Raw genomic sequence first — 56,597 nt, 5'->3', positions numbered from 1 at the left:
AGATGCGTGCGGAAGCTCCCAATCTCGCCGCGAACGCGCTGGAGCTTGTCACGGAAGTCGTTCAGTTCCGAATAGCGCAAGCCCGGCTTTTGCAGGTCGCTCTCCAGGCCCGAAAGCTCCTGTTGCCAGCCCGTGATCTGCTTCTCGATGTCAACGCCGACACTTTTGTTGGCACGTGCGACGATCTCGGCCGTATTGAGCGGAGCGGCAGGCGGTTTTGCTGGTTGCGCGGTGGCTTGCGCATCCGACGGAGAACCGGCGTGCGAAGCCACATCTGGATTAGGCGATGTCGGCGCCTGTGCGGTCTGAGCCTGAGCGCCGGCTACCAGCAGGAAAAAGAGGCTCAATGCCCACGCTACGAACCACAGTCGGTGGATCATCGGCTGCTCTCTCATATCCGATGGTTACTCCTCGATCCTGATGGCAATTCTGCTCAGCCGTCTCCGAAAACTTGATGGCCAGACAATGGCTCAAATGTGCGATTCCGTGTTCAGCCACAGTGTTGCGTAATATCGATTGAGCCCGGCGGGGCCTGTTCCTTTCCAAACTGGAATGGCACCGATAAACAGCCTCCTGACAATTGTGCAATTCAACTGCCGGCGGGGGCCTGCGATGATCTGGAGGTGCTGGCACGCACCGCGCTCGAGCGACAGGCGTGGTGGATTCGTGCGCTCACTCGTATCCGTGATGTGGTGATGGCGACAGTCGCCGTCAAATCGTCGCGCGCCGTCGGTCTTGCCGCCGCGGCGCGTGGGCCGGTTGTCGGCTTCTTCCCGGTGCTGTCAAAGAGCGCGACGGAGTTGGTAGTGGGCGCGGACGACTGACATCTCGACTTCCGCGTCACCATCCAACTTCGCGCCGATGCAGCAAATGGGCGCGAACTGGTCGCGGGTACCGTGGTGCATTGCCACAACCGACTGGGGCGTACCTATCTTACGACGATAGCACCGTTTCATCACGTGATTGTGCGGGCTAGTTTAGAACAGGCGGCAAGAGCAATGAAGATTTAAGCATGCTTTGGTGGTCGCGACTGGCTGTAGTTGGCCATTAGGCGCCTGCGGCCCGGAGCGCTGCCACTGGGGAACGGACCTAACCAATTCATTCGCGCGGGCCGCCAAGTCGTAGTTTGTAACCTTGTGGAGTTTAGTCTTGTTTCAAGTTCGAGCGCATCTACCGGTGGCATCACTATCTCGTGGAAGTAGCTGACATCATAGCACTCGTGCTCAAACTTGTCGGCCGAGTTCATCACCAGGTGTCCACACACGGCCGTTTGCGGCCGTTGCGTTGCCGCGGCGGTGGCGCCGAGCGCAAGCCCTTGATGATCCAGTCGCGCGTCTCGATCGGGTCGATCACCTGATCGATCTCGAGCACTGAGGCAATGTTGATCGCCTTGCCAGTCTCGTAGAACTTCGCGACCATGTCGCGGAAGAATTTGTCGCGCGCCACCGGGTCAGCGATCGCCTCCATCTCCTTGCGGTAGCCGAGCCGCACGGCGCCTTCGAATCCCATGCCGCCGAACTCACCGGTCGGCCAGGAGATGGTGAAGGTCTGGGCGTGGAAGCCGCCGCCGGCCATCGCCTGGGCGCCGAGGCCGTAGCCCTTGCGCAGCACCACGGTGAAATAAGGCACCGTGATACTCGCCGCGGTGACGAACATCCGGGAGACATGGCGCACCAGTGCGGTCTTTTCCGCCTCCGGGCCGACCATGAAGCCCGGCGTATCGCAGAGCGACAGGATCGGGATGTCGAAGGCGTCGCACAGCTGCATGAAGCGCGCCGCCTTGTCGCCAGCGGCGGCATCGATCGCCCCGCCAAGATGTTTTGGATTGTTGGCGAGCAGGCCGAATGGCTGGCCCTCAATGCGCACGAACGCGGTTACGATGCCGATGCCGAACTCCGGCCGCAGCTCCAGCACCGAGCCTTCGTCCGCCAGCGTGTCGATCACGGTGCGGATGTCGTAGACCCGCAGCCGATTCTCCGGAATAGCCCGCCTCAACAGCCGCTGATCCGGCGCCGTCCACCCCCTGATCGGTCCCTGGAAATAGGAGAGATATTTCCTGGCGGCCTCGATCGCTTCCTGCTCGTCCTCGATCAGAATGTCGATCACGCCATTCGGTACCTGGAAGCCGACGGGGCCGACTTCCTCCGGCTTGTACACCCCGAGGCCGCCGCCCTCGATCATCGCCGGGCCGCCCATGCCAAGCGTCGTATCCTTGGTGGCGATGATGATGTCACAGCAGCCGAGCAGCGCGGCATTGCCGGCGAAGCAGCGGCCGGAAACCACACCGATCAGCGGCACGAGGCCGCTCAGCCGTGCGAATTGGCCGAAGGTCGGCACGTCGAGACCAGTCACGCCGAGCCGCTCGGTGTCTCCGGGCCGGCCGCCACCGCCCTCCGCGAGCAGCACCACCGGCGTGCGCAGCTCCTCGGCGAGCTTGAACATGCGGTCCTGCTTCTTGTGGTTGCGCTGGCCCTGGGTGCCGGCGAGCACGGTGTAGTCGTAGGCGACAACCATGCAGCGCGCGCGATCAGCATCAAAGTGCCGGCCATTGACGGTGGCGAGCCCGGAGACCACACCGTCCGCCGGAGTGTTGCGGATCAAGTCATCGTGCGTGCGGCGGGCGCGTTGCGCCGCCAGTGCCAGCGAGCCGTACTCGATGAAGCTGTCCTCGTCGACCAGCGCGGCGATGTTCTCCCGCGTCGTGCGCTGGTTGGTCTTGCGACGGCGCGCCACCGCATCGGGGCGGTTCTCGTCCCGCGTAAACGCCTGGCGAGCCAGCATCTCGGCGAGATCGGGACGGATGGCATCGAGATCGGCGAGATCGTCGTCGGCCTCCACCGCGCCGTCGATCTCCGCCGGCTCGATGAACACGATCGGTTCGTCCTTGGCGAGCGTATCACCGACCTTCGCAGCGACCAGGCGAACCACGCCGCCCTCCTCGGCCGCGACCAGATGCTCCATTTTCATCGCTTCGAGCACCGCGATCTGCTGACCGGGCCGCACGATCTCGCCATCTGCGACCGCAATGGCGACGACTGTGCCCTGTAGTGGCGCGGCAATGTCGACCGAACCGGCGGGCGCCGCGACCTTGGCCGCGCATGCTTGCGCAGCTTGAGCCGCTTCGCCGGAGCCGGCGAAGAACCGGTGCGGATGCGCCGCCGCGGCGGCGTCCACCAGCTCGGCTGCGTGGGTCTCGACGAAACGTGTATTGACGCGATTGGCGATAAACGCCTTGTTCGCGAGCAGCGCCTGCAGAAAAGCAAGATTGGTGGCCACGCCCTCGATCCGCACCTCGCACGCGGCCCGATAGGCTCGCGCCGCTGCCGTGGCGAAATCCGGCGCGGTCGAATGCACGACCAACTTCGCCAGCAGCGAGTCGAACGAGGTGCCGGTGCGGTAGCCGGTGTAGCCGAAGCTGTCGACACGCACGCCCGGGCCGGACGTCATGTCGAATGCGGTCAGCGTGCCGCTGGCCGGCTGGGTATTTCCATTGTGGTCCATGGTCTCCATGTTGATGCGCAGCTGTATGGCGTAGCCGCGCGGCGCCGGAATCACCGGCTGGTTCAGGCCGAGCGCCGCCAGCGTGGCACCGGCGGCGATGCGCAGCTGGGTGGTAACGAGGTCGACGCCCGTCACCTCCTCGGTCACCGTGTGTTCGACCTGCAGGCGCGGATTGGCCTCAATGAAGGCGAAGAACCCGCCCTCCTCCGGATCGCCGGCATCGACCAGAAACTCGAACGTGCCGAGATTGTCATAGGAGGCAGCGGATGCGAGCTTCAGCGCCGCATCGGTGATGCGGGCGCGCTGCTCCGGCGACAACGAAGGGCTCGGCGCGATCTCGATCAGTTTCTGGTTGCGGCGCTGGATGGTGCATTCGCGCTCCCAGAGATGGCAGACCGCACCGCTGCGGTCGCCGATCACCTGCACCTCGATATGGCGTGCGTCCTCGACGAGCCGCTCGACATAGACCGCGTCGTCGCCGAACGCCGCCTTCGCTTCCGAGCGGCAGCGCGCATAGGCCTCCGCCACACCGGCGGCCTGGCGCACTGCACGCATGCCACGGCCACCTCCGCCGGACACCGCCTTGATCATCATCGCTCCGCCGCCGAGGCTGTCGAAGAATGCTACCGCCTCGTCGAGGCTGGTCGACCCGACTGTACCCTCGATCACCGGCACGCCGGCTTTGATCGCGAGCTTGCGTGCAGCGACCTTGTCGCCGAACAGCTCCAGCGCCGCCGGCGAGGGACCGACGAAGGTGATGCCAGCCTCTGCGGCCCGCCGCGCGAAAGTCGCGTTCTCGCTGAGGAAGCCATAGCCGGGATGGACTGCATCACAGCCGGTGTCCCGGGCGATCGCGATTACACGGTTGATATCGAGATACGCAGCTGCGCCGGCCCGCCCCAGTGGCTGCGCCTCGTCCGCCTTGCGCACATGCAGCGACAGCGCATCGTCGGCGGAATAGACCGCAACCGTGGCAATGCCGAGATCGGCCGCCGCGCGGGCGATGCGGATAGCGATTTCGCCGCGATTGGCGATGAGGAGTTTCTTGAACACACGTTCACGCATTGAGCAACGAACCCAATTCCTGCTTCTTGACCTTGCCCGTCGCCGTCATCGGCAGCGACTCGACGATCCGCACTTCCGGCACTTTGAACACCGCCATTCGCTCCCGGCACCAGTCCTCGATCGCCTTGGCGGTGACGCCGGCAGCTTCCTCGGGTTTCAGGAGAACGAAGGCGACCGGCACCTGGCCGCGCTCCTCGTCCGGCCGAGGCACCACGCCGGAGCCGGCCACCGCTGGATGCTGGCCGAGCAGTGCCTCCAGCTCGCCCGGAAACACGCTCATCCCCTTCACCTTGATCATCTCCTTGCGACGGCCGAGGTAATGCAGATAGCCGTCCTCATCGATGAGGCCGATGTCGCCGGAGTGCAGCCAGCCATTGCGCAGCGTCTCGGCGGTCGCTTCGGGTTTGTTCCAGTAGCCCTTCAGCAGCGATGGCGTGCGGCAGCAGATCTCGCCCTCCGCGCCGAGCGGCAGGATCGCCCCGGTCTCGAAATCACAGATCTTGAATTCGGTGCCGGGCACCGGCAGGCCGACAAAGGTCGGTCGCGACTTCAGGTCAAAATCATCGTCCTGCATGCCGGTGGTGAAACTGTCGGAGGTGTGGGTCTCGGTCATGCCCCAGGCGGATTCGGCGAGCACGGTGCCGACCTTCTCCTGCCAGCGGCGGCGGTAGTCGAGGTTGAGTTTCTTGACGAAGGAGACGACGCGCACATTGGTGAGCGAGCTCAGGTCGAACTCGCCAAAGCGCGGATGGTCCATCAGCTCCAGCGCGCCGTCGACCGGCATTGCCGTGCTGGTCACCTCGTAGCGATCGATTGCCGCCAGCACCGCAAGCGGATCCCAGCGCGTCAGCAACACCAGCGTGGTGCCGCTGAACACCGGGAAGATCAGGCACATGTTCTCGCCGGCGATCCAGAATTCCGGGAAGAAGCTGAGCGCGATCGAGCTCTCCAGCGGCGGCGCCAGCGAGGTGTTGGCCGCGACCGTATAGAGCATGTCGCGCTGGGTGTGGATGCAGCCCTTCGGCATGCCCGTAGTTCCACCGGTGTAGTTGAGGGCGGCGATGCCGTCGAGCGAGGTGCCGTCCGGAAAGGATGGCGCGGCGATGGCCGCGAGCGCCGGCATCATATCGATCGCGTCCGGACAATCGATCTTCGCGGCCCGTGCCATCGCCGGCGCGGGAATCGCGGGCTCGGCCGGCATCACGTCCGCGAAGCTGGTGACGATCAGCTTGCGCAGCTGCGTCTCAGGCAGCACGTTGCGCACCACCGGCATCAGCTGGTCGAGCGCCACGATCACCTCAGAGCCGCAGTCCCTGACCTGGTAGCCGAGCTCGAAGGCCTTCGAGAGCGGGCTGACCGGGCAATGCACGGCCCCGAGTTTGAGAATGCCGAAGAAAGCGATGTGGAACTGGGGGCAGTTTGGCAGGAACACCGAGACACGATCGCCCTTGCGCACGCCCTGCTGCGCCAGCAGCGTGGCGAAGAGGTCGCTCTGGCGATCGAGCTCGGCATAGGTCATCGCCGTGCCGTAGAAAATCACCGCCGCCTTGTCCGGGCGCAGCCGCCCCCAGGTCCGCAGGTACTCCGTCAGCGGCTTCTCGCCGTGCGGATAAACGATCTCGCGGGCGAGATCCTTCGGCCAGGCCTTGCGGTACAGAGCGCGCAAGTCTTCCAGGTATTTTTGTTCTTCGATCGGTTGTTGCTGGGACATGCTTGACCCCGTCAGGCTGGAGACAATGAGAGTGGCGGTATGACGTCGGCGTGGTGACAGGCGACCAGTTGGCCCGCTGCAAGCGCCCGGCCCGCGGGCACGTCGGCCGTGCAGATGTCGGTCGCGTAAGGACAGCGAGGGTGGAACTTGCATCCCGGCGGCGGCGCAACCGCGCTGCCGATTTCTCCACGGATGACGCCGGCGGGGGCGTGATGGTCGGGATCTGGTCTTGGCACCGAAGCAAGCAGCGCGCGCGTATAGGGATGGGATGGCTGCCCGAACACCGTGGACGTCGGCCCGCGCTCCGCCAGGCTGCCGAGGTACATCACACCGACGTGCGAGCTGAAGTGCTCGACCAACGCGAGGTCGTGGGCAACCACCAGGTAGGTCAGGCCGAACTCGTCCTGAATGTCGGCGAGCAGGTTCAGGATCTGCGCCCGGATCGAGACGTCGAGCGCCGAGATCGGTTCGTCGAGCACCATGAATGACGGCTTCAGCGCGAGCGCCCGCGCGATCGCAATACGCTGGCGCTGGCCGCCGGAGAATTCGTGCGGATAGAGGTCGGCTGCGGCCGCCGGCAGCCCGACCACGTCGAGCAGCTCAGCGACACGCTGGCGGCGGCTGGTGCGATCGCCAATGCCATGGGCCATCAGCGGCTCGGCGATGATGGTGCGCACGCGCAGCCGCGGGTTGAGCGAGGCATAGGGATCCTGGAACACGGCCTGAGCCTGGCGCCGGTAGCCCCGTAGCGCCGCCGACGACGCCGAACCGAGGACGACGCCGTCGAACAGGATGTCGCCTGAGGTCGGCTGCTCCAGGCCGAGTACCAGTTTGGTTAGCGTGGTCTTGCCGCACCCGGATTCGCCGACCAGCGCAAAAGTCTCGCCCCGGCCGATGCTGAAGCTCATGTTCTCGACCGCGCGCACGACGCCTCCGCCACGAACCGCAAACCGCTTGGTCAGGTTGCGCACCTCGAGCAGCGGCGTGCCCGCCCCGCCCATGTCGTCGAGCCTCGTCATGGCCGCGGCTCCGCCAGCCAGCAGGCGGCCTTGTGGCCGCGGGACACATCGAACGAGGGCGGATCGTCGTCGCACCGCTTCATCCGCTGCGGACAGCGCGCCGCGAACCGGCAGCCTTTCGGCGGATCGATCAGGCTCGGCGGCTGGCCGGGGATCGCCTCGAGCCGTCGCCGCCGCTGACCGAGGCGCGGGATCGAGTTGAGCAGGCCCTGCGTGTAGGGATGCGCCGGGTTGCGGAAGATCTCGCGGACATCGCCGCTCTCCACCACTCGCCCGGCGTACATCACTGCGATGCGGTGGCAGATGCCGGCGGCGACGCCGAGATCATGGGTGATGAGGATGATGCCGACCCCGCTCTCGCGCCGCAGCTCGCGGAACAGCTCCATCATCTGCACCTGGATGGTAACATCGAGGGCGCTGGTCGGCTCGTCGGCGATCAGAAGGCGAGGCGCGCAGGCGATGGCCATTGCGGTCACCACACGCTGGCGCATGCCGCCGGAGAATTGGTGCGGATAGTCGTCGAGGCGTTTCCCCGGCGAAGGAATCCTCACGCGGCCAAGTACTGCCTCGACCGCCTTGCGAATGGCGCCTCGTCCCTCGACGACATGGTGATAGCGGAACGGCGCGCCGACCTGATCGCCGATGGTGAACACCGGGTTGAGTGAGGTCAGCGGGTCCTGCGACACCATGGAGACGCGCCGGCCACGCCAGTTGCGCGCCATTTCGGCGTCGCTGAGCTTGACGAGATCGGTGCCGTCGAGCTCGATCGAGCCCGATACGATGCGGCCGCCCGGCTTCGGCAACAGCCGCAGCATCGACAGGCTGGTCATGGTTTTGCCCGAGCCGGATTCGCCGACCACGCCGAGCGTCTCACCTTCCCCGACCTCCAGGTCGACGCCGTCGACCGCACGGACGACACCACGCCTGAGGTGCAGGTAGGTCTTGAGATTCCGGACCTTGAGCAGCGGTGGCTTGATGACCGGATCAGGCGCCGGATCGATGGCAAGGGTCGTCATCTCAAAGCTGCCTGCGTTTGGGATCGAAGGTATCGCGGAGCCAGTCGCCGATCAGGTTCGCCGACAGGCAGGTCAGCATGATCGCGACGCCAGGCAATGTGATCGCCCACCAGGCGTTCTCGATGTAGTTGCGCGCGTCGGCCAGCATCAGCCCCCAGGACACGTCCGGGCTCTGGATGCCGAGGCCGAGGAAGCTCAGCGACGCCTCGAAGATGATCACCTGGCCGACCTGCAGAGTCGCCAGCACGAGCAGCGTATTCAGCACATTGGGCAGCAGGTGGCGCACGAAGATGGTCGGCGTCGAACAGCCGGCGACCTTGGCAAGCGCGACATAGTCGCGCTCCTTCAGCGACAGGATCTCGCCGCGGATGATGCGCGCGTACCACGTCCAGTAGGTGATCGAGATCACCACGATCACCGTCGTCAGGCTCGGCGACAGCACGGTGGCAATCACCAGCGCCAACGCCAGCGAAGGGATCGACATCTGGATGTCGACGAGGCGCATGATTGCAGCGTCGACCCAGCGGCCGAAATAGCCGGCGATCATGCCGACCAGCGCCCCGATGCCGCCGGAGATGACGATGGCGTAAATTGCGACGGTCAGCGAGATGCGCGCTCCGGCGATGATGCGGCTGAAAACGTCGCGGCCAAGATTGTCGGTGCCGAGCAGATGATCGAGGGAGCCGCCGTCCTGCCACGCCGGCGGGTGGAAGGCGGCGCCGAGATCGAGACCGTTGGGATCGTGCGGGGCCACCGCCTCGCCGCCGATCGCCGCGATCAGCACCAGCGCGAAGATCAGCAGCGACAGGTAGGGGACACCGCCGCGGGCGATGCGGCGCAGCCAGCGCGCGCTCATGACACCGGAAACAGGCGCGGAGGTTGCAGAGACGTCAGCCATCTTGCCGGATCCTCGGATCTATCATGCCGTAGCTGAGGTCGACCAGCAGGTTGGAGGCGACGAACAGGATCGAGGTGAACAGCACGCCGGCCTGCACCACCGGGAAGTCGCGGGCAAACACCGCTTCGACCACCGTGCGGCCAAGCCCCGGCCAGGCGAAGATCACCTCGACGACGAAGGCGCCGCCGAGCATCGATGCGAAGTAGACGCCGAGCACCGTGACCAGCGGCACCGCGGCATTGCGGAAAGCATACTTCCACACCAGCAGCCGCTCCGGCGCGCCGACAGCGCGGCCCATACGGATGTAGTCGCTGTCGAGCACATCGAGCATCGCCGAGCGCACGATGCGGGTTTGCGCCGCGACCGGATACCAGCCGAGCGCGATCGCCGGCAGGACGAGGTGGGAGATGCCGCCGGCGCCGAACGCCGGTAGCCAGCCGAGGTTGACCGCGAAAACCAGGATCAGCAGCAGGCCGACCCAGAAGCCGGGCATCGCCTGCCCCAGCATGGCAAAGCCCTTGCCGAGCTTGTCGATCCAGCCGCCGCGGTATACCGCCGACAGCACGCCGAGCGGCACAGCGAGCGCCACCGAGAACAACAGCGCCGACAGCGCGAGCTCGATAGTCGCCGGCAGGCGTTCGAGCACGAGGGCCAGCGCCGGCATCTGCCAGCGATAGGAGTTGCCGAAGTCGCCGGTCAGCGCCTTGCCGGCAAAGATCAGGTACTGCATCCACACCGGCTTATCGAGCCCCATCGCCGCGCGCGTCTGGTCGATCAGCGCCTGCGGCGCATCGACCGGCAGCAACAGCACGATGGGGTCGCCCGTCATGCGGGAGATCACGAAGATCAGGATCGAGGCGCCGATGATGCTGACGATGCCGTGCAGCAGCCGGCGCAGGGCGTAGGCGAGCATGGCCTGGCTCCGCGGGTCCGCTTACGGTTTGAGACCGATCTCCTGGAAGCCGCGCCACGCGCCCGGATAGGGCCACGGACGGAAGTTGACCTTGTCGCGCCAGGCCAACGTGATCACCGGACGATAGGTGGTGAGGCCGCCGAGCACGTCATTGTGCTTGTAGATTGAGATCTTGCGGATCAGCTCCTCGCGCTTGGCGGGTTCCATGGTGGCCTTCAGCTCCTCGACCATGGCGTCGGCCTGCTTGTCGTCGGTGTAGGAATAGCTGCCCCAGCCCTTGCCCGGCACGAAGCTGTGGAGATGCCCGCCCCACGGCGTCGCCGGATCGCCCGGCAGGCCTTGCGTCCACATCCAGCTGAGAATGCCATCCATCTCCGGCGGGCCGTTGCGACCGCGACGGCCGAGGTTGATCCACGCGCCGTATTCGAGACCCTGCACCTTGCAGCGGATGCCGACGGTGCCGAGATAGGCGAAGATCGCCTCGCCCATCTCCTTGATGTTAGGCTCACGCGGCGTCGTCAGGTTGTAGCAGGGCGTCTCGAAGCCGTTGGGATAGCCGGCCTCGGTCAGCAGGCGCTTGGCTTCCTTCGGGTTGTACGCCCAGGGCTTGAGATCCGGATCGTAACCGGTGCTTCCCTTGCCGACCTCGGCATAGCGCTCGCCCTGGCCGAACAGCACGCTCTTGATGATCGCATCCATGTCAATCGCCTGCGCGACCGCCTGGCGGACCTTGAGCTTGTTGAATGGCGACTCCGGCTTGTAGGTCGGGAAATCGATGTAGAGATTGTTGCCGGAGATCGCGGTGAAGGTCTTTACGCCCGGCATCTTCTTGAACTCGGCGACCATCGCCGGCGGCACGTTGTCGATCCAGTCGACCGCGCCGGACTTGAACGCCGCGACGCGCGTCAAGTCCTCGGGAATGATCTTGATGGTGAGGTTCTTGACCTTCGGACGCGCGTCCTTGTTCCAGTAGTCGTCGAAGGCTTCGAGCTTGAGGTCCTCCTTGACCGAGCGCGACACGAACTTCCACGGGCCGGTTCCGACCGGCGCCTTGGCGAAACCGTCCTCGCCGACCTGCTCGAAATACTTCCTGGGGATCGCCCACAACTCCAGCGAGTCGGCGATGTAGTTGCCGTCCGGCTCCTTGAAGTGGATGCGGAAATGCAGGTCGTCGACGATCTCGAACCGCTCGACATTGGCCTGCAGGTGCGACCAGCGCGAGATCTTGGGATCGCGCAGCCGCTGGAACGAGAACTCGAAGTCGGCTGATGTCAGGGGATCGCCGTTGTGGAACTTGACGCCAGGACGAAGCTTGACGTCGATCACGGGCTTGCCGTCCTGCTGCTGTAGCTCCCAGGACTCCGCGAGCCAATTCACCGGCTTTTCGTCGGGATCAAAACGCACCAGCTGCTCGAACATCTGGCCGATGAAGTATTGATCGACGCCAGCCGAGTATTTGGTCGGATCGAGGGTCGTCCCCTCCGCACCGAACGCGACGGTCAGATCACCCGAAGCCTGCGCCGACGCAAGTGCGGGAGACAACGCAACTGCCAGCCCCAACAAGATACCCGTGAGCTTCATCGTCGCCTGTTCCTCCCTCGCCGGATGCATTTTTGTTGTCGGGCGCGATTCCGCCCGCACCGGTTTTGATGCCACGGCGATTTAGCCCGCTGGCTGGCTAGCGAAACCACCTTCCCGTAGGAATGTCAATTGTCGACAATCCGACATTCGCCCGCTAAGTTCCGTTCGTTGGAATTAGCGGGCGCAGGTTGCCGGGCGGTGTGGCACGCGAGGTTGATGTGAGTGACTTGGTGCGAAAAGACTTGGAACGAAAGGACTTGAGGCGAACAGACTCAAGGCGAAAGGACTCCGCGCGAAAGAACTCCGCAGACTTGGACCGGGAAGACATGGAGCAAGCCATGCCAGATCGGCAGAGGACCACGCCGCGACGGCATGGCGAACGTACCCGTACGATTCCCGAACAGATCGCAGATCACGTTGGCAATGCGATCATCAACGGCGAGTACCAGGACGGCGAACGCATTCGCGAGCAGGAACTTGCAACGCTTTATAACGTCAGCCGCGGTCCGGTGCGCGAAGCGATCCGCGTGTTGGAACAACGCGGCCTGGTGAACTTCTTTCCGCGACGCGGCGCCTATGTGGTCGGCGTCACTCTCGACACTATTGTCGAACTGTTCAACACCCGTGCAGTTCTGATGGGACTCGCTGCACGCGACCTTGCGCGGCGCAGGGATGCGCAGCCACTTACGGACTTGCAGGCAGGCATCGCCCAACTGCGCGAACTTGCCGAATCGCGGAGTACGGCCGAGCGTTTCACGCGGGCGTCCGCCCGCATCGGCGGCCTGGTGATCGCCAACTGCGGCAACCAGTATCTCGCCAGGCTGTTGCGACACCAGGTGGACTACACGCTGTGGGGCTTCATCTGGCGCGACCGCCCGCTCGACTTCTTCACGCCAAGTCGGCAACAGTCGGTCGTTCGTGAATGGCAAGCGCTGGCTGCTGCCATCGCCGCCGGCAAGGATCAAGACGCCGAGCGCGCGCAGCGGCTGGTCTTCTTCAATTCCCGCGACGCCGCGATTGCCACGCTGCAAAAGACCCGCAGCGCGAAGATTGACCGCGCCCAGCTCATCAAGGATTGAACAGAGGAACACTACGGAAGGAGCCATACTCCGCCCTGCCGAGATCGACTTTTGGTGCTTCCGAGATGTATGCCTCGCAGCGAGCGTCCGCTTTGCGCCAGAAGCGGCCCTCCCCGCCAGATCGCATTTTGACCCTTTGCAAACGTCGCGGCCTCTTAAGCGACGTCCGCTTGTTTGGGTAAGTGCGGACTGCCAGGTGGTGGATGACTTGCCGGAACGCCATCCTCGACGGATCGGGTCCAGCCCACCCGGGGCCGTCGAGGGGTGTGCGCTTGACGTATGGCCGCTATCCCCGTTGAGCGCATCCCCTTATGATCGGCCACATGGATATAGCTGGCTTCGACCTCAACTTGATGAAGGCCTTTGATGCGCTGTACGCGGAGCGTCACGTGACGCGCGCCGGATCGCGGATCGGCCTCAGCCAGTCGGCGATGAGCGGAGCACTCACGCGCTTGCGAGAGCTTCTTGGGGACGAGCTCTTCGTGCGAACGCCTTCAGGCATGCAGCCGACGCCCCGCGCCCATGACCTTGCTGGTCCCGTCTCGGATGCGCTCCGGCTTCTCCGGAGCGCGCTACAGGCCGATAGCTTCGATCCCGCGACGGCCGACAATACCGTCACGCTCGCGATGACCGACTATGCGGCGTTCGTCTTGTTGCCGCCGCTCATGGCCCGCCTCAGCATCGATGCCCCGTACATCAACGTGCGCGTCTGCGGGATGTTCGGTCGAGACGAAGCTATCACGCTACTCGACAGTGGCGAGGCGAACCTTGCGATCGGTTTCCCCGTCGAGACGTCGGCGCGCATTATCAGCAGCCCGCTGTTTTTTGAGAGTTTTGCTTGCGTCGTGCGGGAGGGACACCCGGCGTTCGCAGGCGGTCCAAGCCTCAAGGCTTTCGCAGCGGCCCCGCATCTTCTGGTCTCTCCGGAAGGCGACCACTCCGGGATCGTCGACCTGAGGCTTGCTGATCTCGGCCTCGAACGGCGCGTCGTGCTGAGCCTGCCGCAATTTCTGGCCGCACCCTTCGTGATCGCCGGAACCGACCTCGTCGCGACGCTGGCCTCCCGGGTCGCGCGAAGGTTCGCTGATACCGGAGTTGGCATAGCGATGTATGATCCGCCGCTCGAACTGCCCTCCTGGCCGCTCCACTTGATGTGGCACCGGCGGGCGGATACGCATGGGGCTATCGCCTGGTTGCGCGGCATCGTCACCAAAATCGCCGCCTCGGCTTGACGCCATCGGCGCAATCGATAGCGCCACATCAGGACTCGCGATTTCCATCCGCATTGCCGTTCCGCTTTGTTGGATTCACCGAAATTGAAAGGTGATCGACATGCGAGTTTTGGTAACAGGCGCGACTGGCTTGATCGGCGGTGCGGTAGCGCATCGATTGAAAGAGGGAGGTCATGAAATCGTGGGGCTTGCCCGGTCGGAAGCGAGCGCGGCCAAGCTGCTCGACCGAGGTTTCGTGGCGGAGATAGGTGAGCTTGCTGACCCGGTGAGCTTGGCCTCGGCGGTGCGGGGCGTGGACGCCGTCGTCCATGCCGCTTCGCCCAACGACCAGAACGCTGCGTCTTTCGACGAGATTGCGACGCGTGCAATCCTTGAAGCCCAGCGCGGAACGGGTAAGCGCTTCATCTATACCAGTGGCAGCTTGGTCTACGGCTCCACGGGCGACACGTCGGCGACCGAGGACACTCCACTGAACCCGGTCGAGATGGTCCGCTGGCGCCAGGCGCTGGAACGCGAGATCCTCGCGGCCGGAGCCGAGGGCGTCCATCCGGTCGTTATCCGTCCTGCCTGGGTATATGGCAACTGGGGCGGCGCCGCGATGATGATGGTCGCAGCGGCCAAGGAACATGGTGCGGCGCTTCATGTCGGTGACGGTCAAAATCGCTGGTCGACCGTGCATGCCGACGACCTGGCCGATCTCTATGCGCTCGCGCTCGAGCGGGCACCGGCAGGATCTGTCTTCAATGGCGCGCACGGTTCGGCGCCGCGGCTCGTCGAGATCGCACGCGCAGCGAGCGAGTTAGGCGGTGCTGAGGGCCGAGTAGCGGCATGGCCGCTCGGCGAGGCGCGCAAGGTTCTCCGGGGCTTCGCCGATGCGATCGCCTCCGATCAGATCATCTCGGGCGAGAAGGCGAAGCGCGAACTCGGCTGGAATCCCTCGCGGGCATCGATCATCGACGAGTTGCGCGCTTATGCGTTGGCGGTCGCTTAAGCCATGCACACAATATTCATTAGGCTGCTTGCCACTGCCTTCGCCAGTGCAGGTCTGTTCAATGCGATCGCTACATCGACGACGCGGAACAACTTTGTTCGATGGGGGTATCCTGCGTGGTGGTGCCGAGTCACTGGCGGATTGGAAATATCGGCCGCAATCCTGGTCGCTATACCGGCAACCCGTGCAGCAGGCTTGGCCCTCTGCGCCGTCATTCTCGCGGCGGCAGCTTTGACCGTCCTGCGACATCGGGAGTTTTCCCATCTCGCACCGATCGGTTGCTTTGCTGCCTTGCTCCTGATGGCGAGTTGGATTTCCTGAAAGATCGGTGGCTTCCGGGCACTTGGGGAGGCTGCCAATCCGCTTGGAATGCCGAAGGAGAACGCGTTCCCTTGGGCGTCAAACCGTCGGATCGCCCGGATCTTCCTTGACGCCGCGCACGACGACCTGGAGCGACCCGTCCGGGAGCGGCCGCTGCAGCCGGGGCCCTTGAAGTCCGATTGCGGCCCGTAGCGACGAAATACTCAGTTCGCTTGCTCGTCAGCTGTGAGAGGTAAACCGAACCTACGATCATCGGTCAAGACCATCGCTGTTGGCCCACCGCGACATTTCGTTGCGATGCGGAAGTTGGTCGCTATCGGGGCGTAGCGGACATTGACGACCGTGCGGCCTTAACGAGCACCGACGCGATTGACCCACTGCTGACATCGTAACGAGACGCGATTTTTCGATACCCTGGACTTAGTGAGAGGACCATCGAAAACGTGATAAGGCTTTTTCCATCGTCCTCGACCTGCGATGAGAATCGAATGGACCGGCGGGATTTCATAGCGGGTTCTGCGGCACTGCTCGTTTCACCACGGCGTTCGTGGGCACAGTTGACGCCTCGCCGGGTCGGCTATCTTGATAGCGCGCCCCTGTACTTGCCAAATTTCAAGGTGTGGCAGGACAGCATGCGCGATCATGGCTGGATCGAAGGGAAGAACCTGATCGTTGATTACCGGTCGGCCGAGAATCATGCCGAGCGCCTGGCGCCTCTAGCGAACGAACTTGTCGCCCTCAAGCCCGATGTGCTCTTTGGCCCGGGCATGCCAAATGCTTTAGCCCTGAAAGCGGCAACGGCTTCCATTCCGATTGTATTCATTGCTGCCGATCCCGTGGGGTTCGGCCTCGTCCAAAGCCTGTCGCATCCAGGCGGCAACATAACGGGTCCTGCGTCCTTCGTCCCGGGAGAGATCGTTGGCAAAACGATCGAAAAGCTGCGGCAAATGGTTCCCACCGCCTCGAAAATTGCGATCTTGGTCAATCCGGACAATCCAATGCACAGGTTGCACGTAGCCGAGGACATACCCCAACTTGTCCGGAAACTAGGCGTCGCTCTGCCGATAGTGGAGGCGACCACGGCCGAGGAACTTGACATCGCCTTTGCCTCGGCCGCAGCCCAGCAGCCCGATGCCATCGTTGTCATGGGCGATGCCTTGATGGTTAACAACGTTGCACGAGTTACCGCGCTGGCGGCGAAGCATCGTCTGCCCGCGATTTACCTATACCGACTATTCGCCACCAATGGCGGTTTGGTTTCATACGGCCCCGACATAGCCGATAGCCTCCGCCGTGCAGGCGACTACGTCGATAAGATCCTCAAGGCACCAGGCCTGCCGATCTGCCGGTTGAGCAGCCGACCAAGTTCGAACTGGTGATCAACCTCAAGACTGCAAAGGCGCTTGGCCTCACGGTACCGCCCTCGTTTCTCGCCCTTGCAGACGAAGTGATCGAATAGAGATGCGGTTTGCTGCGGCGCATGAGTCCGGTGATGGCCCTTCTGCGACATAGGCTTGGTCGCCGCCCCACGCGCCGGAGCATTGGAGGTGCCAACGTCCGTTCGTGGCCCACACCGACGATCCCGCGCTCGTCCAAATGGCAGTGTTAAGAGTCGACCGGAAATGGCTGACGTATGGCCAAAACGATGCGACTAGCGAAGGTTTTGGAAACTGTGCCCCAGCAGGCCGTCGTCAGCATATATTGGGCACAAGGAGGTGCGATATGGCAACAGCAGCTACCCAGGTCGTTTTTGATACGCCGGCGGCGGTGTTCCAGCTTCCGGCCACCGACGGCAAGACTTACGCACTGGACGACGTTGCGGGCGCAAAAGGCACTGTCGTCGTCTTCATCTGCAACCATTGTCCCTATGTTAAAGCGGTGATCGACCGCATGGTTTCGGACGCCCGCGCGCTGATGTCGGAGAGCATTGGTTTTGCGGCGATTTGCTCGAACGATGCGGCGAGCTATCCCGAAGACTCATTTGAGAATATGAAGCGTTTCGCGAAGGCTCATGATTTCCCGTTTCCATATCTCCACGACGAGACCCAGAGAGTCGCTCGGGCGTATGGGGCCGTCTGTACGCCGGACTTCTTCGGCTACAATGCTGACCGCAAGCTCAAGTATCGCGGCCGGCTCGACGCAGGGCGCACAACTCCGCCTCGCGCAGGGGCGCCCCGAGAGCTTGTCGAGGCCATGTGCGCAATTGCGACCACAGGTCTGGCGCCGGCTGACCAAAAGGCGTCTATCGGCTGCTCGATCAAGTGGAAGGACAAATGAAGCCGATCCCTGTCAACAGGTTTCGCATCTGAGACCGCCGCGTGCGGCATTTGCTGCACATGTGCGATTTGACTAGCGGCATCACGAGGGCGCCGCGGCTGCTGCCGGAATCGCATTCGCCGGCAGGGAACGTCACGGGTGCTAGTGCCTTCGTCCGCGTGTTTGCTTTGCAAAGATGAGGGCCGACACGAAAGCGGCGAGCGCAAGGCTATCGACTATTAGCGTGAATTTTTCCATTGCAAAGCAGTATGTTGTTGTTCCTGTCGCCCGCGCTGCTTCCCACAAGTCGTAGCCTGGCAAGCTTCTATGTCGAGCCACTGTTCCTGCGAGTGACATCACCTTACTCCTTCGATCAGCGTCCTCCACCCAAGCACATCGTTCCCCATCAGCAGCAAAACGCCGAGAGCAACCAGGTGGCGTGGCAATTCGCAATCGGGACGTGCGCTCATATCGCTGACAAACGAGCCGACTGCGCTTTTAAGATCGTCTCGGTCGATATAATCGAAGGCTCGCTGCTTGCAGCGCCCGACATATTTGTCGCGCGGCATGTCAGTTATCAGGGAACGATTCACTTTTGTCTCTCCAGCCAATGACTGTATCCGGCAAGCAAACGTTGAAACAAAACAGATTTGCCTGTCTGCCCGATAAGCAACAAACAGGCGCTTTTCGGTCGCAGTGTGGGAATATGGATACATGATCATCAGCGCGACGCGCACACCACGCATACGCCAAACGCGTCATAAAACTTACATCTAAAGCGGCGTTCGCTTGGTGGACGCGTCTACCGCCGAGGGCTCCTCCCTACGGTCTGCCCCGTGAACTGGACGGCTCAGCGAAAGAACAGCGCGAGAATGAGTAATGCCGGAGGCAACATGCCCAGCAGTATCAGCAGCACGATGAACAAACGATCTTTGTCCATGACGGCGCACCGACCTACCGTACGCCGATGGTCAGCCCACGATCTGTTCAGAAGTGAACAGACTGCCCGTGTGACGAATGTACGTGTCGCGACAACGGCACCAGAAGTGCTGGTGATCGTCTGTTGGGCTCGACGTCGCCATGACCAACCTGCGCCGACGCTCGGAGCTGAGCTTTGGGCGCCCCGCCCTTCTTTACGATCAAGTGCGCTGGAATACTCCGTTAGCGAAATCGCGGTGGATTACCGACCTCGACCGGGACAAGCCAAGCTCACTGCTTCGGTCAGCGTCCTCAATGCGATCGGAAGCGAGAACAACTTCACCAGACTACGCAAAACTGCGCGATCGCAGCCGGCTGCCCTATTCCCACTCCACCGTTGGCCCCGGGCGCCGCTCACTCCCACTGCTGTGTACCAGCCATACAGGTCCCCTCCGCATTCCAAAGCCACCCTCTCCGTCAGTTCGGTTCGTGACCCAAAGCCGCCGTTAATGAAAGAGCGGAGCGTGCCCGCTCCGCCGCGCTATTCAAACGTCGATTGGCTCCGCGATGAAAGCGCGGTGTCCACGTCGCAAGCTAAATATCAAGCGGTACTTCCAATTTATGTCGAACGAGAGTTCGGCGTTAACCACCGCTAACGATTCCAGTTTGAGCGAAATCGCTTCGAAGTTTCTTAAATTTTGCTGGCTACCTCTTCCAGGCATGGTGACCTGGGGAAAGATATGAGTAAGCGGGCCAAACGTGGAAAGGCAGAGACGCTCGCTCTACCAACGGTCGGGAGAATTGCGATTGGCGCTGTGGCCGTCGCCGCATTGGGGTACAGTTTGCTGTCTCACCCGGCGAGCGTGCAATCAATACGAAAGTCGTCCGCCCACCAAGCCCTGGCGTCGTCAACTCCGGTTTATGTGTCAACTCCAGTTCATGCATCAGCGTCAGCTCCGGCTCCGATTTCGGTCCCGGCACCTCAGGTTGAAACACCAAAAGTCGCTGACGTTCCCGGAGCATTTATTCGGCAGGTGGTTGACTGCGCCAGCCACCAGACGCCGGGCACTGTGATCATCGATATCAAAAACACATTCCTTTATTTCGTTTTGAACGACACGCAAGCTATGCGCTACGGGATCGGTGTTGGCCGCGAAGGCTTCACATGGTCCGGTGAACAGACTGTGGCCCGTAAGACGGAATGGCCGGATTGGCGTCCGCCTGCAGAGATGCTTGTGCGTCAGCCTTATCTGCCGCGGTTTATGGCAGGCGGCCCCGGCAACCCGCTCGGCGCTCGGGCGATGTATCTAGGCGAGACCGAATATAGAATTCACGGCACCAACAAGCCCGATACGATCGGGAAGCGGGTTTCTTCCGGCTGTATCCGGCTGACCAATGAGGACGTCGTGGACCTTTATGAGCGGGTGAAAGTCGGATCGAAAGTGATCGTGCTTCCGGCAACCGCTACCCGTCGACCATCCCCGGGAGCTCCGCCCGACGCCGCTTTACGATCGCCGGACCCGGCATCGCCGTCGAACCGGCCCTCGGCAACTAACGCGCAGATTCTGTCATCTGGACCGAAGTTCACCGAGGTCCAGTAGCTCAGTCCTCCGTCCCTGATCCGCAACTGAGGACACGGAGACAATTCAAGTCGTCGCTTCTAACTCGGCTTCTGGCCCTTCTGAGACATACGGGGCCGGCTTGAGGAGTTGCCGCGTCGTTGTGCCCAGTTTGCCGCGACGAAGGGCCAAAGTACGTTTGTCGGTTCCTTTGTCGGTATGGTGGGGCAAACCATGAATGGATCGCGCTTCAACACGGCAGTGCTTGCGTGCTGCTGTGCAATGTCGATTGCACCAGTTGGAAACCTGTATGCGTCCGAACTCAGGCTTCTGGCAGGAGGAGCGATGAGCAATGTTTGGGCGGAGATTAAGCCGCAGTTTGAGCAAGCCTCGGGACATAAGCTCGAGATCTTCTTCGGCACCACACCCGACCTCATCAAGGAAGCCACCTCGGGCAAGCCATTCGACGTTGGAGTTGTTCCTGCCGAAGTCATGCAAGATGCGGCGGCTCGAGCCAAATTCGTCGCTGGCCCGACGACTGATATTGCCCGGGTTGGTCTTGGCGTAGCCATCCGCGCCGGCGCCTCGAAGCCAGAAATTGGAACGGCCGATGCCCTCAAAACGACGCTGCTCAAGGCGCAATCAATTGCCTCAATTCCGGAAAGCGCAACCGGCTATTCCATTGCAAGGGTGTTTGATCGACTTGGTATTGCGGAGCAGATGAAGGCAAAGATGAAAGCACAGCCCAATCCTGCGGCGGTTGTCGCAGTCGTGGCCAAGGGAGAAGCGGAACTCGGCCTATTCCTCATCAATGTCCTCAGTGCGCCGGGCTTGGATGTTGTCGGACCGTTCCCTGACGCCGTACAAGAAAATGTCGTCTTCACCGCGGCGGTCGCGTTGAATGCAAAAGATACTGCCGCCGCCAACGCACTCATTGAATTTGTGAAAGGGCCGACGGCCGCTGCAATCATCCGTTCGCGGGGCATGAACCCCGGGTGATCCAAGGTAAAACCATCGCGCAAACAATTTGAAGAAACGCCAGCCATAAAACTTCCCGGCAGGCAATTCCTGCATCTGGCCGCAGGCACTGCTGCGTTACCGGTCGTGTGCAGATCGCGACGGCGCAAACCTTCGTCCGGATTGTTTGATGGTTGGCTATCGGCCTTAATTGCCTTCAAACACTCAAGGCTGTTTATTTAGGGTCTTCGGAAAGCGGGGCTGCCCGAATAGTCACCGCGCAGTACTGACCGAGGCGATCGAATGGCCGCTTCTGGCCCTTCTGCCGACGGACACCAGGAATGTCCGCCCGTCGGGTAAGACCGGAAGCGATTGGCCACTCGCTTTTACGAACTCCCGTGGGCATAGTCTCGGCCATCGACGTGGCGTGTGGAGGTTCGGCTACTTTGTGCCCGCTGCAATTTCGCGAGCCGACTCGACCGGCACCCCATAGTAGTCGGCTCCGGCCGATCTGAACTTCTTCGCAAGCTCACCCGCCTGACCGAAAGCCTTTACTGTATCGTCGGCGGAGAGTGCCACAGTCGTGGTTATGTCGGACAAGCTTCCGCCAGCAGCCGCCGCAAGCACAGCCGACACCAGCGTACGTTCGTCGGGAGCTTCGGCTACTATCAGCCAGTCGTACCGACCCAAGGTGAGGTACCAACTGATTAGACGACCGCCGGCGGCGGCGAGCATCTCAGCAATCGCCTCAGAACGGTTCTCCGGCTTCGCGGTCATTGCGCGGATCGCCGCCGGTGTGTACCGCCCTTGCGAAATGTAGATTGTCATATTGTTCTCCTGTCTAACGTGCTCCCATCGTCGCTCATTTTAGATCAAGCGGAAGCTGGGGAGAGGGAACCAAATCACGCGAAGGAACTTGGGATTTTGCAGCCGAGGTCGTGTTTAGCCTGCATCGTGGTGTAGCATCGGAAAGCCTGTCCCTAAGTGAGATCCAGCGCCGACGGCAGCCGTGAAGTCAGGCGCTTTTCTAAATTTTACAGGTGAACTTCCGACAAAACGGCCTAAACCGCTTCATTGGATCCAAAAACGAATCTTCTCTCGTCGGAAGTCAAATCGGCGCGCGACGTCACGCCGCCTTGGTGGCGGGGCCGCTCATGCAAGCCTCCGCTTACCTAGGCGGCCGGCCGCACACACCGGCGGTTTCCGCCGTTTCTTCTCATCCGGCGCCCAGATCTGAAGCCCTGACACTAAGGCCGCCTTCTCCCCTTGCGGGAACCGGAGAGACGGAAATAGTCCAATAAATACAACGGTCATGATCCAAAGTGTCCGCCGTTGTGTCCCGATCCGCCGAAGCCTCTGGGGAGGCCGCTGTGCGCCCGAATTCTCGGGCCGGGAAAACGCTTGGGCGGGCCGCGCTACGGCCTTGCCGCCACCGTAGTGTCCCCGTCCGCCGAAGCCTTTGGGAAGATCGTAGCACCGAGGCCGGAAAACGCGCCAAGGCGGGTCGCCGTTGATCTAGGTCAAGATTGGCGGAGGCGGCTGGTCAAACGTCTTGCGCGCGATCCTGCTTTAGGAGCGGGGAATGTCCTTATTCGAGCCGAACGAACCGAGAGACCCCTCGCAAACGAAAGCCTACCAAAGATGGAAGGGCGTTCTTGCCATTCTGGGAATTGTCGCGTTCGTTTTCGCTCTCCTCACTCTGCTGGGTACTTTCAGCTAGCTCATGTCTCGTGCTTCTGACGCGCGTTTGGCAGCTTGAAATGCTTGAAGGCGACGTGGCGGCGGAGCAAAGGACGCTGCGATACAGGGAGTGCAACGCAATGACTGCGAACGCGACGAGGCGTGACTTTGTGACGGCTATCACGGGCGCAGCAATTGGCTCGGCGACCGGAGCGACAATGGCGACGGCGCAAGGGGCCGTCCAATCCACGAATGTTCGATTGTTCATCGCCATCATCGAACGTGGCTTCAATCAGGGAGATCTCTCCATTGCTGATGAGGTGTGCGCTCCAAGCCTGTCTGAGCACGAATACCTCGCCAAGACCGATGTTCTCGGTCCAGAGATTTTGAAGGATCAGATCCAAACAGCTCGCGGCAACATACAAGGGCTCACGCTTACGGTTGAAGACCTCGTCGAGAGCGGCGACAAGGTCTGGGGCCGAAGCACAGCGACCGGAACACACCGGCGCTCAGGCAAACCAATTAGCATGACCGTCATCGACATATGCCGATTTGAAAACGGAAGGCTAGTTGAGCATTGGGGAGTGCCGGATCGCTTTGCGATGCTTCATCAGGCCGGAGCTTTACCGCCGCCGCCCAAGCCATAGCTGGTCCGAGCTTCCGGTTGTGGCCCCAAAGCGGCGGTCCAAGGATTGCCTGCTTTCCGCCGCAGTTGAATGACTCACTGCGGCCAATCCTTGCAGAGCGTGATGCCGATCATGATCAGCGAGCCGATTGCGACCACCACCGGGCAGATAAACGGCAACTCTTCCAGCAGGCCGACAAGGGTCGACCGGACGCGGAGGGTTCTCTTCACATGCGCGAAGCGCCTGCCTGCCACATCCATCGGACATCTCCGTTTGGCCCCCAGCCGCGGCGGTCTCACTCTTCAGCACGAAGCGATCTCCGGCTATAGCTCATTAGGATGTATCCCTGGATCAAGGTGAAGGAACCCTTGCATGGCCTGCTCGGCCCCTCGCCGTCGATAAGCGACGCTGCATGCAGGCTGCGATCGCGCTGTCCTGGTCTACTGCTCGGACTATCGTTGCAGCCACAACGTAGCCCTGAATGCCGATCGCTGGCCGGATGAGGTGCACGTCCGACATCGAGCCGAGGTTCACCTGTTCTGCCTGCGGCAGGAGCGGTGCTGATGTCCGGCCGGACTTCAACTGGAACAAGCCGGTGTCGTCTGCGATGGGTTACCGTTGAGGCCTCCTCTGCCTCACTGTCGGGCTGAATATTTCGCGATCATTCGATTCCCCTGTCAAAGATCGACTGCGCAATCGCGAGTTGCCATGCCGACGTCGAATGAAACTCCCATAGCAATGAGATGCGGTCCCATGCCTCCGCCCGCCCTCGAAACAGACCGCGGTGCAAGCCTGTGGGCCAACTCAATCATGTCGCGTGCGCGATACATTTGTGATTGTTTATGCGATCTGTGTGAAGATAGGCGCGATGGGCTGGTCACGCTCGGGCGCTCGGGCTGAAGGCGAACAGGAACTGATTGGGGAAGACCATGAAGCCGCTAATCGGACTCATCGCGCTGTTGCTCTTTGCGACTAGCGCGTTTGCTCAGACTGCTCCACCGAAAGTGGCCAAAAGACCGGCAGCCCAGGTTAAGCCGCAAGCACCGATGGGTTGCAAATTAGTTGGCACGGTAAAAGGCACCAAGATTTGGGCCGGCGATTGCGCGGCTCCGTCAGAACTCAGAGGCACCACACCGGCCGCCGAGCCCCCGGCGCCAGAAGCACCTTCCGAGGCACCAAAACAATAGCGGCTCATCCAAGATCGGGCTGAAGTCGAAGAGATCCTAGAATGCTCGACCAGGTGATGCAGCTTCAACTTCCTCATAGGCTGATCATCGCCGGTATTCACGGGCCTTCCGGGTTGTCGTGCTCAATACCAGCGCTCAAACACGAGGCTGCCTCCACCAGGAACGGACAAATAGTTTGCGGGGGTAGTATGGCAGAATGGTTCCGCACTGGCCGGGAATTTGAATGAATGAAGTGTCATCGTACACACGACATCGCTTCCTCGGGTAAATCGTGTCCGCCTGAGCGGTCACCGCGAATCCGAGGAGCGAAACGCCGACCAGAGACGTGAAAAGCATCTTCATCTGAACCACCCTCCACTGGGCCACTGTCCCCAGCAACGCAGTACAATAGGCCCGGATCTCCCATCAGCTCAACTCCCACTCTAAGCCCGGCGGCAGCCTCCCTGATATTCTGCCGATGCCTGCGCCGTTAATGAAAACTCTCCTCCGTGCGGACGGCGTTGCTTTGCGCGCCTTATCGGCCCCGCGCTGCGCGATGCCGGCGATTACATCGCCGCGCTGCCGAAGAAAGAGCACGACCGGCCGGAATGGGCGCGCCCGTAGCTATCGCGCGTTCCAGTCTCTCAAGAGATTGATAATTTGGATGCTCGTATTAGCGGTGCCGCAGACCGCCATGCATATTCGGAGAGTGGGCCGTGATCAGGTTTTTGTGCCTCCGGGCCGCCGCTTCGGCCTCGCGAGCAAGTCGTTCAGCCTTTAACCTCTCGCGATTTGCATGAAACGCCGCTTGGATGCGTTCATACTCGGACATCGCTACTTTGGCATCGGTTTCCTTGAAGACCCTTTGCGCTTCATGTTGGGCGGCAGTGGGCGGCTTCCATCCGTAATTATAAGCGGTCATTCCCTCCTCCTTCGGTGATAGCCGTAGGGGCTTGTTGGGTCCGACCGTCAAAGTCTCTTCCTGTTTTTCAGTTACCGCAATCGAATCTTTGCCAGTCGTTGCCGCGCCGGCCATAGATCCGCCCGGCTGGCTCACGGTCACCTGCAACGGGATTCCGGTCCATCACTTCGCGCAGCGCGCGCACAGAGGCCGATTACGAGGCTTGGCGCCGGCAGCGCGACTGGACGGCCTGGAAGGACCAGAGGCATGATCAGGCGCTTCCTCTGCCCGCACAACGGCCGGAAGGGATTGCTCGGTGCTTCTGTGGCGAGGTAGTCACCAGCCGCACCATCGATTCCCACATTCTCGCCGTACACTGACCGACTGCCGCATGAAGCTCACCGCCGAACGTCCCTTCGCCAACCCGGAAGCCGCAGCCCGCAAGCTCGTCGAGATCGCCTGCGGCATTGAGCCTGTCGGGCCGCATCCATATCGAGAAGATCAGCGCGCCATTCCTCTACACACTGAAGGCCACCGACCCGGAGTTCGGTGCCGGCATCAAGCATGCGGTCGAGCGCGGCTGGCTCGAGCTGCACGAGAGCGGGACCTATGTGCGGTTGCTGAAACCAGAAGTCGACTGACGTGGTCTCCGGTTTGAATCATCTCTCAAGTAGGCGGAGAGCCGATCAAGCTGGGTCCCGAGACCGACAAAACTTCGCGCGATATTCGTGAGCATGGCGGCACACTCTTTCGAGATTTCAGGCTGCCGAGCGCGGGATCTGTATTCGTCGGCAAGTGCTTGGCATTCTGTAGCTGTAAGCATGAACGACTCCTGGACGCTTCAAGAACGCAAGAAATACTTAGAGATGCCCCGGTTCCTATTTTTCCCGACGAGCGATGTCCGGCTCTTAGCGACAAAGAACCTCATTGGGGGTGATCTCAGTGCCTAGAGATCAGGGGGGCGCCCGCAGCGGACCCAACCCCCTCAAAGCGCCAATAAGTCACCGCATTGGATGCATTGCACTCGCTGCATTGAAGGCTTTGCTCGCCGAGCATGCATCGCCCCTGGCGAAACAGGTCCGCGCCAGCCATCCTTTTGCAGCATGGGCAAACCAACAAAAGATTTCGCGCTCGCCAGCCCAAAATGAGCTTGCTCAGCGCGATGGAAATCCATGGTCTGCAATTCAATGATTATTGAACCACCGCGAGTTAAGTAAAATTGGCCTTTAGGGCAATCGAACCCGCTGGTCGGTGCACTTGTGAACACAGAGCTGGCCACGCTGCGCGATGCCGGCGAATACATTGCCGAGCTGCCGAAGGCCGTGCACGATCGCCCGGAATGGCAAGCGGCGATGGAAGCGTTGATCCTGGTGGCCGAGAAAGGCGGGCCGACCATGTTCGCCAGGATCGGTGTCATGCGCGCGCAGAACAGATGGAAGCCAAGCCCGGAGGTCGCGCCGCACAGCAAGCGGGTGAAGGCCTATCGACTCGTGAGGTGAACGCGCGGCCTCAATTCAGCTTCCGACGAAGCTTCCTGATGATCTCCCGCAGGTCGTCAGCGTACTCCTCAATGATCTCCAGGGCCTCTGCTGTGCGCGAAGGATTGGGGCGCGGTGCTTCCCGCTTGTCATCGTCTGCTGCCATGGCTCGATGATCGGCGGAAAGCTTTGAAAGGTAATTCAGCTAAGTTAAGGCCCACCAGCGGGAGCCGGCGGACCTCGTCGTCACCGCCTCACCCGGCAGGCGTGCGCGGCCAGCCGCCGGCGTGTTGCGGGTCCTGTGGATCGGCGACGGCGCTTCATGGCTGCCGTAGAGGCGATCCCGGAGATCGTGGGCACGATCCATTCGATGCCCACTACTGCGAGGCCCCATCGAAAAACGTGATAAGGTTTGTTCCATCGTCCTCAAACCTTGATGAGGATCGAATGAACCGGCGGGATTTCATAGCGGGTACTGCGGCACTGCTCGTTTCGCCACGGCGTTCGTGGGCACAGGGGCCGCCTCGCCGGGTTGGCTATCTTGATACCGCGCCCCTGTACTTGCCAAACTACAAGGTGTGGCAGGACAGCATGCGCGATCATGGCTGGATCGAAGGGAAGAACCTGATCGTTGATTACCGGTCGGCCGAGGGGCACGCCGAGCGCCTAGTGCCTCTAGCGAACGAGCTTGTCGCGCTCAAGCCCGATGTGCTCGTTGGCCCGGGCCCGCAGGAAGCCCTACCTCTGAAATCGGCAACTGCCAGCATTCCGATTGTTTTCGCGGCTGTGGCCGACCCCGTGCGGCTTGGCCTCGTCCAAAGCCTGTCGCATCCCGGTGGCAACATAACGGGCCTGGCAACCTTCGTATCCGGAAATTTCGTGAGCAAAGGAATACAAATCCTGCGGGAGATGGTTCCTGCCGCCTCAAAAATTGCGGTCCTGGTCAACCCGGGCAATGCAAGTCATAGGTTGTTCGTAGCCGAGGAGTTGCCGGAAACTGCTCGGAAGCTGGGCGTGACTTTCCCGGTACTGGAGGCGACCACGGTGGAGGAACTCGACATTGCCTTTGCCTCCGCCGCGGCCCAGCACGCCGATGCAATTCTTCCTCTTGCCAGTCAATTGACCGTTAACAACGTCACACGAGTTACCGCGCTGGCCGCGGAGCATCGTCTGCCCGCGCTCTACGTCTTCCGACTGTTCACCATCAATGGCGGTTTGGTTTCATACGGCGCCGATGTAACCGATCTGCTCCGCCGCGCAGGCGACTACGTAGATAAAATTCTCAAAGGCACCAAGCCTGCCGATCTGCCGGTCGAGCAGCCGACCAAGTTCGACCTGGTGATCAACATGAAGACTGCCAAAGCGCTCGGTCTCATCGTGCCGCCCTCGTTACTCGCCCGCGCCGACGAGGTGATCGAATAGAGATGCGGTTTGCAGCGCCGCATAAGGCCGGTGATGGCCCTTCTGCGACGACTCCGCACGCCTCGCCGGTCAGTGGAACGGGATTTTGCGAATTCGGTTCGCAAACATGCACACCGAGACCATGAGCAGATTAGCATGAGCTTGCGCACGAACGCGCTGCGGAGGATTAAGATGAAAATCGACGGGCGTTGTCACTGCGGATACATCACCTTTGAGGCCGAGATCGAGCCGGACAAGACCCTGCTCTGCAATTGCACCGACTGCCAGTTTCCGGCTCTGCATTCCGCGTGCACGCCTTCACGCGGGAAGACACTTTCAGGTTGCTCTCGGGCGAGCCGAAAATCTACATCAAGACCGCCGAGAGCGGCAATAAAAGGCCACAAGCGTTTTGCCCGGAATGTGGAACGCATGTCTACGCGACGGCGCTCGGAGCAGGCCCCAAGATTTACGCCATCCGCGTGGGCTCCATTCGTCAACGCGACCAGATCGTCCCCCATACTCAGTGGTGGTCTCGCTCCGCGCAGCCATGGCTCACATCCGTAGGCTCGATGCGAACTTTCGAGAAGCAGCCTTAGAGCGATCAAACCGGCAACGTAACCTTGACACTGATGGCTGTCGGACGCAGTGGCCGCACCGATCGCTCTGCGATTGGCCTATCAGCGAAGTGGCCGCTCGCCTCGTCGAGGTCCGCTTAAGGGGTGAATAGCGGACTCGATTTGCTCACGTTGAGTTCTTCACATTTTGACACGAAGCGGACTTTCGGAAGCAGCAGCAACTTTAGCTTCACCCTTAGCTTGAGTTGAGTCATTCCCCCTTTGGCTTGCGACCCCGCGCACCGGGCTTCGCTGGTACAGTCTTTCCGAACTTGGTCCACCAAGCTGTCAGGGCCTCCATCGTGGGGCCGAGCCCACGCGCTTTCTCGGTGATCTCATACTCGACCCGAAGCGGCACTTCGGCAAATACGGTGCGCGACACAAGGCCATCAGCTTCGAGTTCGCGAAGTTGCGCGGTGAGCATGTGCTGCGTGATGCCGGGGATCGCCTTTCGTAACTCCCCGAAGCGGTAAATCCGTTGATTGAGCAACCACATGATCTCAAGCTTCCACTTGCCCGAGAGCAGCGCGAAGGCGCGCCGCATCTCTTCGTGCATGTTTATCTCTCTATTGGCCATAGTCTGGTATTCCATACTAACAGCAAGTTATTCATCCTACTTGTCAAAATCAACCTTGTTCTACATTTTCGATGTACGCCGCAAGTGCGTGATGAATACGCGCCCGCGAACAAATCAACACGAAGGAAGGATGTTGCTGTCCCACCAGCAAGCATGACGACCACATGGCTACGATCTACACCTACTGGATCAGTACGGCGCTTTTGTCCGTGTTGTATCTAGCCTCCGCCTTCATGTACCTCACGAAAGCGAATTGGGTTCGGCAAGTTCTGTCCGATCTCGGATACCCGGCTTACCTCGTACCCTTCATGATCGTCATGAAGGTCCTGGGACCTGCCGCGATCCTGTCGCACACCAACGTAGCGCTCAGCGACCTCGCTTACGCCGGTATGTTCTATCACTTGCTGATGTCAGGCCTGGCCTATCTTGGTGTTCGCAAGCCGAGCGGCGCCTTGCCCGCCGTGATCGGACTCGCGTTGCTCATCGCCTCCTTTGTTACACAGAACGCTGCCCGCGAAATTCCGTCGCCCTACGCGCTGGTGGCGATGTTTTGACGAGCAGGAAAACAACAAACACAACAAGAGCTATCGAAGGAGATGAACATGAACCGACTCAATGGAAAAGTTGCCATCGTCACCGGCGCTGGTCGCGGCATTGGCCGCGCCACCGCGAAGCTGTTCGCGGCGGAAGGCGCGAAGGTCGCGGTCCTTTCGCTTACGCCCGCGAATGTGGATGCCACGGTTGAAGAGATCGAAACGGCGGGCGGCACGGCGCTAAGTGTTGTTTGTGACATCAGCAGGGCCGATCACATCACGGCAGCGGTGAACAAGGTGGTCGCGGCCTGTGGCCGGGTCGACATACTCGTAAACAATGCCTTCGACCCAACGGCTCATTTGTCTTCCATCGTTGAGCTTTCGGCGGAGCAATTACAGCGAAATTTCGAGACGGGACCGATTGCCTATTTGCGCACGATGCAGGCCTGCTATCCCTATCTTAAAGCAAGCAGAGAAGGCCGCGTCATCAATTTCGGCTCGATGGCCGGGATTATTGGCCTCGTGGGTTATGGTCCCTACAACATGGCCAAAGAGGCCGTTCGCGCCCTTACCCGGACCGCCGCGCGTGAATGGAGTGCCGACAAGATCACCGTCAACAACATCCTGCCACTCGCGGAAACGTGGGGCCCTGCCGCGAACGTGCCTGCGCCGACAAATGCGTTGCTTCGGTACGGCTCGCCGGAGAACGACGTGGCCCCGGTTGTCCTGTTTCTCGCCAGCAAGGACGCGCAGTTCATGACAGGAGCCAGCCTTACAGCCGACGGCGGCGCAATCATTGATAGCGCGCGTTAGCCATGGCTGTGCTTCCCATTACCTCTATCTTCGCGGCGGCGTTTGCGGTCTCTCTTGTGGCCCTGTCGTTTCCCATTTCCCTGCGCCGCGCAAAGGTCGGGCAGATGGTAGGCGACAGTACCGATGAGACGCTGCTGCGACGCATCCGCGCCCAAGGAAATTTTATCGAGTACGTGCCTCTTGGGGTGATCTCGCTGGGCTTGGTGGAGGCGCATGCCGCACCGACTTGGGCGGTGGTCGCCATCGGGGCAGCGCTTGCGCTGGGACGACTGCTGCATTTGATTGGCATGCTTGGGGGATTGGCCCCGGTGCGAGGCTTCGGGATGCTCTTTACTTACGCGGCGCTGGTTTTTGCGGCTGGACGCCTCCTTTTGGACGCTACCCCTTGGCTTTGAGCGGCGGTCCCGGAATGTCTGCTCTCGTGCCGCTGTTGGGGATTAAGCAGACGTGAGCCCCGAGGTATTTTTTTGACCTCCGCCCGAGGTTCGCGCACACAGCAGACACTCGCTAGAAATCTCCGACGCGTTTACCTATTACCCGCCGCCGCAGCAAGGACGATCCGCACCGCGAGACGTGGCTAGTCTACAGCGGCGATGTCCGTGTCGGTGTCATCGGTCGCCGCGCCGGTGTCCCGAACTCGGCCCCGCAGTGGAGTTGGTCCTGCGGCTTCTATCCCGGCACTGATCCGGGTGAGTGCCTCTGCGGGATTGCCGAGACGTTTGACGAAGCCCGCACGAGTTTTCAAACAGCGTGGCAGGAGCTGCCGCCACGAGCACTGAGGCAGACTTCGAGATGTGGCGTCGCCAGCGTGACTGGACCGCTTGGAAGGGCCAGATGCACCGGCTAGCGCTTCCGCTGCCGACCCAGCGTCCAGAAGGGATTGCATGCTGCTTCTGCGGCGAGGTAGTCACGAAGCCAACTCTTGATTCCCACATCCGCGTCGCCCACCGCCTCATCGATCCATGAAGCTCACCGCCGAACGTCCCTTCGCCAACCCGGAAGCCGCGGCTCGTCGAGATCGCCGCCGGCATCGAGCCTGTGCAAGACGGCCGCATCCATATCGAGAAGATCAACGCGCCGTTCCTCTACACGCTGAAAGCAACCGGCCCCGAGTTCGGCGCCGGGATCAAGCACGCAGTCGAGCGCGGCTGGCTCGAGCTGCAAGAAAGCGGGACCTATGTCCGGCTCTTGAAGGTCGATGCCGCCGACTGAGGCCTAGCCTACGCCGGCGCGTTTAGGACCTAGCAGGAAGCTGTACCGGTACATGCTGGGACGAGCTCGTCACCCGCGGGGCGCCGTCACGATAAGTGGTCGACTGAATTTGGCTCTGGAGCAGCGTTTCCAAAACGAGAAAAAATCGTTCGCACAGCATTTGTCAAACTCCATTGTTTAACATAGCTGTCATACAGCAGATATATTGCCGCCCTCTTTCGACGCAGTCCAAAAACGGCTTCCTCGAGCTTGCTAATTGTTTCGCGGGGACAACATCCGACGAAAAACTCCATCATAGCTTGTGTGTGCGCCGCAAAATGGCAGAACGGGGCTGGGGCCGCCGTTTTGAAGATCCGATCGAGGTTGACCACCGCGAGCTGGTCACGCTGCATGACGCAGGCGAGTACGTCGCCGCGCTGTCCAAGGCGTGCATGTTGCCCCGGAATGGCAAGCGGCGATGGAAGCCCTGATCCTGGTGGCCGAGCAAGGGGCCCGACGATGCTCGACCGGATTGGCATCATGCGTGTCTTGAACTGCGGAAAGCCGCCGCCAGATTCCGGACCGCAGCGCGCTCACCTTTTGTTGTAAGCTTGCTGCCCGATCTGCGCCGGACGCGGCGTGAGGACCGCGATCTGATGCGGCGACGCTGGCATTCCCGCCATCGTCTGTATGAAAGGCGAGAGGTCCTGCTCCGCGCCGGCCGGTCCCAGCACCATCAATTGATGCGGTGTGATTGGGAGGCCCGCGACTTCATAGACCGGCAGGTCCGCTGCGACAACGTCGATGGTGCCCAGTATGAGAATGGCAAGTGCGACGCCCGATAACCGATAAAACATGATACGGCTCCATTTCTCGAAATCTTCGGTCAGCTCCGATGCGCGTTCAGGGCCGGACGCGGCGAGCCGCCACAGCGCAGAAAATGAAACGTGATGAAAGACATGTTGGCGCAGTGGCGGTGCTCACAAGATCACCATGGCCATGCTAGTGCCGGCCGTGGGCGGAAGTCCTTAAGCCGTCCTTACATTTGGCTGAGCTTTCTCTTAAGGATGCCGGGAGTGCAAAGGCCCGCCGGTTCACGCTGGCGGGCCTTGTCGTTCACCGCCTTAACCGTCGGCAATGTATCGCGAGCCGCTGGCGGTTGCGCCTCCTGAGGGATCGGCATTGGTATCGAACCCGGGAATTTTTCGAGTAGTCGCCGATCTATTTTCCGCCGCGCCAAATTTGCTGCTTTGTGGGAATTGGGCTTCAGGCAATCGGGCCGCTAGGGAAAGCCTGGCGGCCCACCACGCCCAAGCCAACGCGCTCGAGATATAAGAGCAAGCGCGACTACGTCGGCTGCGATACCGCTCATTGGTTCATTCCGAGACCATTGCGGATAAGGAAGGCGAGAGCCCACCTGCGCTTGACGCATTCGCATGTTCACTTTAACCCCGCACGTGATCACGTTGGAGAGCATCAGGTGGCAAAAAAGACGAAGAGCAAGCGCAAGGAATACACCAAGGACGACGTCAAACTGCTCAAGGCACATTCCAAAGCCCGCACCCCAGTGGCTAAGTTGTCAAAGCTGATGAAGCGGTCCGAGGGCTCGTTGAGGCAAAAGGCGCGCAGCCTTGGAGTTGGCTTAGGACACCAGCGTTAACCTGCTGGCTTCCCCCCAAAGTCGAACCGTCCACAGCCTGTTCTTTCCCTGCCACAAACGGAACCCGCCATTCGCGACGGGCTCAAGGCTAAGGGAGAAAGCGCCATGAAGGACGCCGCAAAAGCTGCGGCGAGGCGCGCCAATGCGGTGTGTCGCGATCGACACTGTGGCACTGCTGTCATCTACCGACATACTGCGCAGAGACACGCCACCGTGCGCGTCCTTAACCTTCATCAGTTACGTAAATTTCGGATTCGTCTTGTCGCGCAACTGCAATTCCAGGAACGTCTCTCGCAGCCGAGCGGGATGGTCTGATGCTCGACCTGCGTACCCGCACGGTTAGGGGCCGACCGTCGAGAGATGGCGGCCCCGCCGGGGCTGGAGGTTTGATCTGTGCCGATCGCTGGCCGGATGAGGTGCGCCTGTCCGACATCGAGCCGCGTTTCACCTGCACCGCTACCGTAAGGCTCGGCCTGCGCTGGCCCCGCGTCGGCGCAGGCGCGCGATTTCAGTCGCAGCCTCAGCAAACTGCGCTCGAATGAGTTCGAAGGCACGATCGGCCGCAGGTACAAGTGTACGCCCTTGACGGCGCACGATGCCGAGGGTCATCTTTAGGTCATCCAGCGGCGGATTCACATCGAGCACGATCACCTCACCCGCGCGCAGTGCGTCGATCATTGAAAGGTCCGTTGCCGGGACCACCGCATCGCTGTCAACGATCACCCTTCTCACCGCCGCAACGTCGTCTGCGATGATCCCGAAATGATCAAGCACCGGAGGTTGCAATGAATATAGCTGCGCAAATCGCCGCAGCAATGTTTCCTCGAGGTGGCCGGTCCCGATGAGCGTGTATGTCTCGAGCTCCTTAATTCCGATCCGCCGCTTCCGTGCCAGCGGGTGATGTTGTCGGGCGAACCAGCTAAAGGTGCAGGGAAAGACCGGCTCGGCCGCCAGATCTGGGATGAGTGCCGCGACGCTGATATCGCCGACAAAAAAGTCGAGCGTCTCTCCAATGAGCGCATCGACCATCGTATCCGATGTCTTGATGAGTGCACTCAGCTTGAGCGCGGGCGCCTCCTGCATCAACTTCAACATCATGGGTCCGAGCAGCCAGGCAGCGAGTGAGGAACCCATGGCGAAGGAGAGCCGTCCGAGCTCGCCGCCTCGCATCAATTCGAGCTCACGCGTCCCCTCATTCGCGTCGAACACGATCCGACGGGCGCGCTTCGCATAAGCCAGGGCATACGGTGTCGCTCGAAGACGTCGGCCCGTTCGATCGAACAGTGGCGCGCGCAATTCGTCTTCTAGCGCGCTCAAGCTGCGCGACAGCGCCGGCTGACTGAGATGCACCGCCTCGGCGGCTGCACTCAGCGATCCCAAATCGAGAACCGCAAGGAAATGGCGAAGCTGTCGCGTATTCACGGCGTCCGCATAATTGCAAGTTATGCATGAATTATGGAGTATAAATGCAATATACGCAAATGAATTGAGCGTTATTGGTTAGCGATGGATTGCCAGTCGCCGACCATATGTCCGGTCCGGCCCGTCGTTGCAATCATGAGCGATTGCATCGATTTGCACGGACACACCGCACACGCGGCCCTTCACGGATACGTGCGGGCCGTGAGCGAGGTGGCGCATGCCCTGCCTGTTCTCCTGCCAGCCGCGCCCGACTGCGTCGACGTGGAGAGCCTCCTCGCCGGCATCGATGGCCTTGTCCTCACTGGCAGTCCTTCGAATGTCGCAGCCGATCACTATGCTGCTCCACCTCTGGCACCAGCTGTGAAGCTGGATCGCGATCGCGATGCAGTCGTGCTGCCCATGATACGGCGGCTGATCTCCGCTGGTCTTCCGGTTCTCGGCATTTGCCGCGGCCTGCAGGAACTCAACGTCGCGTTCGGCGGCACCCTGCATCCTGCCGTGCACGAACAGCCGAACCGCCTCGATCATCGTGAAGGCGATCACGACCGCCCCGTCCGGCGCTGGTACGACGACAGTCATGACGTGCACATCGCCGCCGGTGGCAGGCTTGCGGAACTCCTCGGGGATGATCGTGTGCCGGTCAATTCGTTACACCACCAGGGCATCGAGCGCCTCGGCCGGGGCTTGCGCGTCGAAGCAACGGCGCCGGACGGCCTGATCGAGGCCTTCTCGATCGAGGATGCGCGGCAATGGACGCTGGCGCTGCAATGGCATCCGGAAATGCGCATCGACGACAGCGCGCTCAGCCGCGCCATCTTTGCCAGTTTCGGCGCGGCCTGCCGGGCCCGGAGAACTGAAAGACAGCGACAAACCACTCAAGGAATTTGAGAGTAGACGATGACCAACAAGGACATTCTCGAACTATTCAGCACGAGCTACGTACAGGCTCGCGCGAAGTTCATGCAGGCCGCGGCGGTGCGAAACCTCCCGGTCACTTCGTTCGTGCTGCCCCTCCAGGGCGCGCAAGGCGAGACGTTGGCAACCGACGTGGTATTCGACGGCCCCGTCGATGCCGCATCGCTGCTGATCGTGATCAGCGGTGTTCACGGCGTCGAAGGCTACTGCGGCTCGGCCATCCAGACCGGCCTGCTGCTGCTCGGGTCGCCGGAGCATGTCCGTACGAATGCCGACGTCGCGGTCATGCATGTCCATGCCGCGAACCCCTATGGGTTCTCGCACTCGCGCCGCGTCACTCAGGAAAACGTCGATCTCAATCGCAACCTCATCGACTTTTCCGCACCCTTGCCCGTCAACGCGGGTTACGCCGACATTCACGATCTCCTGCTGCCGGACGCCTGGCCGCCTCGGCCGGACAACGAGGCGCAGCTTGCCGCCTATGTCGAGCGCGTCGGCCAGCGCGGGCTGCAGCGCGCCATGTCGATGGGACAGTACGCGTTCGAGGACGGCATGTTCTTTGGCGGAGCCGGCCCCACCTGGAGCAACAGGACCTTCAGGCGCATCCTGCGGGAATTCGCCATCGGACGCGAACACATTGCTTCGATCGACATCCACACCGGCCTTGGCCCCTACGGATTTGGAGAGCGGATCTTCGCCTGTCCCGAGGACCCCGTCGTTCTCGAACGAGCGCGCACATGGTGGGGCAAGCTGACGTCGGTGGTGACAGGCACCTCGACCAGCATCCCGCTCAACGGGCCTATCCAGACCGCGTTTTCGCAGGAATGCCCAGACGCCCTTCAGAGCCATATCTGCCTCGAATACGGCACGCGCCCTTTCCCGCAGGTCCAGAACGCGCTGCGCGCCGAGCAATGGCTGCACCGATCCGGCAGCGCCAATTCCGAGCAACGCGCATCGATCAAGCGCGCTCTCAAGGATGCCTTCTACCCCGAAGCCGATGATTGGAAGATCCCGGTCTGGCAGCAGGCACGCGAAGCCTATTTGCAGGCACTCCACGGACTGAACACCACGCCGATCCCGGCGGCTCTCGAAATGGCTTGAAGCAGCACGCGACAACCCGTCATTCCAGCAGGAACATTGACACATGAGCACGATTGCCACCGTGGAATTGCAGATGGATGCTTCGAACGGCGAACCGCAGCACGCGGTCGCGACGGGACGCGTGAGCCGCAGGATGGTCGCGGCCGCCGTGGCCGGAAACGCGCTCGAATTCTACGACTTCGTCATCTACGCCTACTTTGCCGTCTACATTGGACACGCCTTCTTCCCGATGGGCGGTGAGTTCGGCAGCCTGCTCGCCTCCGTCGCGACGTTCGGAGTTGGCTTCTTCACCCGCCCGCTCGGCGGCATTTTAATCGGAGCCTTCGCGGACAAGGCGGGGCGCCGGCCGGCCATGATTCTCACCGTCGTGCTCATCACGATCGGCACTCTGGGTCTGGCCGCGACACCGAGCTATGCCAGCATCGGCATTGCTGCGCCGATTCTGGTTGTCGTCTGCAGGCTGCTGCAGGGCCTTGCGATCGGCGGCGAGGTCGGACCGTCGACGGCGTTGCTGATCGAGGCGGCGCCGGTCAACAGGCGCGGTTTCTACGCGAGCTGGCAAATCGCGAGCCAGGGGATTGCGGTGGCCATTGGCGGCCTGTTCGGCGTCGCAGTCTCGCTGATTCTTTCCCCTGCTGACCTGGCCGCCTGGGGATGGCGCGTTCCATTCCTGTTCAGTCTCGCGCTGATTCCGATCGCCGTCTACATCCGGCGCAGCCTGCCCGAGACACTCGAGACGGGCGAAAATCGGAGCACCAGGCAGATCGTCAGCTCAGTGTTCACTGGCCAGCGCCGCTATTTGGTTCTGGGCATCCTCATCACGGCGGCCGGCACGGTATCATCGCAGGTCGGCAACTACATGACCACTTATGCGATCCAGACGTTGCACCTGCCCGCCGCGCTCGCCCAAAGCAGCGTCCTGGTCGGCGGCGCCCTCACTTTTGCCTTTGGCTTGATCGCCGGCCTGCTCAGCGACCGGTTTGGCCGGAAGATCACGATGATCCTGCCTCGGGTCGCCCTGATGTTCCTGATCGTGCCAATGTTCTTCTGGCTTGCCGGCGTGCCCAGCGCCACCACGCTCCTCGTGGTCACGGCGATTCTGGCTGCCCTCACCGCGCTCAGCGGATCGGCGAGCCTCGTGGCTTTACCTGAGATGATGCCGATGGCCATTCGCAGCACGGGCCTGTCGTTGATCTATGCGATCGGCGCGACGCTGTTCGGCGGGACAACCCAGTTTGTGGTGACCTGGTTATTGGCCGTGACCCATGATCCGCTGGTGCCGGCATACTACACCGCCGCGATCAGCCTGATCAGCATCGTAGCGATGGCCATGCTCCCCGAGACCCGCAATTTCGATGTCACGAAGTAGCGGGTCGAAGTGTCCGTCAAGCTGTATGCCTCTGTTGGGCCCTAAGCCGACTTCCGGGAGATGAGCGGACCAAGGTCGAGCAGCTGCCGAGGTCCGCTTGTGTCCCCCTTAACCAACCGCAGGTCCAACCACCAACCGAGGTAACACTGCGTTGGCGTGTCATTCTTTCCCAGCCAATCGTGGCTCGATCGAAGATCACTGCGCCTGCTTCAAATAGGCTTCGACCTCCAACAGGTCCCGCTGCGCCGGAAATGACATGAGAGCCTGAGCCGGACTGCACCACGGGTAAGGAAGCGAAGATAGCCAGCGCATCACGCCATCGAGTTGCGTGCCTGACAGGATTTTCATGACTTCTATGGTGATGACGAGCCTCACCACTTTTCCGTCCTGATTGAAGTGCCAGTCGTAACGTCCACATCCAACTCGCAGCGGCTGTCCGGTGGCTCTTGCGGACATCCCAACCAACCAATGGCACTGAAAGCGGGCTCGGTCGGTCTCGGAGGGGTGGGAGAGGCAGAACATATAGATGTTCTCGTATTCGACACCGAAGCGACGAACCAAAACGTCCTCCACGGCGCTCAAGCCGGTCGCCGTGCTGGGAAATGAAATGGCGTCGGTCTTGACCACCATCTCTAGTGCAACGTCTTCAGAGAACGTCTGTCTCATCAAAAACGGGCGGTTGCCGTCCTTGGCCAAGATATAGTTGTTTACTGCTTCGGCGGGCGACGGCATGGGCCCAAGCTTAGCACATTCGAGTTCCAATGCATCTCGCCCAGAGCGGCGGTCCCGGAATGTCTGCTCTCGTGACGCTGTCGGGGCTAATGAGGTAAGCCGCATCCCGGATGATTGTGGTCCGTGGCAACGGGAGCGTCGCCGCGCCGCGGTGAGAACACAAGTGTCACTAACTGGGACCTGCCCGCATTCGATCCCGGCTTGCCGGGAGGGGCGACCAAGAGGGACGTACTCGTCGCTTTTCGTGGCGGCGCTGCCTGCCTGATGACCCAATCCCCGAGCCAGCAATATTGGTCGGTGGCGTCAACGGCATATTGCCGTGGCCTGGCATCGTGAGTTCATTGCAGTGACCGGCGTGCGTCCCTCCTGCCGCCGCCGAACTGGAAAGGATAAACCATGAGGAAGACGTTATTGGCTCTCGCTGCGGCCGCGACTTTGGCCGTCTCCGCAGCCTCGCCCGCGTTTGCTGGTCCGCGCTATGATTACGGACCCGGCGGCAATCCGTATCCGCGCACTTATCCTGGCCCCGGCGGCTATCCGTACTGGTCGGGCTATGTCGATGCCCCGGTTGGCGAACCAATGCCTCCCTGCTACTGGAAGACCCAACGCTTCTGGGACGGGCACGGCTGGCGGGAGCGCCGCGTGCGAGTCTGCGGCTAATAAGCGGCCGAGAGACCCATGCGAATCCGACACGGTGCGGCGACATGGCTCAAATACGTCACGCCGTAGGCAATATCGGCCGCGGGGGTCGTCACAGTAGGACGGTCCTTTCACCCGATCCAAGCTGGCCGCTTGCCGTGGTCGCGGCTGACCGGCGCCGCAGACTCCTAACGTCTTCAGCGTACCGGTCGTTGCACTGCTCGAAACCAGCCGCAGGAGCGTCATGGATAGCGTGCCCGCCGCCAGCATGAGGGTGATCGTCGCCGCCGAAGATGCCCAGAATAGGCGAAGGTGCCCACGTCTAGGCGCGGGCAATGTTACGTCCGCGCGCGACCTCCGGCTTGGCGACAGCATGCCGAGCGGCGCGCAAGGAGTTTTGCCGCCACTTCTCAGCTAATGGCGCCTTTCGCGGCGCATGGTCTGGCGATCAAGTCGCACCACTTTTGTGTACTCGCCGGAATCGTTCGCCAATTTCGGCGAGCGACGACGCAGGAGGAAGGCAGCTCCGCAAAGCGTCTCCTTTCTCCACACAATGCGGCAGATGAAAATTGCGGGATGGCCATCGAACGACAGCACAAATTCGTCGGCAAATATGAAGTACGGCGCGGAGATGCAGGCCCCCAAGGCGCTGATATCGCGCACCACGCATGGATGAGTCCCACGAATTCCATCGAATGACAGTAGCGCCGCCCGGTTCATCGGTATGCGGCTCAGTGCGCGACGTTCCATCATGGCGAGATGCTCCAAATGAGAATGCAACCTCCCATCGGACGCGACCGCAGCGATTGCGATCGCGCATTATGAAGTCGGTTTCCCGGTCCCGCCGACGTCCGGAAAACGGCAGCACGTGCAACCTTGATCTGGTTGATTTAACCTAACAAGCAGCATTGTTGTCTTATTAAAATTGGATCGAAGTTCGTGGTTAATTCAGACGCTTGACGCCGACTTTACAAACGGACGTTCGTGTTTCGAAGCGGAGGTCGGCTTCACAAGATCAGTGGGCCAAATGCGCAAGAATAGGCGCGCGACCTGATCCTCTACTACCAGAACTACGAGTGCAGCCACAACGGAAGCTGGCCTGATGGTGAGCCCAGTCGCTAGTCACGTGAATCTAAAGTTCGCCACATAAAGTCTGCTGGACTTTGTGGCAGAAGTTTTCCGATCACTGCGCTCAGAGCAGCCGCTCCTTTTCGCGTGAAGGACCCCACCGGCAAACTCGCGATCAGATTGATCCAGTCATCGTGCAATTATTGCAGCGTGGTCCACCGCTTGCCACCGGGCATTGCGCAATTGGTATGATCTACATCAAAGGCGCGACGCTACCTCGTGTGGAGGATATTATTGTCGAGCACCGATGACTGGTGCTGCGCAAAAAGGGAGATTTGTCGTGCGTTCAGTAATCCTGATTTTCCTCGCTATTCTTACCTCTATGACAACGCCAGCGCGCGCTCAAGGCACATGGCTTGAGACGAGAATGATAAGGGCGATTTGCAGCAGCGAGGCGACGCCTGTTGCCAACACTGATCGATTGGTAAAGCGGCTTAACCTGACGGATCCTCAAAAAGCGGCGCTGAAAGACTTAACCGAGGCGTCTGCGTCTGCGGATGCCTCTGCGAGGAAGTCGCTATGCGCTGACAAACCAGATCTTTCGACGACCGTGGGGCGAATGGCGTTCGCCGAGAAAATGGCGGAGACCAGGCTTGCCGGCCTGAAGGCAGTCGAGCCCAAACTTCAAGCGTTTTATGACAGCCTGGACGCGAAGCAGAAAAAAGCGTTCGACACTGGCGGGCGCATCGGCGGCATATTCGACTGGTGGGGCAAGAAATAAATTCCGATTGGCGGAGGCTCGACGACATTGCTACCGGATTTCCAGCGGGACTGTTCGAGGAGACATTGCCTGCGCGCAAAAAACAGTGTCGTTAGCTGGTAGCGGTACCTGACCGCGCTCAATCGTGGCTCACCGGGGCCGGGATACGCGCCCTTCGACTTCAAACTGCTCGGCTTAAAGGAGCGGCCGCCGCCGTGGTAACAGCGGGAGGGAGCATGTATCGATGTCCGCTATGCCCCGCGTCGCGACCAAATTCGGCCTCGCACCGAAGTGTCGCGTAGGGCCACTTCCGGACTCACGCATCGCAGCAAATTACGCCTCACTCGATCACCTCGTCGGCGCGGCCGAGCAGCGAGCGCGGCACGGTGAGGCCCCGAGCACGTTGGCGGTCTTGAGATTGACGATCATCTCAACGTTCGTAGCTTGCTGCTGTCTAATGATGGGACATCTGAGGCTTGCCGTTCCTTGGCTTCGTAGTAATCGGCTGAGAACATAATTGACCACCGCGAGAAGAACGAACGCAATTCCTGAGTGGGCTTTTCGACCCCGAAACGCTCCGCGACATGCGCCTTGCGCAGCCACCGCACCGCCGATGTGAGGCCGGCGATGCGCTCGAGCGTCTCAAGCGCCGCGATGCCGGCAATCTCTGCCTGCCGATAGCGAAAACCGAGTTTTTTGATCAGATACATACACTTGACGGTTTCATAGCCCTTGAATACCAGCTGAACGAAAGGATGTTTTTTCGCGTGTGGCCAGGCTGCCGGGTACACCGGTAGTACCAAAAGCTTGCTCTTGGCGATAACGGTTGCCAGCGGATGCAAGAGTTGCATCCAAGGTGGCCAGGACGTGACCTTGGCAAACAATACCGCGTGCATTGCCGTTGCAGCTCCGAAAGAGATCGGGAGCCAAAGTATTCGCGCCCAGGATCACGAGCAACGCGGTGTTCGGCGTGAGATGCCGGCATTTTCGGAACACCCACGCCATGCCGCTTTCAAAGGCATCATGCACAGCTTGCCCGAACGCCCGATAGCCAATCTTCCGCCTAAACCACGACCAGTTCCTGCGGATCGATCTCCGCCACTGTCGACGTTTCGTCTCGGAAAGGGGAAGGAAGCGCACCGCGGCGCTTACGAGAGTGACAATGACATCGCCAAGACTCTTGGCCGCGAAGAGCGGAAGCCAAACAATTTGCATTGCCAAAGGGAAGGCGTAGTCGAGCATCCGCATCAAGATCGAAATAAAGAAGTGCAGGATCTTGTTTATGGCGAGCGTGATAAAAACAAGTGGAATCATAAACACATCGTCGAGGGCACCGTGGAATCGGCTTTCCTCGGTCCATGCCGGGTTATGATAATCGGTCATGGTGCAACGTTTCCGCGCTGAAGACAGGCGATCGTGCGGGCTTAAATTAGCACATTGTAAGGACCAGGGTAACCTCAGTTGCCGATCGTTGAGCGACAGCCCGATGAACGGGTGCTTAAAGGCTCAGGGGTTGAGGCCGTAGTTTGCTGATCTACATCAAGTAGCAATCGGGGTTAGGATGCCGTTATTGCCGTCGCTGATGTCTCGTTCGGGTCATTCGCGACTGAGCCAGGCAGTGCTCGCTGCCAATCGATGTCCGCTTCGGTCCCGATAGCGCCCGCATTCGTGCAGAAGCAGCAAATGACGCGAGGGGCCAGAGGCGGCCGTCGCTTATTCGACCACACAATCGGCTTCGATCTCGACGAGCCAAGTGGGATCGATGAAGCCCGAAACCTGGACGAACGTGCATGCCGGGCGAATTTCATGAAAGACCTCGCCATGCGCGCGAGCTGCATCGCGCCAACGCGAAATGTCTGTCAGCATGATCCGCGTCCGAATGATGTTCGCTAGTGTACCGCCCGCCTCCGCGGCAGCCTTGGCGATGATTTCAAGGCAGCGAATCGTTTGCCCATAGACATCGCCTGGCGCCGCCGTGCCCCCCGCCGCCGCAATCGGTGCCGTCCCCGCAATAGCAACGAATTGGCCAACTCGTACGGCGCGGCTAAAGCCGATCTCGGGCTCGAGATACGATCCCGACGAGATGAGGTTCCTTGGCACGGCGGGGGCCTCCATCGAAGTGAAGTCGGTGAAGCTGTGCTCGTCGGCTGAGTGCCGGTGAGAACGTCCCAGACAGCCCCTTAGCGAGAGAACAAGTGGGTGCGGTTTCGCCCTGCATTGGCGAGACTCACGCACATCCTCGATTTTCCACGTTGTTCATGCTAGCCGCCCCAACGACAGAAGGGGTAGCACCGATAGGGTCCGCCGAGCCAACGGCCCCAGCCCCGGTGCCAACCGCCGAAACGCACTTGGACCAGATCACTCTCCTGCACCATCGGCTTGGCAGCTGGGGATAAAGGAGTGAGCGGGGCAGCCATTGCAGGTGCGCCGAGCGATATCGCACCAATCACGCGAAGCGCTGCAGGAACTTTGGTCATAGACATGACATTCCTCCAATCCGCAACTTCCGACCATAATCAACTTGGCTGACTGCAATGCGTTGCACCGTTATGTCATGACGGTTTCGGGTCAAAATGCGAAGAACTCAACGTGAGCAAATCTGGTCCGCTATGCCCCACTGGGCGGACCTCAATGAGGGGTGCCGTCACTTCGCTGTTGGGTCGATTCCGTTGAAAAAGGCGAAAGTAACGCCACGGCAAAAACATCGCTGAAATTAACTTAGAGCGAGCTCCGGCAAGAAAAGCCTTCGTAGTAAAGCTAGGAAGATCACCGAGCGATCCTGACTATGTTGACGCGATCTCCAACGTCCCGCTGCGTCAAACGCATCAGAAGTCTTCAGAAAATGGGCATGCTCGCGACAAAGGCCTTTTTCAACAGAATCGGTCAAAATGCGAAGAACTCAGTTTGAGCAGTCCGCCGTACCCAATAAGCGGCCTCAATGAGAGCTGTCCCCACTTCGCTGATAGGCCAGAAGAAGGCATCACTGGCTCGCTCAATCACCTCCGTGCGCCATTTCACCCACCTTGCTCGCCTAACCGCGCACCGATCGCCTGCTCGAGCTGTCGGGATAAATCCATTGCATCTGTCTCGTCGACATTTGTGAACCCGAGCAACAGTGCTTGTCCGCACGGATGAGCGACCGCGCGCCTGGACAATGGTTCCGCGGCGAGTCCGGCGTCCTGCGCAAGATTCGCCAGCTGAACGTCGTCGGCGCGGTTGGGGCAGCGCACGATCAGATGCATCCCGCCGGGCTTGAGATCTACTGCGATGCGCTCGCCGAACACCGCGGAAAGCGCCGCGCCAAGTACCTTGCGACGCGTAGCATACAGATCGCGCATGCGTTTCACATGCCGCGCAAAATGACCCTGGATCATAAAGGCGGCAACTATGCGCTGTGCAAGTGTCGACGCGCCGAAACTCCGATGCAGGTTTGCGCGGGTGAAGACGGCGACAGAATCCTCCGGCAGAACCAGATAACCGAGCCGAAGACTCGGGAACAACACCTTGCTGAAGCTTCCCGCATAAAGCACCCGGTCGTTACGGTCGATGCTCTTGAGGGCCGGCAGCGGTCGCCCCACGTAGCGGAACTCGCTGTCGTAATCATCCTCGAGCACTAAGGCGCCTGTATCGCTGGCCCATGACAGGAGCGCTAGTCGCCGCGGCAGCGATAGTGCGACGCCGAGGGGACTCTGATGCGAAGGCGTCACTACCGCGAGTCGGGCGCGGTGCGCCCGCGCCACGCCGTCGGCGACGCGTAGCCCTTCGGTATCGACGCGGATCGGCACCAGCTTCGCGCCAGCGGCCTCAAGCGCCGTGCACGCCAGCGGGTAGCAAGGGTCCTCGAGCCAGACCTTGTCATTGCGATTTAGCAACACCCGCGCAATCAGATCCAGGGCGCTCTGATAGCCATTGGTGATCAGAACCTGTCGCCACGAGCAGTTGATGCCACGCGACGTCGCCAGATATGCAGCGACCGCTTCCCGCAATGGAGGGAAGCCGGCGGGATCGGGATACGCCATTTCGGCCGCAGTGAGTTCGCGCGCCTGACGCGCCACCAAGCGCGACCAGGTCTTGCGTGGAAACATGTCGAGCGAAGGAAGCCCAAGCTGAAATGGTCTGGGGCCGCCGCTCTCGGGCGAGACTCGATCCGTCGGGCGAGATCTGGTAGCGGGTCTCGCGATGGCTTGACCGCCAAGTTCAGGTGAAACGATCGTGCCAGCTGGTCCACGGGTAACGACATAGCCCTCGCCGGCGAGCAGCGCGTAGGCGACATCGACCGTTCCACGCGCGGTTGCGAACTCTTGTGCAAGGCGCCGCGCCGACGGCAGGCGAGCGCCGGGCGGAAGCTGGCCATGTGTAATCGCGGTCCGAAAATGCTCATAGATCTGTCGATAGAGCGGGATGCTGTCGTCGCGCATGAGGACGACGCGACGCTTCTGAGGCACGCGGATCATGGCCTGGTCATTTTATCCCTTCTTGGCTCTGTCGACTAGACCATTGCAAGACTACCTCGCGTATCGGCACGCTGCCAAGCGATCAAAAAAGGAGAAATGACATGAAGTCTGCCGTCAGCCGAAGGCAATTCAATCGCGGGTCCGTCATCTCGCTGCTGACCACCACGGCCGCGACGTCGGTCGGAGGGGTGGCATCAGCACAGCAGCCCGCCGTGTCACGTGCTTCGACGAGACGCGATGTGATCAAACGGGAACTCCCGGGCGAGCCGTTGCGTGTCCTGTCGCTGGTCGAGGTAACGTATCCGCCGGGAGCTGGATCTCCGGTGCACCTCCACGCCAATGGCGTCATGGCATTCGTCGTGTCGGGAGCGATTACCTCCAAAGTCGGCGACGAGTCTGAGCAGACGTTCCACGCCGGAGACGCCTGGTGGGAACCTCCGGGAGCGATTCATCGAGTCTCGCGCAATGCCAGCCTCACCGAGCCGGCCACCTTGCTTGCGATCTACATCGCACCCAATGGCGCAACAGCAGCCGACCTCATGAAGCCGCTTTGACCATGACCAATACACACTTCGCCCGGTGTGCGTCGTCTCGAGCCGCTTCGCCGGCGAGCATGATGACACCGCTATTGGCGCTGATGTTTGCCGTTGCGGTGGGGGTCATTGTGACCCCACTTTACGCGGCCCAGCCACTCATTAGCGCCATCGCCGCATCGTTCGGCCTTTCGCCGGGTGCGATGGGCTTGACGGCGAGCATGCCAATGGTCGGCTACGCCGCTGGACTGCTTCTGCTCGTCCCGCTAACCGATCTGCTTGAGATGCGACGCCCCATCCTGACGACACTTCTAGTAGGTACCGTTGCACTCGCGGCCGCGGCACTCGCGCCGTCGTCTTCATTCTTTCTTCTGGCTGCGTTGGCATTTGGAGCGTCAGCCAGCGCGATTCAAATGCTGGTGCCGGCCGCCGCAAGCATGGTGCCGGAGGCTCAGCGCGGACGGGTCATCGGAAACGTCATGAGCGGCCTGATGATCGGAATCCTCCTATCTCGCCCGCTGGCGAGCCTTGCGGCGGCGACCTTCGGTTGGCGCGTATCCTACGCGCTCGATGCGGTCGCTACTGCCGGTACTGTCATTGTGCTGTATCGCTTTCTGCCGCACCGCAAGCCTGGCAACCAGTTTCAAGCCTACGGCGCTCTGATCGCATCGCTATGGCAGCTACTTGCGAAGGAGGCTGTGTTGCGTCGCCGCGTGACCTATCAAGCCCTCTGCATGGGTGCCTTTGGCATCTTCTGGACGGCCGTGGCGCTCCGACTGGAACAGCCTCCATTTGAGCTTGATCAAACCGGCATCGCCCTATTCACCCTGGCCGGCGTTGGTGGCGTTGTTGCAGCTCCTCTTGCGGGATGGGCAGGCGACCGCGGCTGGAACGCGCCGGCCACGCGGGCCGCTCATGCGGCAGTCGTTGTCGCTTCGATCCTGGCCGGGCTGGCCGGTGCTCCTTGGTTCGGCTTCGACCCGACCGCCCGGCCGGCATTGTCGCTGGCGCTTTTGGCCATGAGCGCCGTTGTGCTGGACCTCGGCGTGATCGGCGACCAGACGCTCGGTCGACGCGCGGTCAACTTGGTGAATCCGGAAGCACGCGGTCGGATCAATGGTCTCTATACAGGCATCTTCTTTCTCGGCGGTGCGATCGGCTCGCTGTTTGCCGGTATCGCTTCGGCTCCGTCCGGATGGACGTTTGTGTGTTCGATCGCCGCCGGATTCGGGATCACGGCGTTCATCTTGGCAGCGAGAGACCGCCGGTCTGAAATATCTCGCATGGAGGAGCAGCGATGAGGATATTCTTGGCAGGAGCAGCCGGCGCTATAGGCCGGAGGCTGGTTTCGCTATTGCTGGGAGCCGGGCATCACGTCGTCGGGACGACGCGCTCGACCGACAAAGCAGATCTATTGCAGGCCGCCGGTGTCGAACCCGTCGTGCTCGATATCTTTGATAGCGCAGTGCTAACTCATGCGGTATCAGCCGCGCGTCCCGACATCGTGATCCATCAGTTGACGGATCTCCCCCCAGGCCTCGATCCCAACCAAATGGCCGAAGGAACAAAGCGAAACGCTCGCATGCGCAGTGAAGGAACCCAAAGCCTTGTTTCCGCCACGCTCGCATCAGGCGCGCGCCGGCTCATCGCCCAAAGCATTGCCTGGATGTACGCGCCGGGACCGCAACCACACTCCGAGCAGGACCCGCTCGATACTGACGCGCGGGGGACGCGCGCAATCACGGTGGCCGGCGTCGTGACGCTTGAGCGGCTCGCCATTTCGTCACCGCCGATTGAGGGAATCGTCCTTCGCTACGGACACCTCTATGGGCCGAACACTGGAAGTGACATCGCTGGAGAGGCCCCGTCGCTGCATGTTGATGCGGCAGCTTCGGCTGCGCTGCTTGCGGTCGAGAAGACGCGCAAAGGTATCTTCAACATTGCAGAGCCAAGCGCTTACCTTTCTGTAGAGAAAGCACAACGCGAACTCGGATTTGATCCGCACTTCCGGCAGGATGCTTGAGTTCCCTAAGTATCCAATCGCAATTCGCCAAGGTCCGCTCCGCGTCTTTCGCGACTGAGCCCGGCAGTGTCGCTACCAATCGATGTCCGCTTCGGTCCCGACAGCGCCCGCATTTGTGCAGAAGCAGCAAATGACGCGAGGGGCCATTAGGCGACATTAGGATGGCGTCTCGTCGAAACCAGTTGGCCCCGTCGTCTGATCCGTCGTACAAGGTATGCAGCAGGCAGGGTTGCGGGCCATGGTGCAGGAGCGGCCGGTCCGGGTCGAGCGCAAGTTGTCAGCGATATTGGCCGCCGACGTGGCTGGCTACTCGCGGCTCATGCACAATGACGAAGAGGCTACGCATGCCAAACTGACTGTGCTCCTCGCGGACGCTGTTGCCCCGGCTATTGCCGATCACGGTGGCCGAATTGTCAAGAACACCGGGGACGGGTTCTTGGCGGAGTTTCCGAGCGCGGTCGAGGCGGTTCGGGCCGCTATGCAGTTCCAGACCTGCATCAACGACCTTACAATCGGTGATGTGGAAGATAGTCGCATTGCTTTGCGCGTCGGCATTAATGTCGGCGACGTGATTGTCGAGCCTCACGACATCTTTGGCGTCGGCGTAAATATTGCGGCGCGGCTTGAAAGCATCGCAGAACCCGGCAGCATCTGCATTTCGTCTACTGCCTACGACTATGTCCGCGGCAAGGTCGGCGTTGAGTTCGCCGATCTGGGTGAGCAGAACCTCAAAAACATCGCCCTTCCCGTGCGGGTCTATGCAGTGGTCCGGGATGGATCGAGCGCGACGACACAGGCTGAGAGGGCGAGGCTAGGCCCGCTTTCACCCCCTCATCTTTCCATCGTTGTGCTGCCTTTCGCCAACCTCAGCGGCGATCCCGAGCAAGAGTACTTCGTGGATGGGGTGACCGAGAGCCTCACCACGGACTTGTCGCGCATCAATGGCGCGTTTGTGATTGCGCGCAACACCGCTTTCACGTTCAAGGGCAAACCCGTTGAGGTAAAGAAGCTGGGACGTGAGTTGAACGTCCGCTATGTGCTCGAAGGGTCGGTGCAGCGTGGCGACAACCGCCTCCGGGTGAACGTGCAACTGGTTGACGCCGAAACCGGCAACCACCTCTGGGCGGAGCGCTTTGACAAGCCCGTTGCCGACCTCTTTGACATGCAGGACGAAATCGTTTCGCGGCTAGCCAACTCATTAAATGCCGAACTCATTACCGCCGAGGCACGCCGAGCCGAGCGTTCATTGCATCCCAACTCGATGGATTTGTTTTTTCAGGGTAGGGCTTGGTGGAACAAGGGCTTAACCCCCCATCACATGGATCAAGCGCGCGGCTTTTTCGAGCGGGCAATTGAACTCGATGCGGCAAACATCGAGGCGGCGGTCGGTGTGGCGATGGTCGATGCGGCACTTGGGGCTGCCCTTATGACCGACGACTGTTCCGCAAGGTTGGCGGCGGCCGAGACGACCATCGCCAAGACGCTATCCCTCGCCCCGAACCACGCTTCGGCCCACGCACTTCTGGGGGTCATTCAGATGTATACGAAACGCGCGGCGCAGGGCATCGCTGAGTGCGAGCAGGCGTTGGCGCTGGATCGCAATTTGGCCGGCGCTCATGCTCTCATCGGGTACGCCAAATTTCTTCTTGGTCGCGGTTCGGAGACCGAAATTCATATCCACGAAGCGCTTCGCCTCTCACCTCGGGACGTCTTGGCCTCCCGGTGGTATCTAGTTATCGGCCTCGCCAAGAGGCAGCTCAATGCCGATGCCGAAGCAGTCGCCTGGCTGCGCCGGAGCCTTGACACAAACCGAAACTATTCCCTCGCGCATTTCCTTCTCGCGGCCGTGCTGGCGCGGCTCGGGGAACTGGACGAAGCGCGGGCTAAAGTGCAAGCGGGACTTGCGCTCGATCCAAGCTTCACCGTTCGCCGCTTTCGTGATGCCAGCAATGCACAGAGCGACAATCCGACCTTCCTCGCTGGACGCGACCGCGCGATTGAGGGCATGCGGTTGGCCGGGGTGCCGGAGGGCTGATGTCCGACTTGGGTCATTCGCAACTGGTTCAGCCGGCGGCAAGTCTGGGTGTCGTCCGCTATATCGCCCGAAACGGAAGCTCACGCCGTTTGTATCATCGCCCGCTTACGCGTCCGGCCGGACGTCGGACGGAAAAAACATGTGTCAGTAGCCTGTACAGGTACCCGGTCACTTCCAATCCCGGCTGAGCGCCCCGGGGTCGCCCCCCTTCAGCGACAGCTGGCCGCCGCCAGGGCCGTTCGACGGATGCGCATGGCAGTCTGGCCATCGGCGCGCCTGCGGCAGATGTCACCCAGTTGGGATCACCCTGTGGTTCTGCCCTCCTGCTTGATCTTGCTCGACCAGAACGTGGCGCAGTTGAGCATACCTTACTTTGTAGCCGGGTTTGAACCACTTCAGTTCAGTTGGCCCTTCCGCCTCTTTGTCCCAAACGAACCAGGCATAGGCAGTCGTCCCACTACCTTTCCGCTCGGCACCGCTTGGGTAAAAGGTAATGCGCTCGCTGAAGACCCAAACGCGCGCGGGTGGCATCTTGGAAAAGATCGTATTCGCTCTGTTCGCGCCCTCTAAGAAGCCAAAACGCAGAAGAAGGGCGAGCTTTCGCTTCGCCAGCTTGACGCCGCTCGCGACAAAACCCTCGGCGCAGTTATAGGGCGGATTGGTGATGACGTTGTCGGTTGCCTGCTCTGCACGAAGAAAGTCAACGCCGACTTCTCCGTATCCACGATCGTACAAGTCCGAACTGCGAACAGGTTGGCCAGCCTGCTCCAGCACGCGGGACATGCTGCCATCGCCGCACGCGCACTCCCAGATTTCGCCGTTGAACTCTTCATTATCGATCAATGCGAACGTTGCCCAAGCCGGCGTCTAGAAAAAGTCCGGTCCGTTGAGGTCAGCGAACCTCTTCGCTGTCGGCTTGAAGCCGCCGTTCAGATTGTAAGTAAGATCGGTCACGCGAGATCTCCTTGCTGGAATAGGCAGAGCATCAGACTCGTTGATGTCGAAATTCCGCAAGGACCTTCTGTGAGTCAAATTGACTCACCCCTTTCCCATCAAGCGAGCCTCCGATGGCGACCTGCTGGGCTCTTGGTCGCAATATCCAAATGCTCATCGAAATGGGAAATCTGCTCGGGCGTGTACTCATTAACTCGCAGATGTCCGATCTTGAGGGCTAAGCGGAAATATTCCGCTCGATCAGAGTATTACCGGTTTTGACCCCGAACGGACATTGATCCGTGATTAATATACATTCCGAGGTATTCTCGCGAAGGCGGCCATCGGCTAAGTTTGCAACTTCTAGCTGAGTATCAAACTCGTCATAGACGAGGCTCGCGGTGGATAAGGAGACATGCAATGAGCGCTGAGAGGGATGATCTGACCTTGAGCCGACGCATTGTCCTGCTCGGCAGTACAACGCTAGGAGCTGCCGCTGCGCTCGCACAAGTCATTCCGGCAGCGTACGCGGAGACTTCGTCTTTGAACCCCCAACCTTTGCCGCCGTCGCCGGAGTGGGCCCGCGCACTTCCACCGGGCCCCGACACGCGCGTCAAAGTCACCGAGGAGTACGCCAAGCACATAGCCCGCGACGCATATTTCTGGGCTTGGCCGCTGGTGAACATCTTCAACCGACGGCAGGCGCTCAAGGATGTAAAAGAAATCGTCATGGCCGGTCCCGTGCCGACAGCACCGCTCAACCGGTTCGCCATGCTCACCGACTACATCACGCCCGACCAGCGGCTAGTCGCGTGCCCAAATCAGGACGTGGTTTATGGCGCGGGCTCACTTGCGCTCGACGTCACGCCGGTGGTGATCCAGGTCCCGGACTTCGGCGACCGGTTCTGGGTCTATCAGGTGGTGGACCTACGCACCGATGGAGTCGTGCAGCTTGGCAAGATGTACGGCACGACACCCGGCTTTTACTTGCTGGTCGGACCGACTTGGCAGGGCGAGGTTCCGAAGGGAGTCACCAAGGTGTTCCGCTCACCGACGAATACGGGGTTCATCGCGCCCCGTATCTTCCAAGACGACACGCCAGAGGACAAACAGGCGATCCAGAGCGTGCTGCAACAAGTCCTCATGTACCCGATGGCCGAATACGACGGCGCAATGAAACGCACGGACTGGAGCCAGATCAAGAAGCTGCCTCCAGCGGCCAGCGGGGAAACAGAAACGCAATGGGTGTTTCCGGATAAATTCTTTGATGAACTTCCCGCGGTTCTGGCCGATGCGCCGCCGCTGCCTGGTGAAGAAGCGCGTTACGGGCAGATGCATGCGCTGCTCGAAGCCATAAAGGCCAATCCCGCGCTCAAGCCGGTGCTTATCACGACCGTGGCTGAGGTGGACGACCAACTGGTCAAGCCGCTGTTTCAGTTCCGCAACTACGGGCAGCAACTTCCGCACAATTGGTCCACGATTTCCAACGAGGCCGCGTTCGGCACCGATTACTACACGCGCACCGCAGCGGCGAAGTCCAACATTCTGGTCAACTCGCCAAACGAAACGAAATATTTTTATCAGGACCTCGATGCGGCCGCTGCGCGCCTCAATGGTGCCAATCGCTACACCGTGACGTTCCCGAAAGACCAGACGCCGCCGGTCAACGGCTTCTGGTCGCTCACGCTCTATAACGAACATCATTTCTTCGCGCCGAACGAACTCAAACGCTATTCGCTCGGTACCAAGAACAAGGCGTTGAAATACAACCCGGATGGCTCGCTCACACTCTATGTTCAAGCCGATCCGCCGCTCGATGAGGCACAACGTGCCAACTGGCTGCCGTCGCCTAAAGGTGGCGACTTTTCCTTGTACGTTCGAGCTTACTGGCCCAAGTCGGCAGTCATCGACGGCACATGGGCGCCGCCGCCCGTGCAACGGGCGGGATAGTGGAATGTCGGCTTGTGGCCCATCAGCGACCTTGGGCAATGTCCGCTCTTCCGCCGCTGTTGGGGGTTGAGCGGACATCAGTCGGCCAAGCCGCTTACTGAGTACACGCCTAGCACTCAGGTGCCTCGCGGAAAATGATGTAGAAGACGTGCGACAATAACCGGTCCCGGTACCTTGGTCGCTCCAGTCCCGACTAATGCCCCCGGGTCCCCACTCCCTTCAGCGATAACTGTCCCGCGAGAGCCGCCAGCATAGCTACTCGCTCGATTGGGGTACCAGCGGCTTGCGAGCTTTGACCTGCAAAGTTAGACGTGACAGCGCTGAAACTAGCGGACGCTTTGCCAGTTACCTCCCTTGAGATGCCTCAATGGTGGCGTCATTCGTGCCGAATTTCACCTGTTGGCCCATCAGCGAAGTGACCACGCACCTCGTCGAGGTTCGCTTATCGGAGCGCAGCGGACGAGAGTTGCTCACGTTGAGTTCTTCGCATTTTTGACCCTTACCGGAAGTTCGGGTCGGTGTCGGGGTTTTATCTTTCGTAACGCCTCCAATAACACTCCCTGGCCCTTTTCCCTTACAAGGCGCAAATGCAACTGCAATCGATACTGACCTGCCCCACATGCGGTCATCAGGCCACAGAGATGATGCCGACCGACGCCTGCCAGTACTTTTATGACTGCCCGGCTTGTGGAATACGGCTAAAGCCGAAGCACGGTGACTGCTGCGTATTCTGCTCATATGGGTCAGTGCCATGTCCGCCAATACAGGGACATAGCAAGGACAGATGCTGCAGCTAGAGCAGTCGCATTCGGCATCGCTTTGGATGTCGCCTCCTGAGGTCCGCTTAGTGGGACCAATGCGGACTAGATTTGCTCAAACTGAGTTCTTCATTTTGACCCTTAGCAGACATGTGGTTTGAAAGGATATATCAGCGTTCAGGACCAGAACTGATCCTCCCGCTGCTCATCGCCTTGATACTCGCGGAAGTCGGTCGCCTTTCCATTCTTCATCCGCCAGACGTGGACCTCTGGAAACGATGCAGAGAGCCCGTTTCGTTGTGCATTCACGGTGACCAAGGCGACAACGAGATCATCCTCAGCCAGCACATTGTGCACATCAATGCTAAACGCGCCTCCGGAAAGCTCCATCGTGCGTTGAAAGAAGCCTCCGATCTGATCGTGGCCGATATAGTCGCCTGACAGCGGACTATGACCGGGAACGTGCCATGAGATGCCCGCGTCGAAGGTCGCAAACACCGAAGGTATGTTTCCTTGCGCAAAGTCTTCGTAGGTCTTGCGAATGATCATCGAATTTGAATCGCTCATGCTGTCTCCTACGTAAGAGCTAACACTCCAATGGCTGTGACGAGTAGAACGGGAACTATAGCAGGCGCTGGGCCACCTCGAAATGTCTTCCCTTGGCCCTTCTGGTACCGGTACCTTGGTCGCTTCAATCCCGACTAATGCCCCCGGGTCCTCCCCTCCCGCGACGCTAGGCGGAGCGTGTGCTTACTGTTGCGCCGGGCGTGATGGGTAAGCGCCATGCACCGCAGCACACTGTGTGCAACGGTGCCGAACGTGCGGTTGATCACAGTGACTTCCGTTTCGATGGGCCAAATTTGGCTGATTTGCCATCGAACGACGGATATCCACATGACCGCAACTCGTATTAGCACCATCCACAAAATCGGCTTAATACTGGGTCTCACCCTTTCGATGTCGACCGTCGTGACTTCGTCGAGTCTTGCTTACAGCGCTAAGGCGCAGCAGATGTGCATGGGCGATGCCTTCCGCCTCTGCAGTGCAGAAATCCCAAATGTTTCACGGATCGTCGCTTGCATGAGGCGCAACAGGGCGAATCTCAGTCAGGGGTGCCGCTTGGTGATGGATCAGGAAGACACCGCAGCAACCAAGGCTAAACCTGCCCAGGCTGGCCCTGTGGAGCAGAGGCCGACCACTGCATCACGCGTTGAGCCGCCTGCAGCGACCGAGACGAAACCTGTCCAAACTGCGCCTCTCGAGCAGAAGCCAACCACCGCATCCCCCGTCGAGCAACCAGCGTCGAGCCCGGCGAAACCCGTTCAGGCTGCGCCGGTCGAACAAAAGCCGAGTACCACAACGCCGGTCGAAGTGAAGCCAGTCGAGGCAAAATCTGCCTCGAGAAGCAGGCCCTTGAAAATGGCTCAGCGCAAACAGAAACACCGCGAGCTGATCGTCGCACGGCAGGCCCATCACGAATTCAGAAAGGTCGCACGAGCCTTCGGATTCTCGCTTCCGATCCCGCTGGTCATCCAATTCTACTGGTAGACAATCGCACAAGTGCGGCTACCCTTCGCCACTGCAAGGGGACACCCGCCGATAACCGTTGTGGGTTATTCCTAACTGGTCCAACCAGCGGCAAGTCCGGATGTCGTCCGCTATGCCGCCCGAAGCGGAAGCTCACGCCGTTTGTGTCAGCGCCGCTGCCTGGGCCACCAGCCGGACGTCGGACATTCGTTGCGAGCGAAAAAACATGTGTCAGTAACCTGTACAGGTACCCGGTCAATTTCACTCCTGGCTGAGCGCCCCTAACCGGTACCGGTACCTGATCGCTTTCAGTCCCGGCTGAGCGCCCCGGGGTCACCCACCCCCTCGGCGAGACAGCAGTCCCGCCGGAGCCGTTCTGCGGACGCGCATGGCGGCTTGGCCATCCAGAATGCGGCTGATGTCACCCAGCGCGCTCTCCAGAAGCTGGCTTCCCCTTAACTCGCAGATGTCCGATCTGAGGGCTAAGCGGAAATATTCCGCTCGGTTAGAGCATTGCCGGTTTTGACCCGGAGCGGTCATTAATTGCCCGTGGCTCCATCGCTGCCATGCATTTTGGGGAGCCGTCGCGCCAAGCTTGGCCCGACGCTTCGGTCCCGTTGATTTGCATCAAAATTGCCCTTCGCAGACTGTGATATTCATAAGGTCTCTCATAGAGGAGTCCACTCACATGAATCGCAAGAGCTTTCTTGTTGGTCTCCTG

Annotated in this window: 55 protein-coding genes and 3 pseudogenes (1 of these 58 running past the window's edge); 34 read left to right on the top strand and 24 right to left on the bottom strand. The window is 60.8% G+C overall.

All coding sequences use genetic code 11. The annotated features are described in order from the left end of the window. Positions 1–380, bottom strand: the 5' portion of a protein-coding gene (locus Q3C01_RS09325) for a mechanosensitive ion channel family protein (RefSeq protein WP_458145022.1). It extends 2,218 nt beyond the left edge of the window; the window shows 380 of its 2,598 coding nt (coding positions 1–380); the start codon lies at positions 378–380; its stop codon lies off the left edge, out of view. 96 nt (positions 381–476) lie between these two features. On the opposite strand from Q3C01_RS09325, the pseudogene Q3C01_RS09320 reads away from it, so the two are divergent. Next, positions 477–1,010, top strand: a pseudogene (locus tag Q3C01_RS09320) (DUF2867 domain-containing protein). A gap of 235 nt (positions 1,011–1,245) precedes the next feature. Here Q3C01_RS09320 and Q3C01_RS09315 read toward each other — a convergent pair. The 7 genes from Q3C01_RS09315 to Q3C01_RS09285 are packed head-to-tail and all read right to left on the bottom strand — an operon-like array spanning position 1,246 to position 11,704. Then, complete coding sequence (locus Q3C01_RS09315) at positions 1,246–4,566, bottom strand: carboxyl transferase domain-containing protein (RefSeq protein WP_458145021.1); 3,321 nt, start codon at positions 4,564–4,566, stop codon at positions 1,246–1,248. Further along, positions 4,559–6,277, bottom strand: a complete 1,719-nt coding sequence (locus Q3C01_RS09310; RefSeq protein WP_458145020.1) for an AMP-binding protein — start codon at positions 6,275–6,277, stop codon at positions 4,559–4,561. Before Q3C01_RS09310 ends, Q3C01_RS09315 begins: the two co-directional genes overlap by 8 nt. An 11-nt stretch (positions 6,278–6,288) precedes the next feature. Further along, positions 6,289–7,296, bottom strand: coding sequence for an ABC transporter ATP-binding protein (locus Q3C01_RS09305; protein WP_458145019.1), 1,008 nt, complete (start codon positions 7,294–7,296; stop codon positions 6,289–6,291). Next, a complete protein-coding gene (locus tag Q3C01_RS09300; protein ID WP_458145018.1) occupies positions 7,293–8,312 on the bottom strand; it encodes an ABC transporter ATP-binding protein in 1,020 nt (339 codons plus the stop codon). The genes Q3C01_RS09305 and Q3C01_RS09300 overlap by 4 nt, the downstream gene beginning before the upstream one ends. Position 8,313: 1 nt before the next feature. Next, on the bottom strand, positions 8,314–9,210 hold the full coding sequence (locus Q3C01_RS09295) for an ABC transporter permease (RefSeq protein ID WP_458145017.1): 897 nt from the start codon (positions 9,208–9,210) through the stop codon (positions 8,314–8,316). After that, entirely contained in the window at positions 9,203–10,123 is a 921-nt protein-coding gene (locus tag Q3C01_RS09290) for an ABC transporter permease (protein WP_458145016.1), read from the bottom strand. Before Q3C01_RS09290 ends, Q3C01_RS09295 begins: the two co-directional genes overlap by 8 nt. A gap of 21 nt (positions 10,124–10,144) precedes the next feature. After that, positions 10,145–11,704 carry an ABC transporter substrate-binding protein gene (locus Q3C01_RS09285; protein ID WP_458145015.1) on the bottom strand — a complete coding sequence of 520 codons (1,560 nt, stop codon included), beginning with the start codon at positions 11,702–11,704 and terminating at the stop codon, positions 10,145–10,147. Between the two features lie 338 nt (positions 11,705–12,042). Here Q3C01_RS09285 and Q3C01_RS09280 point away from each other — a divergent pair, with 338 nt between their 5' ends. From Q3C01_RS09280 to Q3C01_RS09255, 6 genes and pseudogenes are all read left to right on the top strand, one after another. Beyond that, positions 12,043–12,783: a GntR family transcriptional regulator gene (locus tag Q3C01_RS09280; protein ID WP_458145014.1), complete on the top strand. Its 741-nt coding sequence runs from the start codon at positions 12,043–12,045 to the stop codon at positions 12,781–12,783. A gap of 323 nt (positions 12,784–13,106) precedes the next feature. Continuing rightward, on the top strand, positions 13,107–14,015 hold the full coding sequence (locus Q3C01_RS09275; RefSeq protein WP_458145013.1) for a LysR family transcriptional regulator: 909 nt from the start codon (positions 13,107–13,109) through the stop codon (positions 14,013–14,015). 100 nt (positions 14,016–14,115) lie between these two features. After that, a complete protein-coding gene (locus Q3C01_RS09270; RefSeq protein ID WP_458145012.1) occupies positions 14,116–15,006 on the top strand; it encodes an NAD-dependent epimerase/dehydratase family protein in 891 nt (296 codons plus the stop codon). A 3-nt stretch (positions 15,007–15,009) separates the two neighbouring features. Next, complete coding sequence (locus tag Q3C01_RS09265; RefSeq protein WP_458145011.1) at positions 15,010–15,327, top strand: DoxX family protein; 318 nt, start codon at positions 15,010–15,012, stop codon at positions 15,325–15,327. A gap of 488 nt (positions 15,328–15,815) precedes the next feature. Then, a pseudogene (locus Q3C01_RS09260) lies at positions 15,816–16,786 on the top strand (ABC transporter substrate-binding protein). 263 nt (positions 16,787–17,049) lie between these two features. After that, the gene (locus Q3C01_RS09255; RefSeq protein ID WP_458145135.1) at positions 17,050–17,604 is read left to right on the top strand and encodes a thioredoxin family protein; all 555 of its coding nucleotides are present in this window, start codon (positions 17,050–17,052) and stop codon (positions 17,602–17,604) included. A 335-nt stretch (positions 17,605–17,939) separates the two neighbouring features. Here the strand turns inward: Q3C01_RS09255 and Q3C01_RS09250 are convergent, their stop codons facing one another. Continuing rightward, on the bottom strand, positions 17,940–18,329 hold the full coding sequence (locus Q3C01_RS09250; RefSeq protein ID WP_458145010.1) for a hypothetical protein: 390 nt from the start codon (positions 18,327–18,329) through the stop codon (positions 17,940–17,942). A gap of 912 nt (positions 18,330–19,241) precedes the next feature. On the opposite strand from Q3C01_RS09250, the gene Q3C01_RS09245 reads away from it, so the two are divergent. Both Q3C01_RS09245 and Q3C01_RS09240 read left to right on the top strand, forming a co-directional pair. Then, a complete protein-coding gene (locus Q3C01_RS09245) occupies positions 19,242–20,102 on the top strand; it encodes a L,D-transpeptidase (protein WP_458145009.1) in 861 nt (286 codons plus the stop codon). A gap of 177 nt (positions 20,103–20,279) precedes the next feature. Next, positions 20,280–21,059, top strand: coding sequence for a molybdate ABC transporter substrate-binding protein (locus tag Q3C01_RS09240; RefSeq protein ID WP_458145134.1), 780 nt, complete (start codon positions 20,280–20,282; stop codon positions 21,057–21,059). A gap of 399 nt (positions 21,060–21,458) precedes the next feature. Here Q3C01_RS09240 and Q3C01_RS09235 read toward each other — a convergent pair whose 3' ends face one another. Further along, a complete protein-coding gene (locus tag Q3C01_RS09235; protein ID WP_458145008.1) occupies positions 21,459–21,845 on the bottom strand; it encodes a GYD domain-containing protein in 387 nt (128 codons plus the stop codon). Between the two features lie 992 nt (positions 21,846–22,837). Here Q3C01_RS09235 and Q3C01_RS09230 point away from each other — a divergent pair. Beyond that, positions 22,838–23,344 (top strand): ester cyclase, encoded by a 507-nt coding sequence (locus tag Q3C01_RS09230; protein WP_458145007.1) that lies wholly within the window; start codon positions 22,838–22,840, stop codon positions 23,342–23,344. A gap of 74 nt (positions 23,345–23,418) precedes the next feature. Here the strand turns inward: Q3C01_RS09230 and Q3C01_RS09225 are convergent, their stop codons facing one another. Both Q3C01_RS09225 and Q3C01_RS09220 read right to left on the bottom strand, forming a co-directional pair. Continuing rightward, positions 23,419–23,583, bottom strand: a complete 165-nt coding sequence (locus tag Q3C01_RS09225) for a hypothetical protein (RefSeq protein WP_458145006.1) — start codon at positions 23,581–23,583, stop codon at positions 23,419–23,421. 1,579 nt (positions 23,584–25,162) lie between these two features. Beyond that, a complete protein-coding gene (locus Q3C01_RS09220; protein WP_458145005.1) occupies positions 25,163–25,558 on the bottom strand; it encodes a hypothetical protein in 396 nt (131 codons plus the stop codon). Positions 25,559–25,857: 299 nt separating this feature from the next. Here Q3C01_RS09220 and Q3C01_RS09215 point away from each other — a divergent pair, with 299 nt between their 5' ends. The 5 genes and pseudogenes from Q3C01_RS09215 (at position 25,858) to Q3C01_RS09195 (ending at position 28,865) form a co-directional block, all read left to right on the top strand. Continuing rightward, the gene (locus Q3C01_RS09215) at positions 25,858–26,031 is read left to right on the top strand and encodes a hypothetical protein (RefSeq protein WP_458145004.1); all 174 of its coding nucleotides are present in this window, start codon (positions 25,858–25,860) and stop codon (positions 26,029–26,031) included. A gap of 618 nt (positions 26,032–26,649) precedes the next feature. Then, the gene (locus Q3C01_RS09210) at positions 26,650–26,889 is read left to right on the top strand and encodes a hypothetical protein (protein ID WP_458145003.1); all 240 of its coding nucleotides are present in this window, start codon (positions 26,650–26,652) and stop codon (positions 26,887–26,889) included. Positions 26,890–27,315: 426 nt separating this feature from the next. Then, complete coding sequence (locus tag Q3C01_RS09205) at positions 27,316–28,290, top strand: ABC transporter substrate-binding protein (protein WP_458145002.1); 975 nt, start codon at positions 27,316–27,318, stop codon at positions 28,288–28,290. A gap of 33 nt (positions 28,291–28,323) precedes the next feature. Next, a pseudogene (locus Q3C01_RS09200) lies at positions 28,324–28,515 on the top strand (hypothetical protein); the annotation flags it as partial. 62 nt (positions 28,516–28,577) lie between these two features. Then, complete coding sequence (locus tag Q3C01_RS09195) at positions 28,578–28,865, top strand: GFA family protein (protein ID WP_458145001.1); 288 nt, start codon at positions 28,578–28,580, stop codon at positions 28,863–28,865. A gap of 229 nt (positions 28,866–29,094) precedes the next feature. Here the strand turns inward: Q3C01_RS09195 and Q3C01_RS09190 are convergent, their stop codons facing one another. Then, positions 29,095–29,475 carry a winged helix-turn-helix transcriptional regulator gene (locus Q3C01_RS09190; protein WP_458145000.1) on the bottom strand — a complete coding sequence of 127 codons (381 nt, stop codon included), beginning with the start codon at positions 29,473–29,475 and terminating at the stop codon, positions 29,095–29,097. A 149-nt stretch (positions 29,476–29,624) separates the two neighbouring features. Between Q3C01_RS09190 and Q3C01_RS09185 the strand changes: the two genes are divergently transcribed. The 5 genes from Q3C01_RS09185 to Q3C01_RS09165 all read left to right on the top strand — a co-directional run bounded on the left by Q3C01_RS09185 (position 29,625) and on the right by Q3C01_RS09165 (position 32,488). After that, positions 29,625–30,014 carry a DoxX family protein gene (locus tag Q3C01_RS09185; RefSeq protein WP_458144999.1) on the top strand — a complete coding sequence of 130 codons (390 nt, stop codon included), beginning with the start codon at positions 29,625–29,627 and terminating at the stop codon, positions 30,012–30,014. A 48-nt stretch (positions 30,015–30,062) separates the two neighbouring features. Further along, positions 30,063–30,806 carry an SDR family NAD(P)-dependent oxidoreductase gene (locus Q3C01_RS09180; RefSeq protein ID WP_458144998.1) on the top strand — a complete coding sequence of 248 codons (744 nt, stop codon included), beginning with the start codon at positions 30,063–30,065 and terminating at the stop codon, positions 30,804–30,806. A 2-nt stretch (positions 30,807–30,808) separates the two neighbouring features. Beyond that, positions 30,809–31,201, top strand: coding sequence for an MAPEG family protein (locus Q3C01_RS09175; RefSeq protein ID WP_458144997.1), 393 nt, complete (start codon positions 30,809–30,811; stop codon positions 31,199–31,201). 643 nt (positions 31,202–31,844) lie between these two features. Next, complete coding sequence (locus Q3C01_RS09170; RefSeq protein ID WP_458144996.1) at positions 31,845–32,018, top strand: hypothetical protein; 174 nt, start codon at positions 31,845–31,847, stop codon at positions 32,016–32,018. Between the two features lie 317 nt (positions 32,019–32,335). Beyond that, positions 32,336–32,488, top strand: coding sequence for a hypothetical protein (locus Q3C01_RS09165; RefSeq protein WP_458144995.1), 153 nt, complete (start codon positions 32,336–32,338; stop codon positions 32,486–32,488). A gap of 102 nt (positions 32,489–32,590) precedes the next feature. Here Q3C01_RS09165 and Q3C01_RS09160 read toward each other — a convergent pair whose 3' ends face one another. Continuing rightward, complete coding sequence (locus Q3C01_RS09160; protein WP_458144994.1) at positions 32,591–32,854, bottom strand: hypothetical protein; 264 nt, start codon at positions 32,852–32,854, stop codon at positions 32,591–32,593. Between the two features lie 623 nt (positions 32,855–33,477). Between Q3C01_RS09160 and Q3C01_RS09155 the strand changes: the two genes are divergently transcribed. Continuing rightward, on the top strand, positions 33,478–33,657 hold the full coding sequence (locus Q3C01_RS09155; RefSeq protein ID WP_458144993.1) for a hypothetical protein: 180 nt from the start codon (positions 33,478–33,480) through the stop codon (positions 33,655–33,657). Between the two features lie 105 nt (positions 33,658–33,762). Beyond that, the gene (locus Q3C01_RS09150; protein WP_458144992.1) at positions 33,763–33,972 is read left to right on the top strand and encodes a hypothetical protein; all 210 of its coding nucleotides are present in this window, start codon (positions 33,763–33,765) and stop codon (positions 33,970–33,972) included. Between the two features lie 141 nt (positions 33,973–34,113). On the opposite strand, the gene Q3C01_RS09145 is transcribed toward Q3C01_RS09150, so the two are convergent. Next, entirely contained in the window at positions 34,114–35,079 is a 966-nt protein-coding gene (locus Q3C01_RS09145; protein ID WP_458144991.1) for a LysR family transcriptional regulator, read from the bottom strand. A gap of 84 nt (positions 35,080–35,163) precedes the next feature. Between Q3C01_RS09145 and Q3C01_RS09140 the strand changes: the two genes are divergently transcribed. The 3 genes from Q3C01_RS09140 to Q3C01_RS09130 all read left to right on the top strand — a co-directional run bounded on the left by Q3C01_RS09140 (position 35,164) and on the right by Q3C01_RS09130 (position 38,464). Next, entirely contained in the window at positions 35,164–35,967 is an 804-nt protein-coding gene (locus tag Q3C01_RS09140) for a gamma-glutamyl-gamma-aminobutyrate hydrolase family protein (protein ID WP_458144990.1), read from the top strand. 9 nt (positions 35,968–35,976) lie between these two features. Next, positions 35,977–37,095, top strand: coding sequence for a M14 family metallopeptidase (locus tag Q3C01_RS09135; RefSeq protein ID WP_458144989.1), 1,119 nt, complete (start codon positions 35,977–35,979; stop codon positions 37,093–37,095). A gap of 133 nt (positions 37,096–37,228) precedes the next feature. Next, on the top strand, positions 37,229–38,464 hold the full coding sequence (locus tag Q3C01_RS09130) for an MFS transporter (RefSeq protein WP_458144988.1): 1,236 nt from the start codon (positions 37,229–37,231) through the stop codon (positions 38,462–38,464). 195 nt (positions 38,465–38,659) lie between these two features. Here Q3C01_RS09130 and Q3C01_RS09125 read toward each other — a convergent pair whose 3' ends face one another. Then, a complete protein-coding gene (locus tag Q3C01_RS09125) occupies positions 38,660–39,196 on the bottom strand; it encodes a hypothetical protein (RefSeq protein WP_458144987.1) in 537 nt (178 codons plus the stop codon). 396 nt (positions 39,197–39,592) lie between these two features. On the opposite strand from Q3C01_RS09125, the gene Q3C01_RS09120 reads away from it, so the two are divergent. After that, positions 39,593–39,856, top strand: coding sequence for a hypothetical protein (locus Q3C01_RS09120; RefSeq protein ID WP_458144986.1), 264 nt, complete (start codon positions 39,593–39,595; stop codon positions 39,854–39,856). Between the two features lie 393 nt (positions 39,857–40,249). Here the strand turns inward: Q3C01_RS09120 and Q3C01_RS09115 are convergent, their stop codons facing one another. Continuing rightward, the gene (locus Q3C01_RS09115; RefSeq protein ID WP_458144985.1) at positions 40,250–40,588 is read right to left on the bottom strand and encodes a PilZ domain-containing protein; all 339 of its coding nucleotides are present in this window, start codon (positions 40,586–40,588) and stop codon (positions 40,250–40,252) included. 622 nt (positions 40,589–41,210) lie between these two features. Here Q3C01_RS09115 and Q3C01_RS09110 point away from each other — a divergent pair. Beyond that, on the top strand, positions 41,211–41,684 hold the full coding sequence (locus tag Q3C01_RS09110; protein WP_458144984.1) for a Spy/CpxP family protein refolding chaperone: 474 nt from the start codon (positions 41,211–41,213) through the stop codon (positions 41,682–41,684). 404 nt (positions 41,685–42,088) lie between these two features. On the opposite strand, the gene Q3C01_RS09105 is transcribed toward Q3C01_RS09110, so the two are convergent. The 4 genes from Q3C01_RS09105 to pdxR all read right to left on the bottom strand — a co-directional run bounded on the left by Q3C01_RS09105 (position 42,089) and on the right by pdxR (position 46,081). After that, positions 42,089–42,373 (bottom strand): hypothetical protein, encoded by a 285-nt coding sequence (locus Q3C01_RS09105; protein ID WP_458144983.1) that lies wholly within the window; start codon positions 42,371–42,373, stop codon positions 42,089–42,091. Positions 42,374–42,386: 13 nt separating this feature from the next. Further along, positions 42,387–43,046 (bottom strand): hypothetical protein, encoded by a 660-nt coding sequence (locus Q3C01_RS09100; protein WP_458144982.1) that lies wholly within the window; start codon positions 43,044–43,046, stop codon positions 42,387–42,389. A 330-nt stretch (positions 43,047–43,376) separates the two neighbouring features. Next, positions 43,377–43,778 carry a Rid family hydrolase gene (locus Q3C01_RS09095; RefSeq protein WP_458144981.1) on the bottom strand — a complete coding sequence of 134 codons (402 nt, stop codon included), beginning with the start codon at positions 43,776–43,778 and terminating at the stop codon, positions 43,377–43,379. An 899-nt stretch (positions 43,779–44,677) separates the two neighbouring features. Continuing rightward, complete coding sequence (pdxR, locus tag Q3C01_RS09090) at positions 44,678–46,081, bottom strand: MocR-like pyridoxine biosynthesis transcription factor PdxR (RefSeq protein WP_458144980.1); 1,404 nt, start codon at positions 46,079–46,081, stop codon at positions 44,678–44,680. A gap of 137 nt (positions 46,082–46,218) precedes the next feature. Between pdxR and Q3C01_RS09085 the strand changes: the two genes are divergently transcribed. The 4 genes from Q3C01_RS09085 to Q3C01_RS09070 all read left to right on the top strand — a co-directional run bounded on the left by Q3C01_RS09085 (position 46,219) and on the right by Q3C01_RS09070 (position 50,708). Further along, a complete protein-coding gene (locus tag Q3C01_RS09085) occupies positions 46,219–46,671 on the top strand; it encodes a cupin domain-containing protein (RefSeq protein WP_458144979.1) in 453 nt (150 codons plus the stop codon). 62 nt (positions 46,672–46,733) lie between these two features. Further along, positions 46,734–47,951, top strand: a complete 1,218-nt coding sequence (locus Q3C01_RS09080) for an MFS transporter (RefSeq protein ID WP_458144978.1) — start codon at positions 46,734–46,736, stop codon at positions 47,949–47,951. Positions 47,952–47,959: 8 nt separating this feature from the next. After that, positions 47,960–48,673 (top strand): NAD-dependent epimerase/dehydratase family protein, encoded by a 714-nt coding sequence (locus Q3C01_RS09075; protein ID WP_458144977.1) that lies wholly within the window; start codon positions 47,960–47,962, stop codon positions 48,671–48,673. Positions 48,674–48,911: 238 nt separating this feature from the next. Next, complete coding sequence (locus Q3C01_RS09070; protein WP_458144976.1) at positions 48,912–50,708, top strand: adenylate/guanylate cyclase domain-containing protein; 1,797 nt, start codon at positions 48,912–48,914, stop codon at positions 50,706–50,708. A 288-nt stretch (positions 50,709–50,996) separates the two neighbouring features. On the opposite strand, the gene Q3C01_RS09065 is transcribed toward Q3C01_RS09070, so the two are convergent. After that, complete coding sequence (locus Q3C01_RS09065; protein WP_458144975.1) at positions 50,997–51,551, bottom strand: hypothetical protein; 555 nt, start codon at positions 51,549–51,551, stop codon at positions 50,997–50,999. Positions 51,552–52,061: 510 nt separating this feature from the next. Between Q3C01_RS09065 and Q3C01_RS09060 the strand changes: the two genes are divergently transcribed. Next, entirely contained in the window at positions 52,062–53,591 is a 1,530-nt protein-coding gene (locus tag Q3C01_RS09060; protein ID WP_458144974.1) for a DUF1254 domain-containing protein, read from the top strand. A gap of 587 nt (positions 53,592–54,178) precedes the next feature. Further along, positions 54,179–54,388, top strand: coding sequence for a GDCCVxC domain-containing (seleno)protein (locus Q3C01_RS09055; protein ID WP_458144973.1), 210 nt, complete (start codon positions 54,179–54,181; stop codon positions 54,386–54,388). A 138-nt stretch (positions 54,389–54,526) separates the two neighbouring features. On the opposite strand, the gene Q3C01_RS09050 is transcribed toward Q3C01_RS09055, so the two are convergent. After that, a complete protein-coding gene (locus Q3C01_RS09050; RefSeq protein WP_458144972.1) occupies positions 54,527–54,916 on the bottom strand; it encodes a nuclear transport factor 2 family protein in 390 nt (129 codons plus the stop codon). A gap of 327 nt (positions 54,917–55,243) precedes the next feature. Between Q3C01_RS09050 and Q3C01_RS09045 the strand changes: the two genes are divergently transcribed. Then, positions 55,244–55,897 carry a hypothetical protein gene (locus Q3C01_RS09045; RefSeq protein ID WP_458144971.1) on the top strand — a complete coding sequence of 218 codons (654 nt, stop codon included), beginning with the start codon at positions 55,244–55,246 and terminating at the stop codon, positions 55,895–55,897. A 484-nt stretch (positions 55,898–56,381) separates the two neighbouring features. Here Q3C01_RS09045 and Q3C01_RS09040 read toward each other — a convergent pair. Then, a partial coding sequence (locus tag Q3C01_RS09040; protein ID WP_458144970.1) for a hypothetical protein occupies positions 56,382–56,597 on the bottom strand: 216 nt, incomplete at its 5' end.

Source organism: Bradyrhizobium sp. UFLA05-109 (assembly GCF_054185165.1).
Note: the sequence above shows the minus strand (reverse complement) of the source record. Positions and strands in the feature narration are given on the sequence as shown.

Bases quoted from the DNA above. Each gene is read 5' to 3' on its own strand.
- Q3C01_RS09185 (WP_458144999.1), top strand. From the start codon at position 29,625: ATGGCTACGATCTACACCTACTGGATCAGTACGGCGCTTTTGTCCGTG.
- Q3C01_RS09275 (WP_458145013.1), top strand. From the start codon at position 13,107: ATGGATATAGCTGGCTTCGACCTCAACTTGATGAAGGCCTTTGATGCG.
- Q3C01_RS09250 (WP_458145010.1), bottom strand. From the start codon at position 18,329: ATGCGTGGTGTGCGCGTCGCGCTGATGATCATGTATCCATATTCCCAC.
- Q3C01_RS09310 (WP_458145020.1), bottom strand. From the start codon at position 6,277: ATGTCCCAGCAACAACCGATCGAAGAACAAAAATACCTGGAAGACTTG.
- pdxR (WP_458144980.1), bottom strand. From the start codon at position 46,081: ATGCGCGACGACAGCATCCCGCTCTATCGACAGATCTATGAGCATTTT.
- Q3C01_RS09130 (WP_458144988.1), top strand. From the start codon at position 37,229: ATGGTCGCGGCCGCCGTGGCCGGAAACGCGCTCGAATTCTACGACTTC.
- Q3C01_RS09190 (WP_458145000.1), bottom strand. From the start codon at position 29,475: ATGGAATACCAGACTATGGCCAATAGAGAGATAAACATGCACGAAGAG.
- Q3C01_RS09125 (WP_458144987.1), bottom strand. From the start codon at position 39,196: ATGCCGTCGCCCGCCGAAGCAGTAAACAACTATATCTTGGCCAAGGAC.
- Q3C01_RS09235 (WP_458145008.1), bottom strand. From the start codon at position 21,845: ATGACAATCTACATTTCGCAAGGGCGGTACACACCGGCGGCGATCCGC.
- Q3C01_RS09160 (WP_458144994.1), bottom strand. From the start codon at position 32,854: ATGTTTTATCGGTTATCGGGCGTCGCACTTGCCATTCTCATACTGGGC.
- Q3C01_RS09105 (WP_458144983.1), bottom strand. From the start codon at position 42,373: ATGTATCTGATCAAAAAACTCGGTTTTCGCTATCGGCAGGCAGAGATT.
- Q3C01_RS09205 (WP_458145002.1), top strand. From the start codon at position 27,316: ATGAACCGGCGGGATTTCATAGCGGGTACTGCGGCACTGCTCGTTTCG.
- Q3C01_RS09080 (WP_458144978.1), top strand. From the start codon at position 46,734: ATGACACCGCTATTGGCGCTGATGTTTGCCGTTGCGGTGGGGGTCATT.
- Q3C01_RS09300 (WP_458145018.1), bottom strand. From the start codon at position 8,312: ATGACGACCCTTGCCATCGATCCGGCGCCTGATCCGGTCATCAAGCCA.
- Q3C01_RS09245 (WP_458145009.1), top strand. From the start codon at position 19,242: ATGAGTAAGCGGGCCAAACGTGGAAAGGCAGAGACGCTCGCTCTACCA.
- Q3C01_RS09265 (WP_458145011.1), top strand. From the start codon at position 15,010: ATGCACACAATATTCATTAGGCTGCTTGCCACTGCCTTCGCCAGTGCA.
- Q3C01_RS09255 (WP_458145135.1), top strand. From the start codon at position 17,050: ATGGCAACAGCAGCTACCCAGGTCGTTTTTGATACGCCGGCGGCGGTG.
- Q3C01_RS09150 (WP_458144992.1), top strand. From the start codon at position 33,763: ATGAAGGACGCCGCAAAAGCTGCGGCGAGGCGCGCCAATGCGGTGTGT.
- Q3C01_RS09270 (WP_458145012.1), top strand. From the start codon at position 14,116: ATGCGAGTTTTGGTAACAGGCGCGACTGGCTTGATCGGCGGTGCGGTA.
- Q3C01_RS09085 (WP_458144979.1), top strand. From the start codon at position 46,219: ATGAAGTCTGCCGTCAGCCGAAGGCAATTCAATCGCGGGTCCGTCATC.
- Q3C01_RS09285 (WP_458145015.1), bottom strand. From the start codon at position 11,704: ATGAAGCTCACGGGTATCTTGTTGGGGCTGGCAGTTGCGTTGTCTCCC.
- Q3C01_RS09230 (WP_458145007.1), top strand. From the start codon at position 22,838: ATGACTGCGAACGCGACGAGGCGTGACTTTGTGACGGCTATCACGGGC.
- Q3C01_RS09050 (WP_458144972.1), bottom strand. From the start codon at position 54,916: ATGAGCGATTCAAATTCGATGATCATTCGCAAGACCTACGAAGACTTT.
- Q3C01_RS09070 (WP_458144976.1), top strand. From the start codon at position 48,912: ATGGTGCAGGAGCGGCCGGTCCGGGTCGAGCGCAAGTTGTCAGCGATA.
- Q3C01_RS09175 (WP_458144997.1), top strand. From the start codon at position 30,809: ATGGCTGTGCTTCCCATTACCTCTATCTTCGCGGCGGCGTTTGCGGTC.
- Q3C01_RS09045 (WP_458144971.1), top strand. From the start codon at position 55,244: ATGACCGCAACTCGTATTAGCACCATCCACAAAATCGGCTTAATACTG.
- Q3C01_RS09315 (WP_458145021.1), bottom strand. From the start codon at position 4,566: ATGCGTGAACGTGTGTTCAAGAAACTCCTCATCGCCAATCGCGGCGAA.
- Q3C01_RS09180 (WP_458144998.1), top strand. From the start codon at position 30,063: ATGAACCGACTCAATGGAAAAGTTGCCATCGTCACCGGCGCTGGTCGC.
- Q3C01_RS09240 (WP_458145134.1), top strand. From the start codon at position 20,280: ATGGTGGGGCAAACCATGAATGGATCGCGCTTCAACACGGCAGTGCTT.
- Q3C01_RS09140 (WP_458144990.1), top strand. From the start codon at position 35,164: ATGGATTGCCAGTCGCCGACCATATGTCCGGTCCGGCCCGTCGTTGCA.
- Q3C01_RS09095 (WP_458144981.1), bottom strand. From the start codon at position 43,778: ATGGAGGCCCCCGCCGTGCCAAGGAACCTCATCTCGTCGGGATCGTAT.
- Q3C01_RS09165 (WP_458144995.1), top strand. From the start codon at position 32,336: ATGGCAGAACGGGGCTGGGGCCGCCGTTTTGAAGATCCGATCGAGGTT.
- Q3C01_RS09100 (WP_458144982.1), bottom strand. From the start codon at position 43,046: ATGACCGATTATCATAACCCGGCATGGACCGAGGAAAGCCGATTCCAC.
- Q3C01_RS09110 (WP_458144984.1), top strand. From the start codon at position 41,211: ATGACTGGTGCTGCGCAAAAAGGGAGATTTGTCGTGCGTTCAGTAATC.
- Q3C01_RS09280 (WP_458145014.1), top strand. From the start codon at position 12,043: ATGCCAGATCGGCAGAGGACCACGCCGCGACGGCATGGCGAACGTACC.
- Q3C01_RS09135 (WP_458144989.1), top strand. From the start codon at position 35,977: ATGACCAACAAGGACATTCTCGAACTATTCAGCACGAGCTACGTACAG.
- Q3C01_RS09295 (WP_458145017.1), bottom strand. From the start codon at position 9,210: ATGGCTGACGTCTCTGCAACCTCCGCGCCTGTTTCCGGTGTCATGAGC.
- Q3C01_RS09115 (WP_458144985.1), bottom strand. From the start codon at position 40,588: ATGATGGAACGTCGCGCACTGAGCCGCATACCGATGAACCGGGCGGCG.
- Q3C01_RS09305 (WP_458145019.1), bottom strand. From the start codon at position 7,296: ATGACGAGGCTCGACGACATGGGCGGGGCGGGCACGCCGCTGCTCGAG.
- Q3C01_RS09060 (WP_458144974.1), top strand. From the start codon at position 52,062: ATGAGCGCTGAGAGGGATGATCTGACCTTGAGCCGACGCATTGTCCTG.
- Q3C01_RS09120 (WP_458144986.1), top strand. From the start codon at position 39,593: ATGAGGAAGACGTTATTGGCTCTCGCTGCGGCCGCGACTTTGGCCGTC.
- Q3C01_RS09290 (WP_458145016.1), bottom strand. From the start codon at position 10,123: ATGCTCGCCTACGCCCTGCGCCGGCTGCTGCACGGCATCGTCAGCATC.
- Q3C01_RS09225 (WP_458145006.1), bottom strand. From the start codon at position 23,583: ATGGATGTGGCAGGCAGGCGCTTCGCGCATGTGAAGAGAACCCTCCGC.
- Q3C01_RS09055 (WP_458144973.1), top strand. From the start codon at position 54,179: ATGCAACTGCAATCGATACTGACCTGCCCCACATGCGGTCATCAGGCC.